The sequence below is a fragment of the Acidimicrobiia bacterium genome (assembly GCA_012959995.1).
Taxonomy (GTDB): Bacteria; Actinomycetota; Acidimicrobiia; order Acidimicrobiales; family MedAcidi-G1; genus MedAcidi-G2B.
The window spans coordinates 735-58,405 of sequence record DUCC01000014.1; the positions used below are offsets into that span (position 1 = coordinate 735).

The window sequence follows — 57,671 nt, forward strand, 5'->3', positions numbered from 1 at the left end:
AGATCCCGAAGAATGGAACCCGGCAAAACCGCTTCCACAAAAAGATTCTTCTCCATCACCATTTCCTCCCCCGCCTCCGACCGCAGGGCCTTAAAAATAGGAGTGGCCGCATCAGGCCACTCCTCCCAAGTCACCGGACACACAATGGCCTCCATATACACAATGCCCGCTACCCGATCCCGATGCCGGTTCGCCCAATCAAACCCCAACGCCGACCCCCAGTCATGCACCACAAAAGTAACCTGATCACCCAAATCCAAAGCCTCAAGCAACCCATCGAGGTAACGACGGTGCTCAACAAACCGATACGCATCAGGGCCATTAGCCGCCAACTTGTCTGAATCGCCCATACCGATCAAATCAGGAACAATGCAGCGGGCCTTCCCTGCCACATGAGGAATAATGTTTCTCCACAAATACGACGACGTGGGGTTCCCATGGAGAAAAACAACTGAATCCCCCACCCCCGTCTCATGATAAGCCATCTGCTTACCCTCAACTTCCACAAACTGCTTCGCCAACGGGGTAGTAGAAAACTCAGTCATAGGTGCTCCTTAATAGACAAACAGGCCTCAAGAAACAGTACAGCACAAAAATCTAGCCGCTGAAATAGTCAGCAGTAAAAAACCAAGCCACCACAATTTCGATAACCCGCTAACCCACCAACTGGGTATTAATGCTCAGAGCGGTTTGGCAAACTGCTTGTTCAATGAAAGATTGATCGGCTTGGGCCGGAAAACGAAAAGCTGGGCCATAGACCGCCACCGAAGCCACCACCTGGCCATCTGCGCCCCACACCGGAGCCGCCAGCCCGTTGATTTCTGACGAAAACTCACCCATAGTCCACGCCACCCCGGCCACGGCCACCCCGGCCACCCGACGCTTCAACGCCGTTTTTGAAGTCACCGTGTGTTCCGTAAAAGCCTCTAGGCCCTTGGCGGCATAGGCCTCAACCTCGGCCGGGCCCCAAGCACCCATCAACGCCAACCCGGCAGCAATAGTGTGCAACGGAAAACGCTGACCCGTCCAATCAGTTACCTGCACCGGGCTCTCCACCGTGACCTGGTCTACATACAAGCCATCACGACCGTCCCGCACCGCAATTGACGCACACTCGCCCAACAAGTTCGCCAACTCCACTAAATGCGGGCGAGCCACCTCACGCAACGACCGTGGCGACACCGCCGACCCGGCCAGCGCACGCAACCCCTCACCAACCACAAAACGCCCCGCCTCATCGACTCGCTCAACTATGCCCAACTCACTCAAACTGGCCAAAATGCGTGAACAAGTGGACTTTGCCAAACCAGTGGCTCGGGCTACTTCAGAGACGCCAACCGCCGCCGGCCCGTTAGCCACGGCCCTCAACACACTGAAAGTTCGCTCGATGCTCTGAATACCGCTAGTATAACCAGAAAGAAACGGACCGTTCCACTCAATGGAACACTTGCCTCTTCAAGAGAAACGAGAGCAGCATGCGCGACGAAGCACAATGCGTAATCATCGGCGGCGGCGCCATGGGCGTGGGCCTGCTCTACCATCTGGCCCACCAAGGCTGGACCGACACCCTGCTCATCGAAAAAGGCGAACTCACCTCTGGCTCCACCTGGCACGCCGCCGGTCTGGTGCCCCACTTCATCGGCAGCCTCAACATGGCCAAAGTGCACGCCTACGGAGTTGACCTCTACAACAACCTAGAAGCCGAAACCGGCATGTCACCCGGCTGGCACGGCTGCGGTGCGATACGCCTCGCCGTCACCGACGAACAAGCCCAGTGGTACCGCCGCGTCAAAGACATGCTCGAACTCATCGACGTCGAAGCCCACCTCATCGGTCCCAACGAAATACCCGAACACGCACCCCTCATTGATGACGTCTCCGACATAAAACTCGGCTTCTGGACCCCCAACGACGGATGGGCCGACCCCACTGGCTCTACCAACGCCATGGCCACCGGAGCCCGCCAACTGGGCGCCACCATCGCCCGCCACACCCTGGTCACCGGCACCCGCCAACTACCCGACCAGCGCTGGGAAATCACCTGGGAACGCAACGGCGAACAAGGCACCACAGTGGCCGAACACCTCGTCAACGCCGCCGGCCACTACGGCCCCCAACTGGGCGCCATGGCCGGGCTGGACATACCCATCGTGTCGATGATCCACCAATACCTCATCACCGAACCCCTCGCCGAAATAGCCGCCCAAACCACCGAAATGCCCGTGGTACGCGACCCCCGCTCCTCGGCCTACTACCGCTACGAAATAGACGGCCTGCTGGTTGGGCCCTACGAACGAGCAGGCGCCGAAACCTACGGCACCCAAGGCATCGACTGGGACCTCCACTTTCACCTCACCCCACCCAACCTCGAACCCCTCATGCCCTGGCTCGAACACACCGCCCAACGCATACCCGCCTTCGCCAACGCCGGCATAAAACAAGTCATCAGCGGGCCGATAACCCACACCCCCGACGGCGGCTACCTCATGGGCCCCGCCCCCGACCTCAAAAACTACTGGCTCTGCGTCGGCGCCTCCATCGGCATCACCCAAGGCCCGGGCGCCGGAAAATACCTGGCCCAATGGATGGTCCACGGCCAAACCGAAATCAACATCGCCGAAATGGACCCCCGCCGCTTCGGGCCCTGGGCCACCCAGGACTACACCATTAAAAAATCCATCGACGAATACCACGAGATGTACCAAGTACGGCTACCCGGCGAACACCGCCCCGCCGGGCGACCCATGCGCCAAACCCCTATCCACGAAAACCTTGACGCCCTCGGTGCCCAATGGCAAGACGTCTACGGATGGGAACGGGTGGCCTACTACGGCGAACCCGAACAACACTCCTGGCAACACTCCAACGCCTTCGACCACGTAGCCCACGAATGCGCCGGGGTACGCAACCGCGTTGGCCTGGCCGACCTCACCGCCTTCGCCAAATTCGAAGTAACCGGCCCCCACGCCGCCCAACTCTTAGACCGCATCACCGCCAATCGTCTGCCCGCTACCGGCGGCCTACGGCTCAGCCATCTACTCACTTCCGACGGCGGCATCGAAGCCGAAGTCACCATCACCCGCCTCAGCGACGACCGGTTCTACCTCAACTCTGGCATCACCAGCCAAGGCCGCGACTTTGACCTGCTCCGCAACCAAATACACCCCGACGAAAACGTCACCGTCACTGACGTCACCGGCAACCTTGGGCTGCTGGCCATCACCGGCCCCCACGCCCGAGACGTACTCGCCACCCTCACCGAAAGCTCCTTGGCCACCGAGGACTTCCGCTGGCTCACTGGCCAAGAAATAACCGTAGCCGGCGTCGACTGCTTGGCCCTACGCGTGTCTTACGTTGGCGAACTCGGGTGGGAACTCCACCACCCCATCGACCAAATGCCGCAGTTATACGCCGCCCTCGTAGCCGCCGGCCAACCCTACGACCTCGTACATTTTGGCTCCTACGCTATGAACGCCCTCCGGCTCGAAAAAGGCTACAAAGGGTTCGGCAGCGAACTCACCACCGAAATCACCCCCATCGAAGCCGGCCTCCAACGCTTCGTAAACCTCGACGGCGACTTCACCGGCAAAACCGCCGTACAAGCCCGCCAACAACAAAACCCCGCCGACCTTGACATGGTTTTGGTCTACGCCAGCGTCGACACCACCGACTACGACTGCCGCGGCAACGAACCCTGCTACGCCCCCAACGCCGAGCCCACCGAACCACCCATGGGCATCACCACCAGCGGCGACTACGGCCACCACGTTGGCCAAAGCCTGTGCTTCGCCTACGTAACCCCCGCCTACGCCACCGCCGGCCAACAATTCTCCATCAGCCTCTACGGGCAACGCCACACCGCCACCGTGCTCGACGCACCCGCCCACGACCCCACCAACGAAAGACTTCGAACCTAACCAACACCTTGCGGAGGACGCATGACTGAAACCCAACCCCAACGCAGCGGACGCTCCGGAGGACGAGCCGCCCGAGTAGCCGCCCGAGCCGCCGGACCCACCGAAGACGAGCGCGCCGTACGCCCCGGCTTCAGCGGCGGCGCTTACAAACCACTCACCGACAACGAATGCAAACAAGTCTACGAAACCGCCTTAAACCTTCTCGAAGACCTCGGCATGGGCACCCCAGTACCAGAATTCATCGACGTAGTAACCGCCGCCGGCGGACACGTAGACAGCGACGGACGTTTACACTTTCCCCGCGCTGCAGTCGAACACGCCATCAGCACGGCCGCCAAAAAATTTACCTGGCACGGACTCGACGACGAAAAATCCATCGAAGTGGGCGGCGACGCCGTGTACTTCGGCACCGCCGGAGCCGCCGTATCAATCTACGAACACCAAACCCGCACCCACCGACACTCAACCCTGGCCGACGTCTACGACATCGCCCGCCTCGTCGACACCTGCGAACACATCCACTTCCACGTACGCACCGTAGTACCACGCGACATGATCGAAGCCCCCGAACTCGACCTCAACACCGCCTACGCCCTCGCCATGGGCACCACCAAACCCATCGGCACCTCATTCTTTCAACCAGAACACGTTTACGAAGCCGTAGACATGTGGGACGAAATGCTGGGCGGCAAACCCGGCTCCTTTGCCGAACGACCCTTCTGTGTAGCCAACAACACCTTCGTGGTGCCACCCCTGCGCTACGCCGAAGACGCCGCCCATTCCATGGTGGCCCAAGTACGCGCCGGCGTACCCATCAACCTGCTCTCCGCCGGCCAAGCCGGAGCCACCTCACCAGCCGCCCTCGCCGGATCACTCGCCCAAGCCCTCGCCGAATGCCTCGCCGCCCTGACCTGCGTCAACCTGCTCAAACCCGGCCACCCCTGCGTCATGGGGCTCTGGCCCTTCGTCTCCGACCTACGCACCGGCGCCATGACCGGCGGCTCCGGCGAAGAAGCCGTACTCAGCGCAGCAGCCGCCCAAGTAGCCAACTGGTTAGGCCTTCCCTCAGGAACAGCAGCCGGCATGAGCGACTCCAAAATGCCCGACAACCAAGCCGGCCACGAAAAAGGGCTCACCGTAACCCTGGCCGGTCACGCCGGAGCCAACCTGGTTTACGAATCCGCCGGCATGCTGGCCAGCCTGCTGGCCTGCTCCTACGAAGCCATCATCATCGACAACGACATGCTGGGCGCCATCAACCGCACCCTACGGGGCATCGAAATAACCCCCGAAACGCTCTCCGCCGAGGTCATCGCCAACGTCGTACACGGGCCCTCACACTTCTTAGGCCAAGACCAAACCCTGTCCATGATGCAAAGCGAATACGTGTACCCCGAAGTAGGCGACCGAGTGAGCTCCAACGACTGGAACGACGCCGGCTCAAAATCCGTCGACGAAACCGCCAGAGAAAAAGTGGCCGAAATACTCAGCAGCCACTACCCCAACCACATCAACCCCCAAGTAGACGCCGCCGTACGCGCCCGCTTCGACATCCGCCTCCCCCAAGAAGCCCTTAACCCCCAAAGCCCGTGACCGGGGGACAGGCCCTAGATCACGGACTTTGATGGCCTTCAACACCAGGCGGACGACCCAAGGCCACCATCGATGTCCAAAAAGTTCGCGTAATCGGGTCAAGAAATAGCGGTGCTCCAAACCCAGCAAGCACCGACGGAATCAAAATGGGCTGCCACGACGGGTCCGGCATCGCCAACAAAAATGAGATCACAATCGTCACCAGCAACACAAACCCACTCATCATGGAATTCACCCCAACCGCCCCCATCCAATACCCTTGCGACCGGGTAAAAATGAGGCCACAAGTGGGGCACGTCTCGCGCATCTTCCACCAACTATGAAACAAACCCCGGCCGCCACAGGCCGCACAAGCCATAAATAACCCGCGCAACACCACCCGAACCGGGTCCGCTCCATCCATACCCGTCTCGGACAAAGTGACCGCCCGCAAAGCCTTGGTTTCTTCGTTCATCCCCCAACGCTAACGCCACCCCACCCCACCCCACTTCAACCAATATTAAGACACATGGGGTCAGACCCCACGTGTCTTAGTTTTGGTTGCGAACAAGGCGCAAAGAGGCGCGACGTGGCAGTATGGGGCATGACCATTGACCCCATGGCCCGACCCAAAGCAGAGCCCTACCAAGACGGCAGCGGACCCCGCAACGCCATCGTCATCCTGCTCGACAGCCTCAACCGGCGCATGCTGGGCTGCTACGGCGGCGACGAATTCGACACCCCCAACCTTGACCGACTGGCCGCCCGCTCCCTCCGCTTCGACCAGCACCACTCCGCCTCACTGCCCTGCATGCCCGCCCGCCACGACATACTCTGCGGCGCCTGGGACTTCCTCTGGAAACCCTGGGGCTCCATCGAACTCTGGGAATCCAACATCGCCCACGCCATGAAAATGAAAGGCATCGCCACCGGGATTATCTCCGACCACCCTCATCTCTTTGAAACCGGCGGCGAGAACTACCACACCGACTTCGGCATGTGGGACTACGTACGCGGCCACGAAGGCGACCCCTGGCGGCTACGCGACGACCCCAGTTGGGCCGGCACCCCCGCCCTGCCCGCCGCCGAAGGATGGTTCCGCCACGCCTACGACACCAGCCGCACCTGGTTCCGCGACGAAACCGACTACCCCGGACCCCGCACCATGTCCGCCACCGCCGACTGGCTCGACCGCAACGCCGGACACCACGACCGATTCTTCCTCTTCGTCGACGAATTCGACCCCCACGAACCCTTCGACACCCCCGAACCCTGGGCCTACCGCTACCACGACCAACGCGACGAAGACCTCCTCATATGGCCGCCCTACATGAAAGACGCCATCAAAAAAGGAATCCTCACCGAAAAACAAGCCGCCCAACTACGCGCCAACTACGGGGCCAAACTCTCCATGATCGACCACTGGTTCGGCAAAATCCTCGACGCCATGGACCGCAACAACCTTTGGGAAGACACCGCCATCTTCCTAGTCACCGACCACGGCCACTACCTCGGCGAACGCAACGAAACCTTTGGCAAACCCCTGTCACCCATCTACAACCTGCTGGGGCACATCCCCATGCTCATCCACTGGCCCGGAGTCGAACCCGGCCACCGCACCGCCCTCACCACCAGCGTCGACGTACACGCCACCCTTGCGGAAATGTTCAACCTCAACATTGAGCACCGCACCCACGGCATCTCACTACGCCAAGTAATCGAAGGAACCCAAAACCAAGCCCGCGACTGGATGCTCCAAGGATATTTCGGCCTCGAAGTCAACCTCATTGACCACCACGGCAAATACCTACGGGGCGCCGAAGGCGACACCGGCGACATCAGCATTTGGTCCAACCGGTGGTCCACCATGCCGGTAGCCATCCTCCCCAACGCCGGCCTCCCCCGGCCTGACGATCGAGCCTGGCTCGACAAAATGCCCGGCAGCGACATCCCCGTAATACGCCAACCCCTCACCGGAGCCGAAATAGCCGGAGGAGCCATACTCCTCTCCGGGCGCGGCGCCGGCACCACCTCAGAGCTCTACGACACCCAAGACGAACAAGAAACCGAAAACCTCATCGACACCCCCCGAGCCGACCACTACCAAGAACTCCTCCGCCACGCCCTCACCGAAGTAGAAGCCCCCGCCGAACAACTCGCCCGCCTCGGCCTCTAGAACCTAGACCCGTGGGGGTCTGACCCACGTGTCTAGGTTTCTAAGTATCTGTGTCTAAAAACCAAGAGTCCGTTACCTGGGGACTATCCCCAAGTAACGGACTTTTTGGGGAAAGCTGGGGTTAGCCGGCTACTACGAGGCGGCCGATGCTGCTTTGTGGGTTGATAACCGTGACGAGATCGATCCAAGGAACAACCACCGCAGGAGTACCCACCACGCCAGCCGCCACCTGATACTGATCAAAAACAACCAACAATCCAGGACGAGTCACCAACAAATTAGCGAAATTCTCCGCCACCGGCATCAAACCCTCATCCCACACCATCTCCACCCCAAGATCCTCCACCAACAACTCATGCGAACGCTCCGCCACCACCTCCAACCAATTGTCCGCCGGACCCCCGGTAAACAACTCCACAACCGGCAACACCCGGCCATCAGACAAATCAACCATCACCGACTCCACCCACGCCTGCTGGCTGGCCGCCCCACCCCACAAAATCGTGCCCTTAAACAACACACTCAACAAAAAATCGTTATCAAACACCACCTCACCATCACCCAACAACCGGCTCGGCTCACTCAACGCATCCTCCCCACCCATCAACTCCGCCAACTCCCCAGCAAAACCCAAATACACCCGGTCAGCCACCGCCTGCAACGCCCCATTAATGGCAAAATCAGCCGCCGTTTCTGTCACCTGCGGATACGACAACTCATAAGAACCCGCCGCCGCCATCTCACCAGACAACACACCCACCTCAACCTTGGTAGAGCCCCCCACCCCCACCGACCAATCCATCTCCGCCTTCAGATCCTCCTCAATAGTGACCTCCGGAACATTCGGCTTCGTACTCGCCGGAACAACACCAGCCGCCCCAGCCTGCACCCCCGCCTCAACCACCTGATCAACCACCAAAACATCCAACGTGTCCGACGGAACACCCCCCTGCAAAACTCTCCCGTCATAACCCGCACAAGACGAAACAACCGACAAGGCCAGCAAAGCCACACCAAACGACCGAACCCTCAGAAAAAATAAGACCTTCACCCGGCCAGCGTACCTACCAAGAGCCCGCCACAAAGCGCGGCAACCCAACACAACCCCGAATGAGGACTACCATCAAGCCATGGCCAAAATTTCAAGGCGCAACAAACGCAAAAAAGCCACCGCACCCTCCACCGTGCAACCCACCGACAGCGCCCCCATCGCCGACCAAATACTGCTCGACCTCGCCAACGGGCTCCGCAACCTCGACGAACGCCTCAGCGACCTCGAACACAAATTCAACGCCCTAGGCACCGAAGCCGGCGAAAACGACGAAGAAACCCTCATGGACCTCCGCCTCCAAGGCGCACGACTTTCCGCCGAACTCACCCGAGTCACCGTAGAACTCCGCGGACAAATCGCCGAACTCGCTCACCAATTCGAACCCATCACCCCACCCACACCGCAACTCGAAAACGACGAAAGCTTCGCCGACCTGACCGCCGACTCACCGGTACGCGCCGACGAACCCTCACCTACCGGCCGACGGCTCAGCGGCTGGCAACCCGCCGACTAACCAGCAGACGCCGCCAACGCCGCCACCAGCGACTGAATACGGTCCTGCAAACGGCCAAACTCCAACCAATCCGCAGGATCCTGCGCCAAAGCAGCAGCAGACTCACGCTGCAACTGCTCAATCTCCGCCACCAGCGTCACCACATCCTCAGGAATACCCTCAATCGGGGCAACCGGTTCGTCCGGATCATCAACCGAAACCACCGGTTCATCAACCGCCGGCACATCAGAAACAATGCCATCGGGGAACAAAGCCGCCAAACTGTGGCCCGTTAACTCCTCCAAAGCCTCCTGGAGCGAATCGGCCATAACAACTTTTTCGCCAGCCACCACAATGACCCGCTCCAACTCCGGCACCGTGGAGTCTCCATCTGCTTGCACATACAACGGACGCACATACAAAATTGAATTCTCAATAGGCACCAACAACAACTCACCAAAGAGGACGTCTGAACCCCGCTGGCTCAACAACGTCTGCAAAGTAGCGACCGCTTCATCGTTACGAATGCGCTCCTCAGCCAAAGCCGGGCCATCAAAGTTTGACGTCGGCGGACGGTACACCACCAACTCGCCGGCGTGCTCCCCATCGCTACGACCCACCACGTAAGCCGCCAATTCCTTACGCGCATCCTCATCATCAAGCGGCACATAAGCCCGCAAAATCACAAACTCCGCTTCCTCAGCATCAGGCAAACTCACCATGGTGCGATAAGGAGCCATACGCACATCACGCGTCCCCACCCGTGTCCCCTGCGCATCAACCAACACTAAATCTGCGGCACCCTCACCACTGCGACCAGGGTCCTGCGACACCGCCCACTCAGCAGCCCGCTGATAAAAGTTCTCCGTGTTATCCACGTGATACGAACCCCACAACTCCGACTGCACACGAAACAAATCCTCGGCATAACGCATATGCGCCACCAACTCTTCAGGCATCTCCGAAACCGGCGTAAACAAATTACTAAACGCCGACTGGTAAGCAGCAATAATCGGATCCTCATCATCAACAATGTAAAAAGTCACCGTGCCATCAAAAGCATCCACCACGGCACGCACCGAATTACGCACATAATTGAAATCGCTGCGCAAACCACTCTCCGTACTCAAATCAGACACCGGCGCACGCTGCGAATACGGGTAACGATTCGTCGTCGTATAACCATCGACCACGTACACCAAACGGCCATCAACCATCACCGGATAAGGGTCCGCATCAAATTCCAAAAACGGAGCCAACTTCTTGACCCTCTCCTGCACATCACGAACATAAATAATCCGAGACTCATCAGTAACAAAGTTAGAAATCAACGGCTCCAACTCAGTAAACCGCAAAGCAAAAGCCGCCTTACGCAACAGCGACCCCATCGGCACCCCAGCTTGGCCACCGATATCGGCGTAACGCACCGACTGGGTTTCTTGATTCTCGTCAGTGAAATCCACCTCATCACGGCTGGCCCCCACCACGGCATAACCACCCAAACCCTCGCCAATATAAATCTGCGGACGATCCAACGTGACCTCCATTGACTCATCAATAGAAACCGGCAAATCACCAATCACAAAATCCGGGTCACCAGAACCACGCACCCGACTCACCGGCGCCATAGCCACCCCATAACCATGCGTAAAAGCCACATGCTGGCTCTCCCACGAACGAGTCTCATTCAGATCCAACTCACGAGCGCCCAACAACACCTGGGTCATCTCGCCATCAATGAGATAACGATCGGTATCCAAAACATCAGCAAAACGGTAAAACTCCCGCTCACCCTGCAAACGGTCAAACGTGCCCTGAACCACCACCGGGTCCATCACCCGAATATTGCGCACCGTGGTCGGATTCTGCAACAAATCAACCGCAGTGATCTCATTATCAAAATCCTCAATCTGCAATTCCACCAAGTCATCCAAACCAAAAGCCGTCCGGGTCGCCGCAATATTACGAGCAATATAAACCGACTCCTTCTCAGACTCCGCAGGCTCCACCCGCAGGTTCTGAATAACCGCCGGATAAATACTGCCCATCACCAAAGCCACCAAAGCCCACAAACCCACCGCCAAAGTAGGCAACACCCAACCCCGGCGCCGAACATTAACCGCCAACAACAACACGGCAAACAACGAAATCAAAATCAACAAATTCATGGCCGGCAACTGTGCCTTCACATCGGTGTAACTAGCCCCATCAACCGCACCCCGGGTAGAAGTCGTCAACTCAAAACGAGCCAACCAGTAACCCGCCGCCTTCACCAAAGCTAAAAGAGCCAATAGTGCCGACAAATGCATCTTCACCTTCGGTTGCACCCGCTCGCCAAACGTCTGAAAACGAATACCCCCATTGAGATAATGGGCCACCGACGTAACCAACAAAATCACAAACAAACTAGAAAACAACCAACCCACCACAAAACTCAAAAAAGGCAACTGGAAAATAAAGAACCCAAGATCGCGACCAAACTGCGCATCTACCGAACCAAAATCGCCGCCATTAGTAAACAGCAGCCACTCTTGCCACCGGTTACCAACCCCCGCACCAGCCATCAACGCCAACACAAACGAAGCCACCAAACGCAGCTTGCCGGCCCGCGAACCAATCAACAAATGCCACTGGCTTACCAAATCTTCTTCTGGCCCAGGAGGGCGCACCGCCGGCGCCATACGGTCAGCGACCGTCAGGTTGCCGTACACCAACACAAAAAACAGTGTTGTAAACAATACAACCAACACCACTTGAGCACCTAAAACCGACGTAAACACATCGTCGTGACCCAACTGGTCAAACCACAAGAAGTCCGTGTAAAAACCGGCGATCCCCCGCAAGGCCATCAAACCAAAAATACCGACTACCGACACCACTGCCATAACGGTACGAAAACGGCGCGGCGACCCGCCACCACGGCCCGGAACCGGACGCGGACCCCGAGGCGGAACACCCCCCGACGAAGAACCAGAAGATTGCGGACGAGGGCTACTTTCAGGGCGCATAAAGCGAGCCTACCGCTGCCCCCCACAAGCCCGCCCTTAAAGACAAAACAAGCAAACTAAGGCAGCGACAATTCCAAAGCATTACCACCCAACGCAGCCAAAGCAACCAACGCCTCATCCAACGTCGCCACCCCCACCACATTCAAATCGCCCGCCTGACGCTGCGCCGCCGCCAACTCGCTCATCGGAACCAAAAACAAATCCACCCCCGCCTTACGAGCAGCCACCGTCTTTTGCTCAATACCCCCAATAGGGCCCACCGCCCCCGACAACGAAATAGTGCCCGTAGTAGCCACCTGAAAACCACCAGTCAATTCCCCCGGCGTTACTAAATCCAGAACCGACAGCGTCAACGCCAAACCCGCCGAATTACCCCCCACAGAACCCGTATCAACATGCGCATTAAACGGCATACCCGGAGCATCCTCCGTACGAGTCTGCGGCTGAATACCCAAAAACGCCACCGACGGGTCATCCTCTCGAGCCCCCATCACCACCGAAACCTCTCGAGGAAACGAACCATCCACCGCCTCCACCGCAAAAACCAACGTCTCACCAGGCGCATAACGACGAATCTCCACCACCAACTCTTCAGTGGTATCCACCACCACCCCATTAATAGACCGAATCACATCATCAGTAGTAAACAAACCCTCCGCCGGACCCTCCACCGAAGCCATCCCCACCCCAGTCGCCACAAACGGTTCAAAACCCAAATGCAGCAAAGCCACCGCCACCGCAGTGGACTTCGAAACCCTCATCAAAGCCAAATTAAAAGCCCGCACCTCACCACGATCACGATCCCCCATCACCAAATCTTCATCCAGTAACAACACCGAATCATCCCACTTAGCCCACAAATACTCCCACCCATTCACCGAAGAATCTTGACTCACCGTAGTAAACAAAACCTCGCCCACCGGATCAAAAGTATCCACCCCCGTAACCACAATGCGCTCCGCCAACGGGTTCACCGAACCAGGAGAAAACACATAATAAGGCAACCGCACAAAGGTCATAACCAACACCAAAACAACACCCAGCAAAAACAAAACCGCCAGCCAACGCCGCTCACCAGACAAGCGACGCAAACTCATTGACCCCCCTGCGACCGGGGCAGGCTCATCGCCAACTAGCATCTCAGGTGCCGTGACCACTTCACTAATACTTTCCTCTTCCCTCACCACGTTCATGCCCTCCGCGGCCCTCTTGGCTGGCGCGCTGCTGCTGTTCTCCGCCCGCATCACACCGGGACCCCCCCAGCCTGCCACGCTGACCAACAATACGGCATGCACCCCGCAAAAACTCGCACAAAACCTTTGGAAGGCCGACCACGCCATACGCCGCACCTGGCTACCCCCCAGCGGCGACACCGAACGAGCCATCGACCGCAAATGGAACCTGGCCGCCCTCAGCGGAATCTGGTTTCAGCCCCCACGAAAAGTACTCACCGGCCGCCGAGCCCGCATCCGCTGGTGGCACCGCCTACGTTCCCTCGCCGCCCTCGTGGTACTCATCGCAGTCGGCGGAGCATTCATCGCCACCGCCTTCGGAGCACTCTTTTTTGCCGGCACCTTCCTACTTGAACAAGCCATCGGCTAACCCATGGTCGGACGCTACGAACACCCCACCGAACCCCCCGACCCAGCCACCGCCCAACGTCGACGTCAAGCCATCCTGGCCGGACACCAAGCCCCCAACACCAGCGCCGACACCGCCCGCACCCTCCTGGCCGACCCCCAAGCCCCCGTACGAGCCGCCGCCCTCAACGCCCTCCACCGACTCAACCAACTCACCGGACCCCAACTCACCACCGGCCTAAACGACCCCACAGCAGCCGTACAACAACAAGCCCTCAACGTGGCCACCCAACAACTCCCCACCAAAGAACTCGCCCAAGAAGTCGCCCAACTCCTTGACCACCACGACCCAAACGTAATAGAAACCACCTGCTGGGCCCTAGGAGAAATCCTTCCCGAACTCAACCAACCAGAACTCAGCGAACAACACGCCACCCAACTCGCCGACCTTGGACAAAACCACGACGACCCCCTCTGTCGAGAAGCAGCCATCGCTGCCCTGGGCGCCCTCGGTCACCCCAACAGCCTCCAAGTCATCTTGGCGGCCCTCAACGACAAACCCCCCATACGACGCCGCGCCACCCTGGCCTTAGCCCCCTACCAAGGGCCCCAAGTAGACGCCGCCCTAAAACGCATGCTCACCGACCGCGACCCACAAACCCGACAAGCCGCCGAAGACCTCACCAGCTCGCCGCTTAACGACCCACCTGACGAGGACGAGACTCCATAAACATGGCCCGCATCGCCTCAAAACTCTCAATGCACTGACCCGCACCCATCACCACACACTCCAACGGTTCACCAACAATATTTACCGGCACCCCTGTTTCTTCCGCCAAACGCACATCGAAACCCCGCAACAACCCGCCGCCACCCACCAAATGAATACCCTCATTCATCAAATCCTGGCCCAACTCCGGCGGCGCCTGTGTTAAACACGTCACCGCCGACTCAATCATGGCCGCCACCGGTTCATTAATCGCCCGACGAATCTCAGTGGCCGTCAAAATCACTTTCTTCGGTAACCCCGTCATCATCTCTTGACCAGCCACCTCGGCCCGTAACTCCTCAGCCACCGGAGCCGCCGACCCAATTTGGATCTTGATTTCCTCCGCCGTGTGCTCCCCAATAGCCATACCGTGTTCGTTTTTTACATACTCCATAATCGCCGCATCAATATCAAACGAACCAATCCGCACCGCCTCTAAAGCCACCACCCCACCCAAAGACAACATGGCCGACTCCGACGTGCCACCGCCCACATCAACCACCATGTTCCCCATAGCCTCACTAATCGGCAAGTTGGCGCCAATAGCCGCCGCCAACGGTTGCTCAATCAACTGCGCATCAGTAGCCCCCGCCCGACGCGCCGCCTCAGTAACCGCCCGACGCTCCACCGCAGTAATCGCCGACGGCACACAAATAAGCACCTTGGGGCGATTGAACCGACTCACCCCCACCCGCTCAAACAACACCCGCACCATGCGCTGAGTAATATCGAAATCTTTAATCGCCCCCTTACGCAACGGGCGCTCCGCCACCACATGCGCCGGCGTACGACCAATCATCTGCCACGCCTCGTTACCCATAGCCAACACTTCACCCGAACGCTTATTCAAAGCAATAACCGAAGGCTCCGCAAAAACCAGGCCCTCGCCCCGGGCATAAACCAACGTGTTGGCCGTACCTAAATCAATCGCTAAATCCCGAGCCATTAGAACCGTCGCTCCGGATCAACATTTTTATCTGACACCACCCGATTAGGTTGCGTAGCCGGACCCGACCGACTCGTCCCCACCCCCGGCTGGTGCAAACCACGCAACGTATTGCGAAACTCGTTTGGATCATGCAACACCTTGCGAGGACGGCTAAACAACCACAACAACAACGACCCAGTCACCGCCAAACCCCCCGCACCCGCCAAAAACATTACCGACGAATTCATGCCCGACTCGACTCAACCACGTGCTGCGCATCGGTACCCCAATGCTGGCCACCGGCCCACGTTTCTTGCTTCCAAATAGGCACCGAAGCCTTTAACGCATCAATACAAAAACGACCCGCATCAAAAGCTTCCGGACGATGAGGCGAAGAAACCACCACCAACACCGCCGCCTCACCAATAGCCAACGGACCCACCCGATGCAACAAAGCCACCTGGCGCACCGCAGGCCAACGCAAACGAGCATCCTCAGCCACTTGCAACAAACGAGGAACCGCTTGCTCCTCATAAGCCTCGTATTCCAAAGCAGTCACCGCATCACGACCCGGAGCATGATCACGGGCATTACCGCTAAACAAGACCACCGCCCCACAATCCGGCTTATTAGCCCACGCCAACACCTCAACCACCGGCAAATCCGCAGCCGACAAACCACACCAAGTATCCCCCACCGGAGGAGTCAACAGGGCCAAGCCCGGTGCAATGTCAGACATAACGAACATCGTACGACCCGGCCAGCAGCAACGCTCAACTTTTTCGCCAACGCCCCACCAAACGACCCAAAATCACCAACCCCAACAACACCGCACCACCGGCCACCGCCAAAGACAACTGCTGACGACGCTTCGCATCCAAACGATCAGTAGCCCGCGGCTCATAACCCACCACATACGCCTCCTCGTTGCTATGCGAAGGCACCCAACCCAACGACCGCAAACGATCATTAGCCACCACCCACGGAAACACCGTGTACGGCACCACAGAAGGCGGCGCATCGGTCAAACCCAACTGCCACCGCACCTCCGCCACCCACGAAGCCACCGGCGCCGGCAAACGCAACCGCGGCGCCGGGCCCCCCAACTCCGCCATCATCGGCGCAGAAATCCAACCATCGGGCGCCACATTAACCGGGCCATCAAAACGCTCCGCCACCACACACACCACCGCCTCAGCCAAATCATCGGCATGCACAAACTGACCCAACGGGTCGCCCTCTTGCGCACGAATAGCCGCCGCCGAAGCCAAAATACGCGCCAAACCCCCCGGCCGTTCCTCAGCCACCGTCACCGCAGGACGCAACAAACTCGCCGAACGCCCCGCTGCCTTACCGGCCCAAGCCGTCGCCAAACCCTCCAAAGACGCTCGATGCTCAGCAAAACGGAACCCCCGACAAGGCTGTACTCCCGCCTCCTCAGTCAACGGCACCGGGTTATCAGCCCACGCCCCATAAACCATGGCCGACGAGCGCACCACCACATGAGCCACCCCAGCATCAGCCGCCGCCGCCAACAAACGCTCCGCCACCGTCAACATGTCGTGGCCCGGGTCTCCATGCACATCTTGGGCCCGCACCCCCGAAGCCAAATGCACCACCACATCAGCCCCCATTAACAAAGAACGCAAATCGGCCACCGCCAAATCCACGGTCAACAACGACACCTCGGCATGGGACGAAACCCCCGAACGGCGATCCAAACCCACCACAGAAAAACCCTCATCAGCCAGACGCGTACAGACCTGACGACCCACCGCACCAGTAGAACCGGTGACCACCACGCGAGGCTTCTGACTGTTCACCACCCTACGATGCCCTTATGAACAGCAATCAACTACCCGAAGACCCATTTGATGACGAATCAAAAGACCCGTTCGCCCAACTCAACCACCTTTTCGAAACCCTAAACCAGCAAGGAACAGGCGGGTTTGACCAACTCTCCAACCTTGACCCCACCGCCCGAGCCCGCGAAATAGCTCGCTCCATAGCCGCCGAAGGGCAACCCGAAGCCAACGTAGACCCCGTAATGCGCATGGAATACGAACAACTCGCTCGAGTCGCTCAACTCCAAGTAGAAAACCACACCGGCCTACTCATCAACCGCGGCCAACCCCTAGTCATCGAACCCCTCACCCGAGGCGCCTGGGCCGAACGCAGCATCACTGCCCTCGAACCACTGCTAGCCAAAATGACCGGCGCCCTCAACCAAGACCTCCCCGAAAACTTCACCCTGGACCTCCCCGAAGAAATCGCTGCCCAACTTCCCCCCGAACTCCGCCAATCACTCGGCCAAATGTTCTCCACCTTTGCCCCCATGATGACCAGCATTACCACCGGCACCATGGTGGGCCGCCTCGCCCAACGCAGCCTGGGCAGCTATGACCTGCCCATCCCCCGAGCCGACGACCACCTGCTGCTCGTCGCCCCAAATATTGAAGAGTTCGGCAACGACTGGAGCCTGCGCAGCGAAGACCTCCACCTCTGGGTATGCCTCCACGAAACTCTGCACCACGCATTGTTCGGCATCCCCCACGTACGCAAAGCCATAAGCGACCTCCTCAGCCGCCACGCCGCCGGTTTTCAAAACGACCCCGACATCCTGCAACGCTCCCTCGAAGACATCGGCATAGACCTCCAAGGCGGCCCCGAAAACCCCCCCAACTTTTCACAAATGCTCGACCCCGAAACCATTCTGGGGGCCGTGCAATCCCCTGATCAAAAAGCCCTCCTGCCCTACCTCGAAGCCCAAGTAGCGGCCATCATCGGCTACGTCGACCACCTCATGGACGAAATAGGCACCGGGCTCATCGCCAACTACCCCATGATCACCGAAGCCTTACGACGCCGCCGAGTAGAAACCCACGAAGCCGATCGATTTGTCGAAAAAATATTAGGCCTCAACCTGACCCAAGACCAAGTAGACCGCGGCGCCTCCTTTGTCGAAGGGATCATCCAATGGGGAGGCCACAACGAGCTCAACCGTTTATGGGAAGAAGCCCGCTTTTTACCCACCCCAAACGAAATAGACAACCCACGCCTCTGGCTAGCTCGCATCTCGCTACCCGAAGACCCCACAGAAAACTAACTAGTTTTTCGGATCATCCTCTTGGCGATCCCACAACGGCAACTGCCCATCAGCACGATCCGACGTCACCGGAGTAGGCCGTACCCGCACCCCGCGAAGAGAAAGTAAATACCACAACAACGACACCGCAGCCAACGAAGCCACCCCGCCAAAACCCACATAAACCGGGAACGGCAACACCGTCGCCAACAAAGCCCCCACCGACCAACTCATTTGAAAACGAGCCTCGTAACGGGCAAAAAATCGCCCATAGTTTGCATCGGGAGCATCACGCTGCACCAACGAATCAAAAGCCAACTTCGCACTGCTCGCCGAAACCGCAATCACCCCCGACGCCAACACCGCACCCCACACATTGCGCAAAAATGAGGCACCCAACAACCCTAAAAAAGTGAGCAACAAGAAACGCAAAATAATGTGCTCCTCCACCACCCTTCTCCGCAACAAGGGCACCGTTTTTGCCCCCAACAACACTCCCAACCCAGCCGCCAACATGACCAAAGCAAAATGCCACGGCGGCGCCCCAGGCGTACCAAAAACAGTTTGGCCCCGCACAAAACCGGTCGCCGCACCCGCCGCACGACCCAACCCCTCCAACGGCAAACCCTCTTCGCCGCCTCGCAAAGCAAAAGCCAACAAAAAAGTAACAAAACCCACCGCAGCTCGCAAAAAAGTCATAGAACGCGCCGTCAACACAATACTTCTGGCCGCTAACTCAAGGCGCTCCTTAACTGGCTCGTCTTCAACCGCCACCTTAGGAACCTGCAAGAAATAAAGCGCCGCCAAAGCAAAACCCCCCACCGCAGCCCAAGCCGGCCAATTCGCTCCCCCCAACAAAGCCAAACCCCCAATACCCGCCCCCACCATGGAACTCAACGCACTAGCCAAACTCATCTTGGCATTGGCATGCACCAAAGCAACTTCTGATCGCACCAAATTCGGCACCAACGCACTTTTGGCCACCGAATAACTTTTTTGCAAAATAAGAAAACCAAAAGCCTCAGGGAACAACAATAACCCCGTCAAATGTCGGGTCATTAACCACGCCAGCACCGCACGACCCACCACAGTAAAAAGAATCATGGCCCGACGGCCACCACGAGCCCGATCAATCAACGGGCCAATAAACGGCGTCACCACAGCAAACGGAGCAATGGTCAACACCAGATACAAAGCCACCCGCCAACGCGCCGCACTAGGGTCAATCGAGAAAAAAACCGACCCGGCTAAAGCCACCGCAATCATGGCATCGGCCATAGCCGCTACCGCATGAGCCCGCGCCATCCGAGTAAACGGCGTCAACCACGGCTTCGGATTAACTGCAGCAGAAGAAGGACTGGTCACAGCAACAGGCTACGGGGTGGCCACAAAACGCTCACCACCAACGCAACAAAATTACCGCCACCAACACCTGCGCTAAAGCCCCGCCGGCCCATGCCAACCCTCCACCGGCAAATCCGCCACCTGCGCCGAAGGAGGAGCTAACGCCGTAACCGTGGCATAGCCCTTACGTAGCCACGCAGAATCCGTACCGTGAGGAATATCGCCGCTAGTCGGCAAAAGATCAATATCTATACCATGCTCGTCCCTACCCACAATGCTGGTATGCACTCCGCCCACCGGAGCCAAATCGCAATGACGCAACCCCAAAACCTGGTGATGCTCAATATTAGGAACATTAAGATTCAACACCGTTTTCGCCGGAGCTTCGGGCAGCCACTGCAACAACGGAGCAGCCATTTGGGTCGCCGTTTCCCACCGCCACAAACCATGATGATCATCAGCGCCATCGCCCAAACTCACCGCCAACGCTGAGCGCTCAAACTTCGCCGCCACCAAAGCCGCCGCCACCGTGGCCGAATGCAAAGTAGATCGACCCGTATTAGGACCCTGATTAACCCCCGACACCACCAAATCAGGCGGATCGCCAAAACCACCCAACATCGCCAACATGACAATTAACGCCGGAGGCGCCTCCACCGCGGAAACTTCCCAATCTTCTAAACCCGGCAACTCAACCCGCCGCACCGGCACCCGCGAAGGATCATCCAAAGGCCCCAAAGCAGCAGCCGCCCCACTCCAATTAATAGCCGGCGCCGCCACCACCGGCACAAAACCAGCCTCCGCCACCATGGCCGCTAAAGCCGCCACCCCCGGGGAATCAATCCCATCATCGTTGGTAACTAGTATTCGTTTCGGGCTATTCACCAGGAATCCTTTTAAAGTCGCGTGTCCTCTGACTCATCAAAATAGTCAAGTTGATCAACTGGCATAACCACCGCCGAAACCACATTCAACGAATGGGCCGAAATCCGCTTCAAAAACCGAAATAACAATGCCCGCGGCACCGCCAAAACCCCCGGCTCGGTGAAATGAATAAGCGCCTTAACCTTCTCATCAAAACCCCGACGCAGCTCGTCACCTCGACTTATGTAATCCCGAGCCCGCTCTTCATCTCGCGTAGCCAAAATTTCGCCCATTAAAGCGATACGAGAAGAAACCTCGTCACGCAGGGCCAAAATCTCCTCAAAATCAGGAGAATCAACAAGCGACACTCCTTCCTCCGCTAAATCAAAAATGTTTTTGTTGTAATCCCCGATGCGCTCCAGGTCTTTAACCATGTTCATAAAAACCAGCACCTCCGGAGTATCCGTGGCGCCATGCACCGAAGCATGCACCAACAAAGCTCGGCGAATCTCCATTTCTGTCAAGTTGATTTGCCGATCAGTGCGCCGCACCTCCTCAGCCACCGTTTCTACCGCACCACCCGTAACGGCGTTCATGGCCAAATCAAAAGTATGGCGGGCATCATTAACCATGCGCTGAACCTGCGCATCTATCTGCTCAAGCCCGCCCTCATCAGGACGTCGAAAAAAACTCATTACCATGTCATCAACTCCAATAGTTGGTTACTTGTTATTTTGACGGAAAAAAACTGAAATACCTCATTAGGAAACCTCATCGCAAAATCATTACTCCCGCCAACGGGATCACCACAAACATGATCACCGTGTAAGCCACAGCCACCGACCGCCGCTCTGTCGCCACCTCAGCCAGACGCTCCGACAAATCAAGCGGAATACGCCGCAACACCCGCCAAGGATAAAACACGGCAATACCACTGATATTAAACAACGTGTGCACAATGGCCACACTGACCGCCGCCGGACTACCGGTAGCCAACGCCGCCAAAAGCGCCGTCACCGTAGTACCCACATTGGCGCCCAAAGTCACCGGATAAATATTTTCTAACGTCAAAACCCCGGAAGCCGCCAACGGCACCAACACCGAAGTGGTGATAGACGAAGATTGCACCGCCACCGTAATAACCAACCCCAAGACCATCGCCACAAAGCCCGAACCAGCACCCAACGCTTTATTAATGGCGGCCTCAACCCGGTCAGCCACCAGCAATCGCATATTTTTTGTAATAAAGGCCAGCGCCACAAAAATAAACGCCAAACCCACAGCAATCATCAACCCACCTTTGAGGTCTCCATGAGCCCCCAAACTGGACAACAAATCCTTCACCAAATTGGCCGGCAACTTCACCGCAGCCTTCAAAGGACTCTTAAAATCGCTACCCCCAGAGCCCACTACCCGCTCAGTAATCCACAGCGAAGAAGAAGAAAGAAAACCGGTAGCTAATTCCAGCGGCAAAAAAACCGCCACCGTCAAAATATTGAAAAAATCGTGCACGGTGGCCGCCGCAAAAGCCCGGCGGAACTCGGCGTCTCGACGCACATGGCCCAACGAAGCCAACGTATTGGTCACCGTGGTACCCAAATTGGCGCCCATAATCATAGGCACCGCATCACTCGTGCTGACCACACCAGAAGCCACCAAACCCACAATCACCGCCGTCGACACCGACGAAGACTGCACCAACACTGTGGCCAACAAACCCACAAACAAACCAGCCAACGGGTTCGATATCCCCTGGAAAAGACCATCTACAAGATCGCTGCCCAGGCTCTTAAACCCGCCCCCCAACAAGTTGACCCCGGTCAAAAACAAGTAAAGCAACGCCAAGACCAGCAGGCCACGAGCCGACGTCGGGATGATGCGAGGTTTTGAACCGTCCAATACTGTTTCATTCGCCATTAAAAACAATCTACCGACCAACCAAACCAACCTGTCTGCAACAAAGAAAAAGGTGAACAAAAAGTAAACACTTCTCATGTTTTAACCGTTTCTTTACCGTGGCTTTATATGCCGTTCTGTACAAATAAGGCAGAAAAAGTAACCCAAACCCTAAAAATGAACGGCGGCAACAACATGAACACCACTTGGATGAAACAAAGTACCTGCGCAAACTCCCCAGCAGACGTCTTTTTCCCCAGCGACGGCATGGGGGTTATTGTCGCCAAAGCCATTTGTGCCAACTGCCCAGTCACCGAACCATGTCTGGAATACGCCCTCCGCAACCGGGTCGAACACGGGGTCTGGGGAGGCTGCTCAGAACGACAACGACGCAGGATATTAAAAGAACGCCGTCAAGCAAAGCAGCCACTTTCGGCCACCGCTGCTTAACAATCTCCGCCCAGAGCTACCCCCTCCAACTCTGGGCCGAAAACCACAATGGCCCTGGTTATTACACCAGGGCCATTGATGATTTTATAAACAAAAAGAACTAAGCAGTCTCTTCTTCGTAGCCCAAGTCCCATGTGACCAACACGTTTTCACGCTCGCCATCACGGTTAATGCGCTCACGGTTACGACGAAACTGCGGATCGTGAGGCGGAAGCAACATCAAGCGAGCGCCAATACGGTCACGAAACGTCTCGATGAGTGCTCGATCACCAAAAGTAGATTGCACCTCCCAATGAGGAGCAATCGGCCCAAGATAAACAATACGCACATCGCCCGCCGGGGGCTGTGGTTCAAGATTTTCAGAAATATCAGTCATACAAACGCTCCTAAAAACAACACTCTTAGAAAACCAAGAGCGCTAAATGCGGTCAATCAGTCTTTGTTGAATCATCAGCAGCTTCAGCGACACCCTCAGCGAGCCCCTTTTGAAGTTCCTTCTGCGCTCGACCCAAGTTGCGGGCCAACTTCGGAAGTTGACTCCCGCCAAAAAGCACTACCGCCAAAATAGCGACAATAATTAATTCGTTGCTGGAAAGCAATCCGATAATGTTCATACCATCAGACTAGCGGGATGCGCCGCCCAACCGGTACCGCCCCGGCAGAACCTCTAAGTAAAAACCTTAAGCAGATTCCGCTTGCTCAGCCGCAGCCGCAGCCGCAGCCCGCTCTAAAGCCCGTTGACGACGGATACGGCGACGTTCGCGTTCGCTCATTCCACCCCAAATACCGAACTTTTCACCATTTTGCAGAGCGAACTCCAAACAGTCAGGGCGCACCATGCAACTCTTGCAAACAGCCTTCGCCTCACGGGTGCTGGCCCCACGCTCTGGAAAGAAAAGATCAGGATCAACCCCGAGACAGTTCGAAGAACCCTGCCATGAAGTATCCAAGTCAGGTTTAGCAAAAATGCCCATGATGTGCGATCTCCCCCGTAGGCATCCGCCAACCCACGTAACTTGTAGGCACCCCTCGTTGGATGCCAGTAATGTAATTACACCACTGTTGTTCGCCAATTACAAGGGGAAATACGAGAAAACAAAGGATTTTTAGCCAAAACAGTCGATAAACCGGCTAATCAACCCCACAAACGACCGAGATAACAGCCGCGCCAAGCCCCCACAACGAAAAGTAACCCGGCTAGCGTAAACCCATGGAACTCACCGGCCCCTGGCTCGCCCAAACCGCCAGCGACGCCCGCCGCCGAAGTTTCCCCCTTAACGACCTCGACGAAAGCGACTGGACCAAACTCCCCGTACCCGGACAATGGCGCTTCACCAAAGAATTCGCTGACCAAAACGGGCCCCTGCTCTACCGCACCCGTTTCAACGCCCCCGCCCCCACCAGCCAACAACGCAGCTGGCTAGAAATAGGCGGCATCTTCTCCCAAGGCGACATCTGGCTCGACGGCTCTTACCTGCAAGCCACCGAAGGCTATTTTTTTGGCCACACCATCGAAATAACCACCGCCCTAAAAACCCAAAACGAACACCTCCTGGCCATAGAAGTCACCTCACCACCCCAAGCCCCCGCCGGCCAACAACGCACCCTCACCGGAACCACCCAACAAAACGGCAACCCCGGAGGTATCTGGCAACCCATCAGTATCCGCCAAACCGGCCCCATCTCCTTACTTCAACAACGCATCATCTGCACCGACGCCAACCCCACCGTGGCCAGCCTGGCCATCCGCGTCGTCGTAGACGCCGACCAACCCCAACTAGCGGTATTCCACACCACCATCCTCGGCATAGACCACCGACACCAACAACCCCTCGCCGCCGGCCAAAACACCGTCGAATGGCCCATACGCGTACCCCACCCACCGCTCTGGTGGCCCCACGAACTGGGCGACCAGCCCCTCCACCAAATAACCCTCGCCGTCACCGACCAACACGGAACCCCCAGCGACCAAACCACCCAGCACATCGGGTTTCGCTCCATACGCATGCACCACCACCAATGGCGCATCAACGAACAAAGGCTCTTTTTGCGCGGCGCCAACCTTGGGCCCCTCAACAACAACCTCACCTCAATTAACGAAAAACAAGCCCAACAAGTAGTAACCCAAGCCCTTGAAGCCAACCTCAACCTGCTTCGCCTCGCCGGCCACATTGCCCACCCTGCCCTCTACACCGCATGCGACCAAGCCGGGCTACTCCTCTGGCAAGACATGCCACTACGCGGCGAATACCATCGATCAATACGCAGCCAAGCCACCCACCAAGCACGAGAAATGGTCAATCTGCTTGGCCATCACCCCTCCATCATCGTGTGGTGCGCCCACGACACCCCCGATGCCCCCGACACCACCAAAGCCGCACCCCGGTCACTTGACCACCAAAAACCAACCTGGTCGCGAGCCGTTCTGGATCGATCAATACGCCGAGAAATTCAACGCAAAGACCCCTCACGGCCCGCACTTTCGCAATCCGGAATGCTGCCCAACCTGGCCAACTACCAAGAAGCCAACAGCCACCTTTGGTTCGGCTGGCACGACGGCCAAGTCACCGACCTTGACCCCTACCTCAGCCACCGCCCCGGTGCCGGACGGTTCGTCTCTGCTTTTGGCAGCCACAGTGTGCCCAACCAACTCACCCCCGACCAAGCCAATTGGCCCACCCTTGACCCCGCACAACTCAACACCAGCAACGACCAACAACTCGACGTGCTACTTCGTCGGTTTCCCCCCGAAAATTTTACCGACCCCGCCGCTTGGGTAACCGCCACCCAACAACACCAAGCCCACTTACTCAAAACGCAAATAGAAATACTCCGTCGCAGAAAATACCGTCCGGTCGGCGGGTTTACTTTTGACCAACTCTTAGCCACCGAACCAGCCACCAGCAGTAGCATCCTCAACCACCAAGGCCACCCCAAACCGGCCTACGCCGCAGTAACCGCGGCCTGCCAACCCACCCTCGTAATGGCCAACCCACTCGAAGCCACCTACACCAGCGACCAAACACTGACCACCAACATCACCGTGGTACACGACGGGCCTCAACCCCTCGGGTTGACCCGCATAACCGCCCAACTCACCTTTGGCGGCCAAACCCATACTTCAGTTTGGGAAGGCAACATCGACGCCGACCTAGTAATGCACATTGGCCAAATAACCCAAAATCTCACCGGACCCCCCGGACCCATCGAGCTCAAACTCCAACTCACCACTGACCAACTCACCACCACCAACCACTACCAAAGCAACATTGCCACGTAACTCCAGCGCCGAGGTGGCCACCATGCGACAAAGCCCGGTACCGTAAGCGCCAAACTGCTGTACACCCCCAACCCAAGGTAAACCCATGGCGCAAACCCCCAACCAGCGTTACCGCGTAGCCCCACTACGGTCCCGCAAAAAAAGCTGGCCCTTCCCTCTCAACATTTACCAAACAGCAGTCGGCCGGAAATGGGTAATGGCCCTCACCGGCATGGGGCTCATTGGCTTCGTGCTCATTCACATGATCGGCAACCTTCACGTCTACGAAGGCCCCGCCCGCATGCACGAATACGCCGAAACGCTCCGCACCCTTGGCGGTGGCCTCATGCCCCGCGGCCTCGTGCTTTGGCTCATGCGTCTTGGACTCCTGGCAATGTTTGGCCTCCACTTGCACTCCGCCATCACCCTCAAAAACATGTCCGAAAACTCCAGCGAACAATCCACCCTGGTGGGCGGAGCCAAAAAATACGCCGGAGGCCGCGACCACTTGGCCGCCAACTACGCCAGCCGCACCATGCGCTGGACCGGGCCCATCATCGCCCTTTACCTTTTTTACCATTTAGCCGACCTGACCTGGGGTTGGTGGCTAGGCGACAAGTTCGTGTCTGGCGACCCCTACCACAACGTCACCCAATCCCTCTCCAACCTGCCCGTAGCCATCCTCTACATCGTGGCCAACATCGCCCTAGCCCTACACATCTTTCACGGGGCATGGTCCATGTTTCAAAGCCTCGGCATCAATAGCCCCCGCTACAACCACCTGCGCCGCGGCCTGGCCGCCACGTTGGCTGGCTTGATTTTGATCGGAAACCTCTCGTTTCCTCTCCTCACTCAAACCGGGCTCATCTCTGAAGAAAATAGAGAATGCCCCATCAACGAAACCACGGGCTTGGCCTGTTTAGTCCAACAAGCGCAAGGACACTGAAATGAACCCCCTAATTAACGCCAAAGTCCCCGCCGGCGACATCGCCGAAAAATGGGAAAACCACAAGTTCTCCATGAACCTGGTTAACCCCAGCAACAAACGGAAATTCGAAATCATCGTGGTAGGCACCGGCCTGGCCGGAGCCGCCGCCGCCGCCACCCTCGGCGAGCTGGGCTACAAAGTCAAAGCCTTCACCTTCCACGACAGCCCCCGGCGCGCCCACAGCATCGCCGCCCAAGGAGGTATCAACGCCGCCAAAAATTACACCAACGACGGCGACTCCGTACACCGACTGTTCTACGACACCGTCAAAGGCGGCGACTACCGCTCACGCGAAGCCAACGTACATCGCCTGGCCGAAGTATCAGTAAACATCATCGACCAAGCCACCGCCCAAGGCGTACCCTTTGCCCGCGACTACGGGGGTCTCCTAGACAACCGCTCCTTCGGCGGCGCCCAAGTATCGCGAACCTTTTACGCCCGCGGACAAACCGGCCAACAACTACTCATCGGCGCCTACTCCGCCCTCATGCGCCAAGTAGCCGCCGGCACCGTAGAACTCCACAGTCGCGCCGAACTCCTCGACGTCGTCACCAAAGACGGCCAAACCTGCGGCATCGTCACCCGAGACCTCATCAGCGGCGAAGTAACCCCCCACTCCGCCCACGCCGTAGTCCTCGCCACCGGCGGATACGGCAACGTGTACTTTTTGTCCACCAACGCCATGATGTGCAACGTCACCGCCGCCTGGCGAGCCCACCGCAAAGGCGCCCTCTTCGCCAACCCCTGCTACACCCAAATCCACCCCACCTGCATTCCAGCCAGCGACGACTTCCAATCCAAACTGACCCTCATGTCAGAATCGTTACGCAACGACGGACGCATTTGGGTACCCAACGGCAAAGCCGACAGCCGAAGCGCCGCCGACATTCCCGAAACCGAACGCGACTATTACCTAGAACGCAAATACCCGGCCTTCGGCAACCTGGTGCCCCGCGACGTCGCCTCCCGAAACGCCAAAACCGTAGTCGACGAAGGCCACGGCGTAGGCCCCCTCGCCAACGGCGTCTACCTTGATTTCTCCGCCGCCATCGCCCGCGACGGCCTCGACGCCATCTCAGAAAAATACGGCAACCTCTTCGACATGTACCAACGCATCACCGGAGAAAACCCCTACCAAACCCCCATGCGCATCTACCCCGCCACCCACTACACCATGGGCGGCCTCTGGGTGGACTACAACTTGATGACCAACGTTGAAGGCCTCTACGCCATTGGCGAAGCCAACTTCTCGGACCACGGAGCCAACCGCCTCGGAGCCAGCGCCCTCATGCAAGGCCTGGCCGACGGCTACTTCGTACTGCCCTACACCATCGGCGACGGCCTTGCCGGCCAACTCGGCAACGACCCGGTACCCACCAGCGACCCCGTATTCACCCAAGCAGTAGCCGGCATCAACGACACCAACCGTCGCTGGCTAGCCACCAACGGCACCAAATCGGTTGACCACTACCACCGAGAACTCGGCCGCATCGTCTGGGATAACATCGGCATGGCCCGCAACAAAGCCGGCCTCCAACAAGCGGTCACCGACATCCCTGCCCTCAAAGAGGAATACCATAAAAACGTGCGGGTGCTCGGCAGTGCCGACACCCTTAACCAGTCCCTTGAAAAAGCAGGGCGAGTAGCAGACTTCTTTGAACTCGCTGAACTTATGGCCCGAGACGCCCTACAACGAGAAGAATCCTGCGGCGGACACTTCCGCGACGAATACCAAACCGCAGAAGGCGAAGCACAACGCGACGACGAAAACTTCGCTCACGTAGCAGCCTGGGAATGGAACGGCGAAGGAACCGACCCCACCCGGCACCAAGAAGAACTTACCTTTGACAACGTGGCGCTCTCGCAGCGTTCATACAAATAAGCGAGGAGAACAACATGTCAGGAACCACCGGAGAAATCATCAACGTCACCATCAAAGTGTGGCGCCAAGACGGCCCCAACAGCGAAGGCCGCTTCGAAACCCACCCACAAGCCATCACCACCGATGCTTCATTCCTAGAAATGCTGGACCTTCTCAACGAACACCTCAACGACCAAGGCCACGAACCCATCGCTTTTGAATCCGACTGCCGAGAAGGCATCTGCGGAACCTGCGGCGTCATGATCAACGGGCGAGCCCACGGACCACAAAAAGCCACCGCCACCTGTCAACTCCATATGCGAGAGTTTGCCGACGGCGACGAAATTGTAATCGAACCCTTCCGAGCAGCTGGCTTTCCGATAATTCGCGACCTCGCCGTAGACCGCTCACCACTGGACCGCATTATTGAATCCGGCGGCTACATCACCGTCAACACCGGCGCCGCTTCCGACGCCAACCTGACCCCAGTACCCAAAGAAGCCTCCGACCAAGCCTTCGATGCCGCCGCCTGCATCGGCTGCGGGGCATGCATCGCCGCCTGCCCCAACTCAGCCGGCCAACTCTTTACCTCAGCCAAAATCGGCCACCTGAACCTCTTGCCTCAGGGCCAAGCCGAGCGCTGGAAGCGCACCGAATCCATGGTGGAAACCATGGAAGAATTCTTCGGATCGTGCACCAACCACGGCGAATGCTCCGAAGCCTGCCCCAAAGAAATCAGCTTGGACTTCATTGCTTTCATGAACCGTGACTACCTCAAAGCCAAGGTAAAAAACCGGGCGCTCACCGGACAAAAATAAACGCCGTCCCAGCGAAGTTTGCCAAAAGCCGCAGGCAAATCGGGATGTTTGTCCCTAACAGAAACCCGCCGTGCGTCGCAGCCTTACAAGAACTAAACCCTTGGAGGAACTATGCGTAAACAAACCCGAACCCCTTTGCTGTCTTTTTAGCTTTAGTGCTTGCCGTAACGGCATACACAAGTTTCCCCAGTTGATGTTGCTAAGCGGTTCCCCCCCCTCGACCAGCCGTACTTTGTTGACACCATCAACATCGCTCCTGGTGGGCGGCACTCCGTGCTGGTGCAACCCGATACCCCCGGAGGAGGGTTTTTGTGTTTAAAAACATTTGACCCCTTGACAGATCGTTCAAGTGGCGCGAAGGTAATGGCATCACCTTGCAGTCAGGTGGGGTGGTGAACAACACGACCGTAGCGACGAGCGATAGGAGGAGCGCATATGCAATCCACCAAGAACCGCCGTCGACGTCGTGCCCCACCAAGCAGGTGAGTAGGGTTTTGACCGAACCGGTCCCCTCACGTTCTCGCAAACCAAACCCCACCATGGGTTACGGAGAACGCTGACGAGAGACGATCCAGTCAACAACTCGCAGAAACGGCGCTTCACACCGTCGCCCACCTTCGGGAACCCGGACCGTGTGAGGCGTCGTTTCGCGTCTCACTAATTGTGCTTCGGTGTCGAACACCGAGTCACAAGTTAATCGGTGGAGGAAAAATGAGCCAGAAGACGAGGGAGTAAATCCGGCAAGGCGGCATCGGGCAGTTCGTGGCCGAGGTCTTCGACCAGCCACAATTCAGCCCCTAGGATGCCTTCCAGAAAAGCAGTGGCATGCCCCACCGGAAACACCGGGTCCGCCGTGCCATGCACCACCAAAGTCCGCACCGATATTTCACCCAGACGATCCAAACGCGAAGGCGACGAATTAACCGCCGGTCCATGACCAGACTCCGGATACCAACAACTCCGCACCTCGGCATCAGCGCGCAGCACCGCAGCCTCCTCCTCAAAGGGATAACGAGAACCCGCCAACAAACGATCAAGCTCCACCACCCAAGACACCTTGTCAACATGACTCACCGGAGGCGGAGAAAAAAGCCGCTCCGCCATGCAATCCACCAAAGTATCCTCCGCCGGCGGCAAACGCTCATCACCCAAACCCGGCGACGACCCCACCAACGTCAACGACCGCACCCGCTCCGGGTAGTCCAACGCCAAAACCTGGCCCACCATGCCGCCCATAGACCGACCCACCACATGAGCGGACACTAAACCCTCACCATCGAGCACCCCCACCGCATCGGCCGCTAAATCTTCCAAGGTGTAACCCACCGACGACGGCACCTTGGTCGACAAGCCACTATCTCGCGTATCAAAACGCACCACCCGATACCCAGCCGCCACCAAAGGATCAATCAAACCCGGTGACCAACGGGTACACGGAGAATCCGCCCCCGCCAACAACAGCACCGACTGGCCATCCACCGGGCCAAAAGACTCCACATGCAGTTCAATATTTAGGTCATCGCTCACGGCGCCGAAGGTTACCCGGTAACGGCTAGCGTCATGGACGTGCACCACCAACACCCCATAAAAGTCCGCTTCTACGAACTCGACCCCTACGGGCACCTCAACCACTCGGTCTACGTGCAACTCTTCGAAACCGGCCGGGTTGAACTCCTCGACCAAATAGGCCTCGGGCTTCACGCCTTGCAAGACCAGGGCTACCAATTTGTGGTCTCAAAAATAGAAACAAAGTTTTTAGCACCCGGCGTCGGCGGCGATGAACTCATCATCGAAACCAGCCTGGCCGAAATGCGACGAGCGTCATCTCGTTGGCATCAACGCATCCTGCGCGGCGACGACGTGCTGGCCACCCAAGAAGTATTAGCCGCCGTCACCAACGACCAAGGCCGCCCCGTACGCTGCCCCGATTTCATCACCAACGCATTGCTCCCCTACTTAGCCGACCCCAAATGAGCAACAAACGCAACACCCTCCTCACCCGAATAGCCCAAGGCGGGCTCATGGGTGCCGCCAACACCGTGCCCGGGGTTTCCGGCGGCACGCTGGCCCTAATGTTCGGGTTCTACGAACGACTCATCAATGCCCTTCGCGACGGAGCCCACGCCGCCACCCAAGTGCTCCGAGGGGACCTAAAAGGCGCCCTAGCTAGCCTCAAAGCCGTGGAATGGAGCCTGCTCCTTCCCCTACTCGTCGGCGCCGGTGCCGTAGTAATCGCAGTAGCCGGGCCCCTCGAAAGAAGCCTCGAAACCCACCCCGAAAACATGGCCGGCCTCTTTCTGGGCTTAGTCATCGGTTCACTCATCATCTCTTGGCGGCTCATGCCCACCTGGAACCCTCGCCTACTCGCCGTAGTAACCCTTGTCGGAGCCGCCGTATTTGCCGGTTTAGGGTGGCAAAGCGGGCCACTCAACGACCCCTCGCCCCTGCTGCTTTTCGCCGCCGGAGCCATCGCCATCTGCGCCATGATCCTGCCCGGCCTCTCCGGATCATTTTTACTCCTCATGTTCGGCCTCTACGAAGCCGTACTAACCATGGTTGACCAACGCCTCATCGGCGACCTGGTCATCTTCGGCCTTGGAGCTGCCCTCGGCCTCGCCGCCTTCGCCACCCTGCTCAGCCGCCTCTTAAAACGCCACCACGACCCCATGTTGGCCGTCCTACTCGGCCTCATGGTGGGTTCGCTACGCGTGCTTTGGCCCTGGCCCCACGGGGTGGGTTACACCAGCCCCACCGGCGCCCAAACCTTCGACGGCACCGGGTTACAGTGGCCCACCCAAGGCATCACCCTGTGGCCACTCCTATTGGCCGGAGGGGCGCTCATGGTGGTACTCGGCGTAGATGCCCTAGCCAGTCGCCAAAACAAGGCTTAAGCCATGCCCCAGTTTCTTAGCCCCCAATGGCTTACTGCCCTTAACCAAGCAGCAACCCAACACCCCGGCCTCGACGACCACCAAAAGCCCCTCACCGTGGGCTACCGAATCACCGATGGGCCCCACTGGTGCATCGCCTTTACCCCCGGAGCGGTACAAGTTCTGACCGACCCAACCCCCGACCAAGACGTTTGGTTCATCACCGATCGCCACACGGCAAGCCAAATGGCCGCCGGGACACTCGACCCCCTAGCCGCCATCATCGACGGCTCCATGACCCTGGGCGGCGACCCACGACGGCTCACCGAAAACCAAGCGGTAGCCGACCAACTCAGTAGCCTGCTGGCCGACGTACCCCAGGACTAGACAGCCCTAAAACTTGTTGCCTTAAATAAGGCCCAAGCCCCGCACCATGTCACGCTCTTCAGCTAACTCGCCCACCGAAGCATCAATACGGGCCTGAGAAAACTCGTCAATTTCTAAACCCTGCACAATGGACCATTGGCCATCAGCACACGTGGTGGGGAAACCCACAATCAAACCCTCCGGCACGCCATAACTGCCGTCAGACGGCACACCCATAGAAACCCAATCGTTTTCCGGCGTACCCAACACCCAATCATGTACGTGGTCAATTGCTGCGTTAGCTGCCGAAGCGGCACTCGAAGCCCCACGTGCTTCAATAATGGCCGCTCCCCGTTGCTGCACCGTAGGGATGAACTGACTCTCCAACCACGCTTGATCATCAATGGTGCCAGCCACCGAAACACCGTTTACCTCAGCATGCACCAAATCTGGATACTGAGTAGCAGAATGGTTACCCCAAATAGTCATACGATTTACCTCAGTGGAAGCCACCCCCAACTTGGCCGACGCTTGAGACAACGCCCGGTTGTGATCCAAACGCATCATGGCCGTAAAACGCTCATCAGGAACATCCGGCGCATTGTTCATAGCGATCAAACAGTTGGTGTTCGCCGGGTTACCCACCACCAGCACCCGCAAATCATCGTCGGCATGGTCGTTCAAAGCCTTGCCCTGTGTGGTGAAAATAGCACCGTTCGCTTCTAACAAATCCTGGCGCTCCATGCCCTTCGTCCGGGGACGAGAACCCACCAACATGGCCACCCCAGCGCCCGCAAAAGCAACGTTGGGGTCATCACTAAGCACCATGGAATCCAACAACGGGAAAGCACAATCGTCGAGCTCCATAGCCACACCCTCTAAGGCCCCCATGGCAGGCGGGATCTCTAACATTTGCAAAATCACCGGTTGATCAGAACCCAAAAGCTGCCCACTGGCAATACGAAAAATCAAGTTGTAGCCAATGTTTCCAGCGGCTCCGGTAACAGCGACACGAATAGGGTTCTTACTCACAAAAAGCTCCTGATTTTGAAGGCCAGCACCAGCCGGCAGGTATCTCTTGAGGGTACCGTCAGACCCCGGTCGTTGGTCAACTCAGCGGCAAGAACACTTCAGCCGGTCGAGCAAAATGATCTAAAAAAGATTTCGGCAAAACCGGACGCTGACCATCTTCGGGCAGAACCTGACTGACGTAACAAGCCAAAGCCGCCTGTTTGCGCTCCCTTAACTCGTCACCAAAACGAAAAGCAAAAGCCTGCGAAAAATCAAAAGCCGGTTTCTGCGGGTCATCCCAATTCCACGACCAAATCGGCACCCCAAACAACGGCACCCCCAACGCCTCACAAACCTGCAACGCCGCTTGAGCACAAGCCTCATGATCAGGATGGCCGTCACCCGGCCACGGAGCCACACAAGCCCCCGCCCCAACCAACAACGGAGACAACTGATCTAACAGTGCCCCAAAATGCTCATCCACCGAACCATCAGGCAACGACAAACGCATCCGATTAGCCCGAACCCCCAACACCCGGTAAGCCTCCGCACTCTCCGCGGTACGCCGCAGCGCCAAAGCCCCTCGACCCTCCTCATCTAAATGCGGATGCGACCACTCCCCATCAGTGACCGCCACCACGGTCACCGGAACCCCAAGGTCAACAGCAGCCAAAGTGGCCCCCGAAGCCAACAGTTCATCATCGGGGTGGGGCGACACCACCACCAACGGGCCCGGCGGCGGCCAAGGCACGGGGCAATCCGCCAAACCATCTACTACGGCATCCCACTGCGCCGCCAAACGGCCAGCCAGCGGGTCAATAGGGTCCACTAGTCATCCTCACGAGTGTTCCCCAGCCACGAGGCATACAAGCCCTCATAAATGCCGCCAGCATCTTTAAGCACCTCGTGAGGCCCTTGCTCCACCAAATTGCCTCGATCAAAAACCAGCACCAAATCTGCTCGCTCCGCCGTAGACAAACGATGCGCCACACTCAAAGTGGTGCGCCCCGCCGCCAAACGTTCCAATGCTCGCTCCAACGTAGTTTCTGTTTCCGGATCCACCGCTGACGTCGCTTCATCTAAAATCAACAACCCAGGGTTCGCCAACTGGGCTCGAGCCAAAGCCACCAACTGGCGTTCCCCCACCGACAACGACTCCCCCCGTTCCCCCACCGGCGTCGCCAAACCCTCAACCAAACCATCCACCCAAGGACGTAAACCCAACGCATCGATCGCCGCTTCCACCTCAGCAAAAGAAGCCTCCGACCGACCAAAACGAATGTTCTCCCCCACCGAAGAATCAAACAAAAACCCATCTTGAGGCACCATGCGCACCGCAGATTGACGATCCGCAGTAGCCATCTGGCGCAAATCCACCCCGCCCACCAGCAAGCAGCCCGCCGTGGGGTCAGCCAACCGAGCCACCAGTTTCACAAAAGTAGTTTTTCCCGAACCAGTTTCGCCCACCACAGCCACCGACGCACCGGCCGGCAAATCCACATCAATCCCATGCAAGACCCGGCCTCCCTCTCGGTAAGCAAACTCCACCCCCCGGGCCTCTACCGACAACGGGCCCACCGGCAAAGCAGGCCCAGTCAAATTCTCGGGAATCTCCACCGGCGTATCCAGCACGTCTAAAATCTTCCACCAGCCCGCTAAAGCCGTTTGCGTTTGATCCAGCACCTCGCCCAACTCGGTAATGGGATTCAACAATAAGTTCACCAAAAAGATAAAAGCAATGAGTTCGCCCGAAGAAAGCCCCCACGAACCACCCCACCACACACCGGCTCCCACCACCGAAGCAATAGCCATCACCCCAAAAACATCCGTCGTGGGCATAACCAACGAAAAATACCGAGCAGCCCGCATCTGTTGGTGATACTGCTCATCAACCGCTTCATGAATAGCTTCCTTGGTGGCCTTACGGTAGCCATAACCCCGCACCGTGGTCATCCCCATAACCACTTCAGAAATAATCCCCATAGTGTCCGACACCCGCGTACGCAAACGATCATAAGCCTTCAACTGGCTGCGCTGCATACGCCGCAACATCGGGATAAGCGGCAAATGCACAGCCAAAGTCAACAAGGTCAATTGCCACGAATAAAAAGCCATAACCAGCAACACGCCAGCGATTTGGAACAAATCAATGACCCAAGCAATAGCCCCCCACTGAGCAAATTTGGTCAACGTTTCAACATCGCTAGTAACCCGCGCCGTCAACACCCCTTTACGAGCCGCCGTGTGGTCCGCCAAACTCAAACGATGCAAATGCGCGAAGGTGCGGACCCGCAAACCCATCAACACATTCTCGGCCATACAAACCAAACGAAAATAAGTAGCCCGCCCCAAAAACACACTGCCCAACACCAAAACCGCCGACACCAACGACACCACCAGTACCCACGAAAAACGTACCCCATCTGGCCCTAAGCCAAGGTCCAAAATCAACTGAATACTCAACGGCAACAACAATTTTGAACCCGCCACAGCAAGCGCCATAGCGGCCGTCCCCCACAACCCTTTTTGCAACTCAGGCGAAGCGGCTACCCCACGCCGCAGCACCGCCAAAGCACCCACCTCGTCGATGCTGGCCAAAGTACGAGCCTCTGGTTCTTCTTCGGGGCCAGCAACATCGCGCCCATCCAGCGCCGTCATGACCCCGCCTTTTCGTAAGCCTGCGCCAAAGCAGCGTAAGCGGAGACCGCCAACAACTCTTCGTGCGTGCCCTGGGCGGCTATGCGCCCGCTTTCCAAAAACAGCACCCGATCAGCCAAACGAATAGTGGCCAAACGGTGCGCCACCACCAACAAAGTTCGGTCACCATGAGCGCGAAGATTAGCTAAAATAGCGGCCTCAATCGTGGGGTCCACCGCCGACGTAGCATCATCGAGCACCAACACCTTGGGGCGACGCAACAACCCTCGAGCAATAGCCAAACGTTGCCGCTGACCGCCCGACAAAGTCACCCCTCGCTCACCAACCACCGTATCTATGCCCTGAGGCATCTCCGACACAAAACCCTCCGCCTCCACCAAAGTCAACACTCGCTGCAGCTCCCCCTCGGGAATATCGCGGCCCAGTGTCAAATTCTGTCGCACCGAATCTGCAAACAAAAACGTTTCCTGAAACACCGGAGCCACCACCGCCGCCGTGCCCTCCGAACCTAAATCCTGAACATCTACTCCACCCAACAACACCCGACCCTCGGTGGGCGGCATCAAAGCCGCCAACAAAGCCACCAAAGTACTTTTACCGGCTCCCGTTGAACCCACCAAAGCCACCGTTTCCCCGGGATCGATATGCAACGAAAGACCCTCCAACACCAACGGGGCTTGCGAACCCTCCGTGGGGTAAGCAAACGACAAATCAACAAAATCAACGGTGGCCGACCCCACCACTCCCCCTACGACTGTCGATTCAGGAGCCACCGCCAACACCTCATTTATGCGATCCTGCGCCACCACCGACTGCGGGATCATCTGAAAAAGAAACCCCAAAATTTCCATGGGCAACGACAAAATAGAAAACAAGGCCATAGCCCGCACCATCTCACCCAAAGTCACCGTCCCCTGGCTAAACAACCACGTACCCACCAACAACAAAACTAAAATCCCCAAGTTGGGCAGCGAATAAATAATCGGGGAATAATTAGCCCGCAAGCGCCCCACCGCAATACGTTCCTCACGCAAAGCAGCCGCCGCCTCAGCGAACCTTGCCACCTCTTGATCTTGACGGCCCAACGTTTTTACCACCAACACCCCATCAAGGCTTTCGTGGGCGATAGACGACACCCTCCCCACCTCCGCTTGGGCCCGAGCCGCCGGGGCCTCAATGGACTTCGTAAAACGCCGATTCAACACCGCCAAAGTCGGAAACAGAACCAACGCCACCAAAGCAAACAACGGGTGCACCACCAGCAGGCTGATCAACGACACCACAATCAAAGCCACCACCGAAACCGAAAAAGCCAACGGCATCAACATAGAAGTAGCCACCTCAACATCTGCATCGGCGTGGGCTAACAGTTGCCCCGCTGGCCGAGCCCAATGAAAAGACATCGGCGCATCTAAATAACGGTCAGTCAAACTCTGGCGCCATGTTCGTTGCGTCCGCGCCACCGCCATCATGTTGAACCAACGCCGCACCATGATGGATAAGCCGCGCACCAAGCCCACTATTCCCAAAGCCGCCATACCAGAAAGCACCGCCCGGCCCGACACCGCAGGCCCCTCCCCAGACAGGCCAGGCAAAATCACCTCATCGGTTACCCGACCAATAACAACGGTGAACCCCACCACGGCCACCGCAAACACGTTGGCGCCCATTGCCGCCAAAATATGCGCAATCGGGTGAGCACGAAACGAGCGAGCAACCAGGCGCCCCGCTCGACGGAAAACCCCGTCAGGAGATGTGGTGGGAGTCAGAGGCGATCAACGATGGCCGAAGCAAACTCCGAGCACTTCACCTCGGTGGCTCCCTCCATCAAACGAGCAAAATCGTAGGTCACCACTTTGTCCACAATGGCGGCCTCCATGGCAGTCACGATGTCATCGGCGGCATCTTTCCAACCGATGTGTTCAAACATCAACGCCCCAGACAGCAAAACAGAAGACGGGTTGACCTTGTCTTGACCGGCGTACTTCGGGGCCGTCCCGTGGGTCGCTTCAAAAATGCCGTGCCCGGTGACGTAGTTAGCGTTACCACCCGGAGCAATACCAATGCCGCCTACTTGTGCCGCCAAAGCATCCGACAAATAGTCCCCATTAAGGTTCATGGTGCCAATCACATCAAACTCAGCCGGACGAGTCAACACCTGCTGCAAAGCAATGTCGGCAATAGTGTCTTGCACCAAAATTTTGTCCCCCGGGTCGCCACCGCAATCTTCCCAAGCCACGGCCACGTCAGAAAACTCTTCTTTCACCAACTCGTAACCCCAGCGTTGAAACGCCCCTTCGGTGTATTTCATAATGTTGCCCTTGTGTACCCAATGCACCCGCGGCAATCCACGGTCAACGGCGTACTGCAATGCAGCCCGTTGCAACCGCTGCGAACCCGTTTTAGAAATCGGCTTAATGCCAATGCCGGAATCTTCACGAATTTTCCATCCAAAAGCGTCTTCTAGAAGTTCCCGCAGTTTCAAAGCATCGGGGGTCATGGCCTCTACCTCAAGACCAGCGTAAATATCTTCAGTGTTCTCGCGAAAGATCACCATGTCCACCAACTCGGGGTGTTTCACCGGGGAAGGGACGCCCTTGAAATAACGCACCGGGCGCAAGCAAACATAGAGGTCCAAAATTTGGCGAATAGCCACATTCAGGCTACGGAACCCTCCACCAATGGGGGTAGTCAACGGGCCCTTAATGCCAATCAGGTGGCTGTCGAAAGTTTCAATAGTTTCTTGAGGAAGCCAATCGCCGGTTTCGTTAAAAGCTTTTTCACCAGCCAGTACTTCTTTCCACTCCACCTTGCGGCCGTGTTTAGCCGCCGCCGCATCAAGCACCAAGCGAGCCGCTGGCCAGATATCGACCCCCGTACCGTCGCCTTCGATAAACGGAATAATGGGTTCAGTGGGAACATTTAATACGCCATCGGCGCTCATAGAAATTTTTTCAGCCATGCCTTGACCCTATCGGCACCGTTACCGGACCAGAGAGGCCACCAGAAGAGAACGCCTTACTCGGAACTACTTAAATCATCTCCATGGAGGTCAAGAACGCCCTCTACCGCCTCGGCGCTGTTCAAAGAATACAAATGCACCCCGGGTGCCCCCAGATCTACCAAATTGGCGACCATGGCCGCCGCTTCATCAACGGCTATCCGCAAACGCTCCTTCGGTTCGGCAGCCTCCAAGCGGTTCCACAAATCAACGGGAATAGCAGAATTATTCATCTCGGCGAAGCGTTTCACCGACGAGGGATTAGTAACCGGAATCACCCCAGGGATGACCGGAGTGGTGCAACCCAACGCAGCAAGTTCATCTATTAGTTGGGCATAAACCTTTTCATCAAAAAAGAACTGTGTAATGGCGAAATCTGCCAACGAGAGTTTGTGCGCCAAATGTCGACGATCAGTTGCTCGATCTGGTGAGCGAGGGTGTACTTCGGGAAAAGCCGCTACCCCAACGGCCACATCTGTCTCCTCTTGAATAAATGTCACTAGATCTGTGGCATAACGAAAGCCACCGGCCACGGTTTCTTCGGGGCGTGGATCCCCCGCCAAAGCCAAAACGTTAGCTACCCCCACCGCCTGATGGTCGGCCAACAAGGCCCGCACCTCAGCTTTAGTGTGCCCAATACCCGTGAGGTGCGGCATGACCGGGCAACGGTGGCGGGCCGACACATGGCTGGCCGCCACATCAGCCACCATTTGGCGAGTACGAGCTCGGTCGCTGCCCCCCGCACCGTAAGTAACCGAAACAAAATCCGGGCGTCGATGGGCCAACCGAGCGGCCGACCTTAAAGCCGCCTCCCGAGCCGGGCCCGGCGGCGGCGGAAAATATTCAAAAGATAACGTTCGACGTTTGGCTAAAACATCTGGGATACGTTGCACCAGCGCACCCTAAAGAACCTTTCGGAAACAAACCCACCTCGCTAAAGGCATCGTCACACAAGGTTCATGTGGCAACCAAAAGGCGGGAAAAACCACCGCCAGCATCCCACGAGGTGGCAGAAACTACGACCCAGAGCGCTCGGCAGCCTCCACCGTGTTACGCAACAACATGGCCACCGTGGTGGGGCCCACCCCGCCCAAACGAGGGGTTATCCACGAAGCAACCTCTTCGACCGACTCATCAACATCAGCCAACAACTTTTTACCCTCCCAAGAAATACCCCCGCTCACCACCACCGCGCCAGGGCGCACCATGTCCGGAGTAACAAAACCCGGGATACCCACCGCAGCCACCACAATGTCGGCCTCTCGAGTTAAGTCGGCCAAGTTTGGTACCGCCGAATGCACCACAGTGACCGCCGCATTAGCCCCCGGGGCTTTAGTAGTCAACAACAACGACAACGGGCGACCCAGAGTGGGCCCTCGACCAATAACCACCACATGGCGACCCGATACCTCAATGTCGTAATGCACAAACATGGCCACAATGCCCGCCGGGGTACACGGCACCGGGCCTTCTTCTTGCAAAACCAGTTTGCCCAAGTTGGTGGGGTGCAAACCATCAGCATCCTTGCCGGGGTCCATCGCTGACAAAGCAGCGTTGAAATCAAAACCATCAGCCACCGGGTGCTGAATGATGTAACCATGCACCTCGGGGTTGGCGTTAAAATTCTCCACCGCCTCCAACAGAGCCTCTGGCGGATCACCAGCGTTTACTTGCAAATGATGCGACGCAATACCCACCGCTTCACACGTTTCATGCTTCTTACGCACATACCCCGCACTGGCCCCATCGTCACCCACCAAAATGGTGCCTAAGCCCGGCGTAACCCCCCGGGCTTGCAACGCTTGTACCCGGATACGAACATCATCGAGGACAGCCTCCGCAACGGGGCCGCCTGCTAAAAGTTGTGCAGTCATAGAGCGGAACTCTAGTGCTAAATGTTTCGCAGCGGAAGCACTTACCTAATGGCGGAAATGCCGCTGGCCGGTAAACACCATGGCCATACCGGCTTGGTTAGCGGCCGCAATAACCTCATCATCTCGCACGGAGCCACCAGGCTGGATAACTGCCGTCGCACCCGCCTCAATTGCTGCATCCAAGCCGTCACGAAAAGGGAAAAAAGCATCACTGGCACACGCCCCACCCAAGGCACGGCCGGCTGCTTTGTCGGTAGCAATCCGGCCCGCATCTCGACGGTTTTGTTGACCCGCCCCAATGCCCACCGCTTGACCGTCTTTAACCAACACAATGGTGTTCGATGACACTCGGGCTGCCACCCGCCACGCAAACACCAAATCTTCCCATTCGGCCTCCGTGGGTTCCCGTTCGGTAGCCACCGACCATCCGTCCCGATCCACGGTCACTGCGTCGGCAGTTTGCACCAACAGGCCTCCGTCTATATTGCGCACCTCTCGGTCAGGCCACTGCGGAGCCGGCGCTTCCAAAATGCGGAGATTCTTTTTTTCTTTCAGCAACAACAAGGCCTCTGGTTCAAAGCCCGGGGCCACCACTACCTCAGTAAATACTTCGCTCACCGCTTGAGCCATAGCCAGCGTCACCGGACGATTCACGGCCACAATGCCCCCAAAAGCCGACACTGGGTCACCCGCATGGGCCGCCAAGTAAGCCGCTGTGATGTTGTCTGCTACCGCCGCCCCGCAAGGGTTGGCGTGCTTGATAACCACCGCCGCTGGGCCATCACCCAAGCAATGCACCAACCGCCAAGCTGCCTCCGTGTCAAAAAGATTCAAATACGACATGGCCTTACCGCCGTGGGTAATTGCTTCATCCCACCAACCCGACTGGCCAGCCAACCGATAGCGAGCACCCACCTGATGGGGGTTCTCGCCGTACCGCAAATCTTGCACCCGATCTAAAGCCAAATGCAAGGAAGGCGGCAAAGGGTCAGCGTCTTCATCAAACCAACCCACAATGGCGGCGTCGTAAGCCGCCGTATGGGCAAAAGCATCCCGCGCCAACCGGCGGCGGGTAGCGGTCGACAACTCCCCCTCCGCTTGCAACTCGTTGAGCACCACCGGGTAGTCCTCCGGGTTGACCACAATGCCCACATGGGCATGATTTTTAGCGGCCGCCCGCACCATGGTGGGCCCACCAATATCGATCAACTCAATGCTGGGATCCGAAGAAAATGGGTACAAGTTACCCACCACTAAATCAATGGGCGCAATCCCACGTTTTTCTAAATCAGCGAGATGCTCTGGTTTAGACCGGTCGGCCAAAATGCCGCCATGGATAACCGGGTGCAATGTTTTAACCCGCCCCCCCAGCATTTCTGGTGCCCCAGTGATCTCCGCTACCTCAATTGCTGCAACCCCGGCTTGGGCCAATACTTGCGCCGTGCCCCCGCTAGACACCACCTCCCACCCCAAAGCCACCAGGCCTTTGGCGAACTCAACAATGCCCGCTTTGTCATACACCGACAGCAACGCTCGACGAGTGGTCATACGCAAACTCCTTGGTTAAGCACCCGAGCAATAGTGGCCGGGTACAGGCGACGCTCTACATCTTTTATACGTTCATGCAAAGTGGCCGCCGTATCGTCAGCCTCTACCGGCACCGCTTCTTGGGCCAAAATTGGGCCAGAATCCACGGCCAAAGTAGCCACATGCACCGTGCAACCAGAAACCTTCACCCCATGAGCCAAAGCGGCCTCCACAGCATGCCACCCCGGAAAAGCCGGCAACAACGATGGGTGCGTGTTCAAAATACGACCAGCGAAACCCTCATAAATAGGAGCAGCCAAAATAGTACCGAACCCCGCCATAGCGATTAAATCCACCTGATGGCTTTGAAGAAATTCAGTGATTTGCTGGGTATAACCCTCTCGGTCAAAAGCCGCCCCGAAAGTTGACCGCTCTACCACCTCAGCGGTTATGCCATGGCCCAATGCTCGCTCAATCGCCAAACAAGGGCGATCAGCAACCACCAAAGCCACCGGCAAACCAGCAGCCACCATGGCATCTAAAATAGTCCCGGTTCCCGAAACCAATACGGCAAGTTTCATGCCTGCGACGGTAGCAGAAGCACCCCGGCGCCCTTGTTTAGTTCGCGTCTAAATCGGCCACAATGTCAGCCATATGCTCACCGGCTTCGGTGGGGTTCAAACCAACCCGCACCCCAGCGGCCCGCAACGCATCCATCTTGGCTTGCGCCGTGCCTTTGCCGCCCGACACAATGGCCCCGGCGTGACCCATTTTCTTACCCGGAGGGGCTGTCACCCCAGCCACATAAGCCGACACCGGTTTAGACATGTGGTTCGCGATGTATTCGGCCGCTTCTTCTTCAGCCGAACCACCAATTTCACCAATCATCATGACCGCTTTGGTTTCTGGATCATTTTCGAAAGCCTCTAAACAGTCGATGAAAGACGTACCAGGCACCGGGTCGCCACCAATGCCCACACAAGTGGTGCAACCAATGCCTTTTTCTTTCAACTCGTACAACGCTTGATAAGTCAAGGTGCCAGAACGACTGACAATGCCCACCGGGCCGCCCGGCTCAGCAATATGTCCGGCGGTGATACCGATGTTGCATTTCCCCGGAGAAATAATGCCCGGGCAGTTCGGGCCCAACAATTGCACCTGAGGGAAGTCTCGACGCAAACGGTTATAGAACTCCGCTTCATCGTGAGCGGGCACCCCTTCGGTGATAGCCACAATGAACTCCACCCCACCCTCAGCTGCTTCGAGCACCGCACCACGTACCCCGGCGGCCGGAATAAAAATACAAGAAGCGGTAGCGCCCGTGGCATCTACTGCTTCGGCCACGTTGGCGTAAATAGGAATGCCTTCTACCTCTTCGCCTGCTTTACGCGGGTTGGTGCCGGCCACAACTTGGGTGCCGTACTCCCGGTTCAACAAACCGTAGTAACGGCCTTGGCTGCCGGTTAACCCCTGATAAATAACTTTGGTGTTTTCGTCAACAAAAATACTCATGACTAGGCTTCCTTTCCGGCTAAAGCCACTGCTTTACGGGCTGCTTCTAACATGGTGGACGCCATCTGCAGCGACTCCGACAAGTGAGGAGCCAAAATGGCTCGCCCCTCATCGGCATTGGTGCCATCAAGGCGAATAACAATAGGAGCCTCAATATCGACCCTCTCTAAAGCACCGATGATGCCGTTAGCCACCTCTTCGCCTCGGGTGATGCCACCAAAAATGTTGATGAAAATTGATTCCACCGCCGGATCATTATTAATGACCTCTAATGCTCCGGCCATGACCTCTGCGTTGGCACCACCGCCAATATCTAAAAAGTTGGCGGCCCCGCCGCCCACCTGATTCACTACATCCACGGTCGACATGGCTAAACCAGCACCGTTAGCAATAACCCCCACCGTGCCGTCCAAGCCCACGTACTGCAAGCCTTTTTCGTGGGCGGCGGCTTCACGCTCGTCACGGGTCTGTGTTTCTTCAAAGGCGGCGTACTCCGGGTGGCGAAACACCGAGTTGCCGTCCAAAGTGACCTTGGCGTCCAGCACATGCACTTTGCCTTCGGGAGTCAAAATCAACGGGTTGATCTCCACCAAATCAGCGTCACCCTCTACGTAGGCTCGGTAAAGGCCCAGCAAAATTTCTACCGTCCCCTCCACCGCCGCTTCAGGCAGGTTGGCCGCCGCCACCCAGGCACGAGTTGTCTCTTCATCAAGACCATCTACCGGATCAACCCAAATCTTGGCAATAGCTTCCGGGTTTTCTTCAGCCACCGTTTCGATTTCCACTCCACCTTCGGCAGAAAGCATGCCCAAATGTTTTTTAGCCGAACGATCCAAAGTAAAACTGGCGTAATACTCCTCAGCAATATCGGATGCTTTTTCAATCCAAACCCGGCCCACCACATGGCCCTTGATATCCAAACCCAAAATATTGGTGGCGTGTTCACGCACCTCATCAACCGTGGCCGCAAACTTGACGCCCCCGGCTTTTCCTCGGCCACCGGTATGCACCTGAGCCTTAACCATGACCGGGGTGCCCAAGGCCTCCGCAGCCGCTACTGCTTGATCAACGGTAAACGCAATTTCACCAGGTGAAATAGGCAAGCCGTACTCAGCAAAAAACTGCTTTCCTTGATATTCAAAAAGATCCACCGGAAGGTCTCCTCTAAAGTAAATGTAGGGCTCGAGACGAGCCTCAGCGATACTAGACACAAAGTACCGCCGGTTCCTCCTTAGAGGAACACAACTAAAGGACAAAACAATATGCCGATCGCCCGAAAAGCCAGCCCCCAAGCTCGCCGCGCCGTAGTCATCGGCCTTTTCGGTCTGGCCATCACCCTCGGATTAATGATCCTGATGCTGCGCTTAGCCGGCACCTCCACCGAACTTGACGTACGGCTCGGCGACGATGACTTCCGCGGCATCGACGCCTTAAACCTCGCCACAGAAATTAGCGACAACGGCCCGGTGGCTTTCCCCGACCTAGTGGGAGGCGGCCGACCAATCTGGATCACTCACCTCGGCGACGACCCCGCCACCGGATGGGCCTCATTCTTTGCTCGCGTGCCCGAAAAAAACATTGACTGCCTCGCCCAGTGGGAAACCAGTAGCCAAGAATTTGTGGACTCCTGTGACAACAGCAACCGGTTCGGCTCACAAGGCGCTGGCCTTGAACAACTCACCTGGCGTGTTTTAGGCAACGAGTTACGCATAGAAATAAACGACCTCAGCGGAAACGAAGAATGACATGACCGAACGCCTCTACCTTCGTGACGCAGACCTACGAAACTTCACCGCGGCAGTAGTTAGTCACGACGGCGACCGCATCGAACTTGACCGCACCGCCTTCTACGCCACCAGCGGCGGACAACCCCACGACACCGGCCACCTCACCTGGAACCAAGGAGCAGCCGCCGTACTTGACGTACGTACCGTAGAAGGACGCGTGCTCCACAAACTGGCAGGCCCCCTACCAGAAATTGGCAGCACGGTGACCGGAGAAGTCGACGACCAACGCCGCCGCCACATGATGCGCACCCACACCGCCATGCACATTTTATGCGGCATCATGTGGCGCGACGAAAAACGAGTAGTAACCGGTGGAAACATGGACGCCCTCTCCGGACGCATGGACTTCGAAGTTGACCAACTCCCCGAAGGTTTCGCTCAACACATCGAAACCCTCTGTAACCAAGAAATCGCCGCTGACCGGTCCATCGAAGTTTCATTTCTTGCCCGCGACAACGCCGTGCTCGATCGAGACCTCATCAGAACCAAAGTCAGTTTGGTCCCCGAATCAATCACCGAAATACGGGTAGTAGACATCGTGGGTTTAGACCGGCAAGCCGACGGCGGCACCCACGTGTCATCAACCGGCCAAGTAGGCCGCATAGAAATCACCAAAACCGAATCAAAAGGCAAAGGCTTCAAACGGGTACGCTTCGTCCTCCACGACCACTAAGACCGATAACCCCAACAACTAGGGCAGCGAAGGAAGATCCAAAAACAAAGCCTGCAACATCAACGCCTCATTGGGGTTACGCACCAACTCGCCAGTGGCCTCAGTAATGAGCGCAGTAGCCGCCAACGCTCCCTCAGCCAGCGCATCATCCTCTTGGGCGTGGGCCAAATAACCACGAGCCAAAGTCGCTAAACCAAAACGCAACTCATCGTCACGCAAACGCCGAAGCTCACGCTTTTGACGACCCACCAAATCTCGTCGCCCCGCACCCCGCAAACCCAATGACTCTTCTCGCTCCACCAAATCATCTAACTCTTGTTTGTGCTGAACCGCCAACGGCCCTTCGGCATCGCTAATCAAATCACGGACCTCCGCCACCAACACCGCTACCGCCGCTCCGGTACCATCCAAACGACGCGGCACCGAGCGCCAAGCCTCCTGACGATTACTAATAGCCGGGTCAGAAACCAGCATCCGAGCCCGAGTCAAACTGCCCGCCGAGGCCTCCCCCACCAAAAGAGCGCGCTCCCCATCTACCCCCTCAGCCACCAGTGTTTCAGCAATAACCTCCGCATCAAGTGCCGGCAAATCAACCCGCACACAACGAGAAGAAATAGTTATCTGATGATCAGGAACCTCATCAGCCAACAAAACAAAAACCACGGTAGGCGGCGGCTCTTCAATGGTCTTCAACAAACTGGCTGCCGCTTCAGGCTCCGCAGTATGAAAACGATCCACCATCACGATCTTGCGCTGAGCCTCAACCGGCGAACGCGAACCCTCCACGATGATGCTCTCTGCTTCAGCGACCAACAAGGCCCGGCCCTGCGGAGAAATCTCTACCAAATCGGCGTGCTTACCAGCCGCCGCTAAACGACGATGCCGCAAACCCTCCGGGCTTTCATCTTGGCCCGCCAACAAACTGCCCGCAAAAGCCCGAGCCGCCGCTAACCGCCCCGCACCTTCTGGGCCCACCAACAAATACGCATGCACCGGGGCTTGGGCCGCCGCCTGCAACACCCGTACCGCCTCGGCTTGGCCCACCACCGTGGCCCACAATTCCTCAGCCTTCATGACAACCGGTCAGCCACTGCGGCCATAACCCGAGCCGTCACCTCATCAACGGTTCCCACCCCATCAATAACCACCCAACGGTCAGGATCGGCAGCAGCCAACGTCTGATAAGCCTCAGCAACCCGCCGATGAAAACCCTCACCCGCCTGTTCAATCCGGTCCAACGAGCGGTTCATGCGCTCCGCCGCCGTGGCTTCATCTACTTCAATAAACAGTGTCAAGTCTGCTTCTAGGCCGTTAGTGGCAAAAGCCGACACCGCCGCTACCTCAGCCACCCCAAGGTCCCGGCCAATCCCCTGATACGCCAGCGAAGAACCAATAAACCGATCGGTTACTACGTCAGTGCCAGCGGCCAACGCCGGGCCCACCACTTCCGCAACATGTTGTGCTCGAGCCGCAGCAATAATAAGCGCCTCCGCACGATCTGACGGGGCCTCCCGCTCAGGGTCTAAAACCAATGCACGCAATTGTTCACCCAACAAAGTGCCGCCCGGTTCACGAGTCAACAACGCCCCCAAATAATCAGCCAACCGTTGAGCCTGCGTGCTCTTTCCAGAACCTTCACCACCTTCAAAAGCCACCAAACGACCGGTCATACTTTTTCTCCTTCAGCACCGGCTCGTAACGACACAATGGCTACCAGCCCCGACCCCAACATAATCAATGCAGCCAACCAAAGGGTGAGACGCACCCCGGGAACAAAAACTTCCCACCCGAAAAGATTAATATGGCGATCCCAAAAATGTTTCGACAAACGATCAAACAACTCTTCAAGCAGCGGACCAACCACCAAAGCAATCAGTACGCACATCCGCACCAACAAATACAGTGTCGAAAAAATACGTCCCCGAAGCTCATCGGTGACATTTTCGTGCAACAAAGTAAAGCCCAACACATAGACCGCCCCGGCACACATGCCGATACCAAAGGTCATGGCCGCCGACAAATGGATTTGGCTAATGGAAGAAGAGGCCAACAAAAATACGCCGGCCATAACCAGCGACCAAGTAAACATGCGGGTTTTATGCAGGTGCCGCTGCGCCCAAGAAACCAAAGCCACCCCGGCCGCTACCCCCAACCCCAAAGCAGTAATCAAAAACCCATAGCCCGACTCGCCGGCCCCCAAAACTTCGGTGGCATACACCGCCCCCAACGGCACCAACATGCCGCCGCCGATCAAACCCGTTGCTAAACCCATGTTCACCGTGCGAGCCACCGGGTTAACAAAAGCAAACTTCCAACCCTCACGCAAATCAGCAATAGGGTCAGCCAAGCGCGCCCGCAAAGGTTCCCCAGCCAACGATTTACGCTTAGGACGGGGCGGCAAATGCAGCGTAAAAATTAACCCCGCGGCCACCAAAAACGTTACCGCATTGGCATAAAAAGCCAGCCCCTCTTCATGCAATTGCAGATTGTCGGCCCAAGAAGAACTAAACAAAGCGGTTGACAAGCGACCAAACAACACCATCAAACCGGCCCCCACCGGGAAGGTCCCATAAGCCGCCAAAATAGAAAGAGAGTTGGCGGTAGTCAGGTACTCTTCGGGAACCAAATTTGGGACCGATGCTTCTTTAGCCGGCGACCACAACATGGTAAACGCTTCCAAAATAAGCGAAGCAATCACCAAACCCCAAATGGTGTCCACGAACGGCAACGAAACCATTACCAAAGCCCGCCCCACATCGGACACAATCATCACCCGTTTGCGATCCCACCGATCAACTAAAACCCCAGCAATAGGCCCAAAGAAAAACCCGGGGGCGATACGGGCCGCCAAAACCATCGAAAGGGCCGCCCCCTCAGAACCTGAACCCACCCGAATAGCCAACAAGCTGATAGCCAACAGGCCCAACCAGTCGCCGGTAGCCGACACCACCTGCGCCAGCCACAAACGAAAAAACTCCGGGGTAGAAAACATGCGCACATGAAAACCTGGACGATCGCCACCCTCAGGGATAAGCAAACTCGGTTCGTCACCGAGTACAAACTCATCACGCAGTTCAGGCGGTTTATCCCCGACGGGAGAATCAGACATCACGTTAATCCTAGAAGAAATTAGCCAGTCCGCCGGTTCAACCAGCAGCTACTTCCTATTTCGTCGCGGTTTTTTCTTTTTAGCTGGGCCCTTAGCCCGCCGTTCTGCCAACAACTCGGCGGCCCGCTCATCGGTTAAAGACTCTACCGAATCACCACGGCCCAACGAAGCGTTGTACTCCCCGTCTGATACGTACGGACCGTAGTTTCCGTCTTTCAAAGTAATAATATTTCCGCTCTCTGGGTCCTTACCCAACTCACGCAACGGTGGCTTCGCCGCCCGACGGCCAAAAGCCTTGGGTTGAGCCAACAAAACCAAACACTCCTCAAGGGTGATGGTCAACAACCGCTCTTCATTATCAATATTGCGTGTTTCGTTACTTTTCTCCGCATGCTCTTTTTTGAGATACGGGCCAAACGGACCGTTCTGCACCGTAATGGGCACCTGGTCGTCTGGGTCCACCCCCACCGTGCGAGGCAAACTCAACAACTCCAAAGCATCCTCAAGGGTAATTCGTTCCAACGACATAGTCGAAAACAACGAAGCCATCTTGGGTTTAGGACCCTCCTCAACGGTGGCCAAACTGTTTAATTGTTCGAGTACATCGCCCACCCCGGTGAACGCCCCCAATGCTTCAACCAGACCATCCAAGTTTTCTTGACGATCTAACTCTTTGGCCCCTAACTCACGTCGATAGCCACCCACCGCTTCAGAAACCACCGCTCCGGGGCCTTGTTCGACCAAGCCCATCAACTTTTTACGAAGCCGCAAAAAGGAGCGGACCCCCTTCAGCCCAGCCCCAGTAATCCCAGCTTTTTCGGCTTTTCCCATAGCGGTTAAAAAATCTACGTCATGCCCGACCGCGAAATCAGAAATCTTATCCAAAGTCCCTTTGCCGATACCTCGCTTAGGAATATTGGCAATATGGCGCACCACCTTTTCATCTACCGGGTCAACAGCCAACCGCAGGTAAGACAACGCCGCCTTGATCTCTTTGCTTCGTAAGCCCACCCCCGTTAAAGCAATCAACTCTGGTGAACGCTTAATGGGGGCCGGCAAACGCCCCAAAGACACATAAGGACCAAACTTGCCTGACTTAGCAATAACCGGCAAACCAGACACCGGGTCATCACCCAGATGCTGTTCGGTGGGGGCATCCAAAAACTCCATAGCCGCCGCCACCGTAAGTTCATCAGGCGGAACGTCATCAGGAATCGAACGGCTTTCCTCACCTTTTTGCACATAAGTGCCAAACCGGCCAAAACAAGCCACTACTTCTTGGCCACCATGAGCGCCCAAAACAACCGTGGACACCCCCTTGGCATCAATATCGCCCAAACGATGGGTGACCTTGTCGTGTAACCCTTCTTCACCATCCGTGCCGAAATAAAAATCACGCAACCAAGGCACCCGTTGCGCCTCACCTCGAGAAATTTCATCAAGGTCGTCTTCCATAAGCGCCGTGAAGTTGTAATCAACCAACTTCGGAAAATGCGTCTCCAACAAAGTGGTCACCGCAAAAGCGCTAAAGGTCGGCACCAAAGCCGAGCCCTTCTTCCACACATAATCCTTATTTTGAATGGTCTCCATGATGGAGGCATAAGTAGAAGGACGGCCCACCCCGAGCTCTTCTAACTTTTTGATCAAAGACGCTTCAGTAAACCGTGAAGGTGGCTGCGTGGTATGACCCTCTGGAACAAGGTCAGCAATCTGAACGCGGTCCCCTTCACTGACCTGCGGCAAAACAACTTGCTCATTCTCGTCACTGCTACCGGCATAAACCTTGCGAAAACCAAGATGGCTAATAATGGTGCCGCTGGTAGCAAACAAGACCGGCACTTTGCTCACCATTTCAAGAGGATCTTCACCGGCTTGACCGGTAAGGCGAATCTGCACCGTCTCACCAACAACATCGGTCATCTGAGAAGCCACCGTTCGCTGCCAAATCATTTCGTAAATCATGGCTTCATCACGACTTACCTCAGCGGCCACCTCTTGAGGATCCCGAAACTGGTCGCCGGCCGGGCGAATAGCCTCATGAGCCTCTTGCGCATTACGCACCTTATTTTTATAAGTCCGAGGGGCAGGAGGCAAATAGTCACTACCAAACTGATCAGCGATCACCGCCCGAGCAGCCCGCAAAGCCGTATCCGACAAAGTGGTCGAATCGGTACGCATATAAGTGACGTAACCATTTTGATAAAGATTCTGAGCCGCCCGCATGGCCCGGCCCGACGACATTTTGAGTCGTCCGCCAGCAGCCTGCTGAAACGTCGAAGTAATAAAAGGGGCAGCCGGTCGGCGACTATAAGGCTTTGGCTTGACCGACTCCACGGTGAGCGACTCATTGGCCAAAGCGCTCGACAAGGCCACCGCCGCCGCTTCATCAAGCACCATTACCTCCGGCGAAGTAACCGCACCAGTGTCATCAAAATGTTGGCTACCGGCCACCCGGCGGCCCTTGACCTCAAGCAAAGCGGCCGAAAAAGTTTCTGGTGTTGGGGTCGTCAACTCGGCATTCAAACTCCAATACCCGGCCGACGAAAACGCCATACGTTCCCGTTCACGCTCCACCACAATGCGCGTAGCCACGCTTTGTACCCGGCCCGCCGACAAACGCGGAGCAATCTTACGCCACAGCACCGGCGACAATTCAAAACCGTAGAGACGATCCAACAAGCGACGGGTCTCCTGCGCATCAACCAGACCCTGGTCGATTTCACGCGTATTATCTAACGCTTCAGTGATGGCCTTTTTAGTAATTTCATGAAAAACCATGCGATGCACCGGCACCTTGGGTTTCAACAAACTCAACAAATGCCAAGCGATAGCTTCTCCCTCGCGATCCTCATCAGTAGCCAGAAAGAGTTGATCAGCGCCTTTCAACAACTTGCGCAACTTGGCGATCTGTTGCTTCTTGTCGGGGCTCACCACATACAAAGGCTCAAAATCGTTTTCAACATCAATGCCGAGTTTGGCCCACTTAAAATGTTTATGTGATTCCGGCACATCGGCCGCCCGCATAGGGAGATCACGCACATGGCCAATCGAAGACTCCACCTGGAAGCCTTTACCTAAATACCCGGCAATAGTTTTTGCCTTAGCCGGGGACTCAACAATTACGAGAGCGTAAGACATTTAAATACCTGCATTTTCTGATACTGACACATGCTCACTTATTGGTTTAGCGCCACGCAAAATAAATGCTCCCAACAAAGCCGCCAACAACGAAGCCACCAAAATGCCGATCTTCGCCTCGTCTTGCAATACCGGGTCAGAAAAAGCCAGCCCAGTAATAAACAACGACACCGTGAAACCAATCCCCGCCATGGCCGCTACCCCCACCACGTGGCGAGAAGAAGCCCCGCTAGGAAGACTGCATAAACCAAAGCGAACGGCCAACAAGGTAAACACCGACACGCCAATAATTTTTCCGGCCACCAAACCCAACGAAACACCCAAAGTTATTCCTGACGATGCGGCAGTCGTAATGGAGTCCACGCTCAAAACAATGCCCGCATTAGCTAAAGCAAAAAGCGGCAAAATAACGAACCCCGTTAACGGGTGCAGCAAATTTTCTAAACGTTCGGCGACTGGCACCGTTTCGCTTATTTCAAAAGCCATGCGGCGCAACGATTGGGCATCCACATCGGCTACTTCTGAGAGTTGAAAAGTTTCCGATTGTTGATCTTCTTTAATTAACGGTTTAGCAGGAGCCAAAAGCCCCATAACCACCCCAGCAATGGTGGCATGAACACCGGATTCAAAAACGGCGTACCACATCACCGTGCCCAACACGGCATAAATGGGGGTGTACCAAACCCGGGCCTTGGTTAACAAACGCACCACCACCGCCACCGCAAAAGCGAGCAATAGCCAATCGGCGGCCAACTTTTCGGTATAAAAGATAGCAATGACCAAAATGGCCCCAATGTCATCAACAATGGCCAGCGTCAACAAAAAGATTTTTAACGATGTTGGGATACGCGGACCCAATAAGGAGAGCACCCCCACGGCGAAAGCAATATCAGTAGCCATCGGAATACCCCACCCAGCCGAAGCATCACCAGAACTGTTCAAAGCAAAGTAAATAAGCGCCGGTACCACCATCCCGCCCAAAGCAGCGGCGGCAGGTAACAAGGCGGCACGGAACTCTCTGAGTTCTCCCATCACCAACTCGCGTTTAATTTCCAAACCCACCACAAAGAAAAAAATCACCATCAAGACATCGTTTACAAACTGGCCGAGAGTTAGTGGATGCCCCAGATGCTCCAAGGTTAAAAGATCACCCAAAGCCAAATGGATCTCGGTGTTCCACAAATCCGTGTAACTACTCGACCAAGGAGAATTAGCCCACACCATGGCTATCACGGTGGCCACAATAAGCAGCACGCCACCAGCGGCCTCAATGCCTAAGAACCGCTGCATAGGACGGCCCACTCTTCGAGCCAGCCGATTATCGCTCCCTAACCAGGTCAGGGATGAAGGTGTAGTTTTTCCAGCCATTTTGTCTTTTTCGTAGAGTGGAGAGCGCAGGAGACCGTAGTGGTCATCGAGCCCAGTCCCACCTTTTAATCCAATTAAGCGCTCATTGTTAAGTCACTCAAAGTTAATTTTCAATCGAATAACCGTGCCGGATTCCCCCACTTGGACCGTTGTTTCATCAGTTAAATGACGCATGAGCGAGAGGCCCATGCCCGACTCGTGTTGAAGCCGTTTAACGTCCTCAACCTCGGGGAGGTCAGGCACACTCTGCGGGTCGAAGCCCCCACCTTGGTCGGTTATTTCTAAAATGACTTGGCTACCGGTGAGATGACAACGCATGGTCACTCGATCGTTTACTAAAGATTCACCGTGGGCTTCAATAGCGTTGGTGGCGGCTTCCGAAACAGCCAAACGAAGGTCAGTTACCCGGTCGGGAGGCACGCTCGGTTGGCAAGACACAGCCGCCCCCACCACCGAACGCACCAATTGCAGGTACTCCGCTTGGGCAGGGATTCTTAGCTCCACGACGCCAATGGGCTGGTCAGAAGCCATCGCCACTACGTAGGAAAACCCAGCGGACCATTTGCTGCACTTCCCTCTCCTTGGTTGTCGCTTCGTCTTACCTCGCAAATCTAGACCTCCCGTGACCCCGACCGGGGTCATGTCTCTCTTCGCATGGTGGCTGAGCCACTCACCACAATGTCGGGAAACAAGTTTCCGATCATCGGGACATCCGTGGGATCGGTGTAAAACACCTCCACGGTGACCCGGTCACCACGAAAATTTCGTTGCACCCGCACCGCAGCAGGCGAAAAACCCGTGGAGCCGATCACCGCATTTTCAATCTTTCTTGATGAATCGCCAACTGCCGCGGCGCGTGCTCCTTCCCGCGCCGCATGCTCTACCAAAATGGCGCTGCGCACCACCAAACCCACTTGCACTAACGACAAGGCCAAGAACACCACCACCGGGAGCACTAACACCAACTCCACGGTGGCTTGGCCGCTGTCGTTTTTTACGACACGCCGGTGGTTAAACAACTACGCCACCTTACGAATCAGCGAGTTAAGTACCTTGTCAAAAAGTTGCGTCACCTTGCCGGTACCGGTGGCCCAACTGGTAACCAAAATAGCGATAGTGGCTGCGCCTAAAATTAGCAGCACATACTCTGCGGTTGTTTGCCCCCGATCATCAAGGGTGTAAAGGGTTGAATGCCAGCGAACAATACGTGCACGCATAGTGTTTCCTACTTTCATAAAATTGCATCCTCGTCATGTGGGGTTAGAGCCCCCATGAGGAGAATTTTTGAGAAGGGGAAGAAAAATCACAGGCCAACCTCCAGATTGCCCAAAGCGTCGAGCACCATAGGCACCACCGACAGCAGCACGAAAGCCGGCAAAATACAAAGAGCCAACGGGAACAACATTTGCACCGGCACCTTCCGCGCTCGCACCTCTGCCTGGCGCCGAGACCGGGCCCGTAAATTCACCGCCGCCGCATCCAACGCCGGACCCACCGGAGCCCCCAAACGAACCGCCGCCACCAAGGCCGCCACCAAGGGGCGGCCCGGCTCACCCAGTGAACTCCGCAGACCTTCTAAAGCCAAAGCCAAAGGCTCCCCACGGGCCGTGCGATCCATGGCCTCCGACGCCGCTTGAAAAGCCGGACCTTTGCCCCGCTGCGCAGCCTCGGTCAACGCCTGACCAATCGGCAAACCTGCCCCCACCCCTAAACGAATCAAACCCGCCAACCAAGGCAGATCAGCGGCTACAGCAGCTTCCCGCTGGCGGCGAGCCCGACGCTTCACCCAAAGTGGAGCCAACCACACCAACCCCCCGACCGCTAAAGCGGCCACCAGGTGCACCAGCAACAAAAACCCACCCGCCGCCACCGCTCGACCTAACCGCAAATCGGCTTGGACCGAAGCTGGCCGCTGCGCCTTTTTTCGCAACCAACCACCCAATAGTGCCAACCGGTTAGTTCGCAAAGGTTTATCGCTTCCCTTCTTTTTGAGAAGCGGCGCCGGCCGAAAAAACCGACCGCACAAAATCAGTACCCCACACACCCAAAAAATAAATACCAGGCTCACCGAACCACCCCAGAAAAAGACGTAATGCGCCACATCCACCACAAACCCAGCCCATCTAAGGCCAGCCCTATTAAAAGAATCCACCCCGCTGTTCCGCCCCCAACAAGACCACCCGACCGAAACGGAGCCGTCAACACCGCAAAAGCCAGCGGAGCTAACGCCACCACCCCAGCCGAAGCCCGAGCCTGAGTAGCCAACGCCCGAGCCTCGGCGGCAACCGCTTCTTCGTCACGCAAAGCCTCCGCTACCCCAGCCAATAAATCAGCAGGTTCACCGCCCGAAACCAAAGCCAAATCAACCGCCGCCACCACCAAATCAACATGAGTTTCAGGGCGTCGAACACTCCACCGTTCCAACGCCTCACCCAAAGGAGCACCCGCATTAGTATCCGCCGCCACCAACGCTAAATCTTCAGCCACCGGCCCCCCAGTAGTTTGTGCCTCGTTCAACGCATCGGGCAAAGTAGCCCCCGAAGACAACGAACGCACAATCTCATCGAGCACCCCCGGTAACGCCATATTGAACCTTCGGGACGACAAACGAAAACGTTGAACCAACCATCCCCCCAATAAAATGTTTTCCCGCTCCGCCGCCACCCGGCTCATCGGGTTGCTTTGACCAGGTAAACGCCGGCGCCCCATCCTCGGCAA

Annotated in this window: 54 protein-coding genes and 2 pseudogenes (2 of these 56 cut by a window edge); 17 read left to right on the forward strand and 39 right to left on the reverse strand. The window is 56.9% G+C overall.

Features of this window, described 5'->3' with window-relative positions:
* Both EYQ49_04010 and EYQ49_04015 read right to left on the reverse strand, forming a co-directional pair.
* Positions 1-545 (reverse strand): annotated as a pseudogene (locus EYQ49_04010) (haloalkane dehalogenase) (it extends 347 nt beyond the left edge of the window).
* A gap of 109 nt (positions 546-654) precedes the next feature.
* On the reverse strand, positions 655-1,359 hold the full coding sequence (locus tag EYQ49_04015) for an IclR family transcriptional regulator (GenBank protein HIG25049.1): 705 nt from the start codon (positions 1,357-1,359) through the stop codon (positions 655-657).
* Positions 1,360-1,475: 116 nt separating this feature from the next.
* Between EYQ49_04015 and EYQ49_04020 the strand changes: the two genes are divergently transcribed.
* Positions 1,476-3,917, forward strand: a complete 2,442-nt coding sequence (locus EYQ49_04020) for an FAD-dependent oxidoreductase (GenBank protein HIG25050.1) — start codon at positions 1,476-1,478, stop codon at positions 3,915-3,917.
* A 21-nt stretch (positions 3,918-3,938) separates the two neighbouring features.
* Positions 3,939-5,510 carry a methyltransferase gene (locus EYQ49_04025; protein HIG25051.1) on the forward strand — a complete coding sequence of 524 codons (1,572 nt, stop codon included), beginning with the start codon at positions 3,939-3,941 and terminating at the stop codon, positions 5,508-5,510.
* A gap of 19 nt (positions 5,511-5,529) precedes the next feature.
* Here EYQ49_04025 and EYQ49_04030 read toward each other — a convergent pair whose 3' ends face one another.
* Complete coding sequence (locus tag EYQ49_04030) at positions 5,530-5,964, reverse strand: DUF983 domain-containing protein (GenBank protein HIG25052.1); 435 nt, start codon at positions 5,962-5,964, stop codon at positions 5,530-5,532.
* Between the two features lie 144 nt (positions 5,965-6,108).
* Between EYQ49_04030 and EYQ49_04035 the strand changes: the two genes are divergently transcribed.
* Entirely contained in the window at positions 6,109-7,665 is a 1,557-nt protein-coding gene (locus EYQ49_04035; protein HIG25053.1) for a sulfatase, read from the forward strand.
* Between the two features lie 121 nt (positions 7,666-7,786).
* On the opposite strand, the gene EYQ49_04040 is transcribed toward EYQ49_04035, so the two are convergent.
* Positions 7,787-8,716: a DUF3298 domain-containing protein gene (locus tag EYQ49_04040; GenBank protein HIG25054.1), complete on the reverse strand. Its 930-nt coding sequence runs from the start codon at positions 8,714-8,716 to the stop codon at positions 7,787-7,789.
* Positions 8,717-8,795: 79 nt separating this feature from the next.
* Here EYQ49_04040 and EYQ49_04045 point away from each other — a divergent pair, with 79 nt between their 5' ends.
* Positions 8,796-9,230, forward strand: coding sequence for a hypothetical protein (locus tag EYQ49_04045; protein ID HIG25055.1), 435 nt, complete (start codon positions 8,796-8,798; stop codon positions 9,228-9,230).
* Here the strand turns inward: EYQ49_04045 and EYQ49_04050 are convergent.
* The gene (locus EYQ49_04050; protein ID HIG25056.1) at positions 9,227-12,217 is read right to left on the reverse strand and encodes a UPF0182 family protein; all 2,991 of its coding nucleotides are present in this window, start codon (positions 12,215-12,217) and stop codon (positions 9,227-9,229) included. The two genes, EYQ49_04045 and EYQ49_04050, sit on opposite strands and share 4 nt — an antisense overlap.
* Before the next feature lie 56 nt (positions 12,218-12,273).
* Positions 12,274-13,314, reverse strand: coding sequence for a hypothetical protein (locus tag EYQ49_04055; protein HIG25057.1), 1,041 nt, complete (start codon positions 13,312-13,314; stop codon positions 12,274-12,276).
* Between the two features lie 52 nt (positions 13,315-13,366).
* On the opposite strand from EYQ49_04055, the gene EYQ49_04060 reads away from it, so the two are divergent.
* Together EYQ49_04060 and EYQ49_04065 are read left to right on the forward strand one after the other, a co-directional pair.
* Positions 13,367-13,819 carry a hypothetical protein gene (locus tag EYQ49_04060; GenBank protein HIG25058.1) on the forward strand — a complete coding sequence of 151 codons (453 nt, stop codon included), beginning with the start codon at positions 13,367-13,369 and terminating at the stop codon, positions 13,817-13,819.
* A 3-nt stretch (positions 13,820-13,822) separates the two neighbouring features.
* Positions 13,823-14,527: a hypothetical protein gene (locus EYQ49_04065; protein ID HIG25059.1), complete on the forward strand. Its 705-nt coding sequence runs from the start codon at positions 13,823-13,825 to the stop codon at positions 14,525-14,527.
* On the opposite strand, the gene EYQ49_04070 is transcribed toward EYQ49_04065, so the two are convergent.
* The 4 genes from EYQ49_04070 to EYQ49_04085 are packed head-to-tail and all read right to left on the reverse strand — an operon-like array spanning position 14,493 to position 17,320.
* The gene (locus EYQ49_04070) at positions 14,493-15,512 is read right to left on the reverse strand and encodes a rod shape-determining protein (GenBank protein HIG25060.1); all 1,020 of its coding nucleotides are present in this window, start codon (positions 15,510-15,512) and stop codon (positions 14,493-14,495) included. The genes EYQ49_04065 and EYQ49_04070 overlap by 35 nt on opposite strands.
* Positions 15,512-15,742 (reverse strand): hypothetical protein, encoded by a 231-nt coding sequence (locus EYQ49_04075; protein ID HIG25061.1) that lies wholly within the window; start codon positions 15,740-15,742, stop codon positions 15,512-15,514. The genes EYQ49_04070 and EYQ49_04075 overlap by 1 nt, the downstream gene beginning before the upstream one ends.
* On the reverse strand, positions 15,739-16,233 hold the full coding sequence (locus EYQ49_04080; protein HIG25062.1) for a molybdenum cofactor biosynthesis protein MoaE: 495 nt from the start codon (positions 16,231-16,233) through the stop codon (positions 15,739-15,741). Before EYQ49_04080 ends, EYQ49_04075 begins: the two co-directional genes overlap by 4 nt.
* A gap of 34 nt (positions 16,234-16,267) precedes the next feature.
* Positions 16,268-17,320: an NAD-dependent epimerase/dehydratase family protein gene (locus EYQ49_04085; protein HIG25063.1), complete on the reverse strand. Its 1,053-nt coding sequence runs from the start codon at positions 17,318-17,320 to the stop codon at positions 16,268-16,270.
* Between the two features lie 14 nt (positions 17,321-17,334).
* Between EYQ49_04085 and EYQ49_04090 the strand changes: the two genes are divergently transcribed.
* A complete protein-coding gene (locus EYQ49_04090; protein HIG25064.1) occupies positions 17,335-18,600 on the forward strand; it encodes a hypothetical protein in 1,266 nt (421 codons plus the stop codon).
* Here the strand turns inward: EYQ49_04090 and EYQ49_04095 are convergent, their stop codons facing one another.
* The 4 genes from EYQ49_04095 to EYQ49_04110 all read right to left on the reverse strand — a co-directional run bounded on the left by EYQ49_04095 (position 18,601) and on the right by EYQ49_04110 (position 22,704).
* Positions 18,601-19,944 (reverse strand): hypothetical protein, encoded by a 1,344-nt coding sequence (locus EYQ49_04095; protein HIG25065.1) that lies wholly within the window; start codon positions 19,942-19,944, stop codon positions 18,601-18,603.
* 72 nt (positions 19,945-20,016) lie between these two features.
* Positions 20,017-20,811, reverse strand: a complete 795-nt coding sequence (locus EYQ49_04100; protein ID HIG25066.1) for a 5'/3'-nucleotidase SurE — start codon at positions 20,809-20,811, stop codon at positions 20,017-20,019.
* Positions 20,812-20,819: 8 nt separating this feature from the next.
* Positions 20,820-21,488 carry a hypothetical protein gene (locus tag EYQ49_04105; protein HIG25067.1) on the reverse strand — a complete coding sequence of 223 codons (669 nt, stop codon included), beginning with the start codon at positions 21,486-21,488 and terminating at the stop codon, positions 20,820-20,822.
* A 70-nt stretch (positions 21,489-21,558) separates the two neighbouring features.
* Positions 21,559-22,704, reverse strand: coding sequence for a sodium dependent phosphate transporter (locus EYQ49_04110; protein ID HIG25068.1), 1,146 nt, complete (start codon positions 22,702-22,704; stop codon positions 21,559-21,561).
* 189 nt (positions 22,705-22,893) lie between these two features.
* Here EYQ49_04110 and EYQ49_04115 point away from each other — a divergent pair, with 189 nt between their 5' ends.
* Positions 22,894-23,133 (forward strand): WhiB family transcriptional regulator, encoded by a 240-nt coding sequence (locus EYQ49_04115; protein HIG25069.1) that lies wholly within the window; start codon positions 22,894-22,896, stop codon positions 23,131-23,133.
* Between the two features lie 100 nt (positions 23,134-23,233).
* Here the strand turns inward: EYQ49_04115 and EYQ49_04120 are convergent, their stop codons facing one another.
* The 3 genes from EYQ49_04120 to EYQ49_04130 all read right to left on the reverse strand — a co-directional run bounded on the left by EYQ49_04120 (position 23,234) and on the right by EYQ49_04130 (position 24,107).
* Entirely contained in the window at positions 23,234-23,509 is a 276-nt protein-coding gene (locus tag EYQ49_04120; GenBank protein HIG25070.1) for a hypothetical protein, read from the reverse strand.
* A 52-nt stretch (positions 23,510-23,561) separates the two neighbouring features.
* Positions 23,562-23,747, reverse strand: a complete 186-nt coding sequence (locus EYQ49_04125) for a twin-arginine translocase TatA/TatE family subunit (GenBank protein HIG25071.1) — start codon at positions 23,745-23,747, stop codon at positions 23,562-23,564.
* Between the two features lie 66 nt (positions 23,748-23,813).
* A complete protein-coding gene (locus EYQ49_04130; GenBank protein ID HIG25072.1) occupies positions 23,814-24,107 on the reverse strand; it encodes a WhiB family transcriptional regulator in 294 nt (97 codons plus the stop codon).
* Between the two features lie 236 nt (positions 24,108-24,343).
* On the opposite strand from EYQ49_04130, the gene EYQ49_04135 reads away from it, so the two are divergent.
* From EYQ49_04135 to EYQ49_04150, 4 genes are all read left to right on the forward strand, one after another.
* Positions 24,344-26,413, forward strand: a complete 2,070-nt coding sequence (locus EYQ49_04135; GenBank protein ID HIG25073.1) for a hypothetical protein — start codon at positions 24,344-24,346, stop codon at positions 26,411-26,413.
* Between the two features lie 85 nt (positions 26,414-26,498).
* Positions 26,499-27,338 carry a succinate dehydrogenase cytochrome b subunit gene (locus EYQ49_04140; GenBank protein HIG25074.1) on the forward strand — a complete coding sequence of 280 codons (840 nt, stop codon included), beginning with the start codon at positions 26,499-26,501 and terminating at the stop codon, positions 27,336-27,338.
* A 1-nt stretch (position 27,339) separates the two neighbouring features.
* A complete protein-coding gene (locus EYQ49_04145) occupies positions 27,340-29,262 on the forward strand; it encodes a fumarate reductase/succinate dehydrogenase flavoprotein subunit (GenBank protein HIG25075.1) in 1,923 nt (640 codons plus the stop codon).
* A gap of 38 nt (positions 29,263-29,300) precedes the next feature.
* Positions 29,301-30,059: a succinate dehydrogenase/fumarate reductase iron-sulfur subunit gene (locus EYQ49_04150; protein HIG25076.1), complete on the forward strand. Its 759-nt coding sequence runs from the start codon at positions 29,301-29,303 to the stop codon at positions 30,057-30,059.
* Positions 30,060-30,752: 693 nt separating this feature from the next.
* Here the strand turns inward: EYQ49_04150 and EYQ49_04155 are convergent.
* Complete coding sequence (locus EYQ49_04155) at positions 30,753-31,769, reverse strand: alpha/beta fold hydrolase (GenBank protein HIG25077.1); 1,017 nt, start codon at positions 31,767-31,769, stop codon at positions 30,753-30,755.
* On the opposite strand from EYQ49_04155, the gene EYQ49_04160 reads away from it, so the two are divergent.
* Genes EYQ49_04160 through EYQ49_04170 form a run of 3 tightly spaced genes read left to right on the forward strand, consistent with a single transcriptional unit; the run spans position 31,620 to position 33,316 of the window.
* The gene (locus EYQ49_04160; protein ID HIG25078.1) at positions 31,620-32,033 is read left to right on the forward strand and encodes an acyl-CoA thioesterase; all 414 of its coding nucleotides are present in this window, start codon (positions 31,620-31,622) and stop codon (positions 32,031-32,033) included. The genes EYQ49_04155 and EYQ49_04160 overlap by 150 nt on opposite strands.
* Positions 32,030-32,950, forward strand: a complete 921-nt coding sequence (locus EYQ49_04165; protein ID HIG25079.1) for a DUF368 domain-containing protein — start codon at positions 32,030-32,032, stop codon at positions 32,948-32,950. Before EYQ49_04160 ends, EYQ49_04165 begins: the two co-directional genes overlap by 4 nt.
* Before the next feature lie 3 nt (positions 32,951-32,953).
* Complete coding sequence (locus EYQ49_04170) at positions 32,954-33,316, forward strand: hypothetical protein (protein ID HIG25080.1); 363 nt, start codon at positions 32,954-32,956, stop codon at positions 33,314-33,316.
* A gap of 21 nt (positions 33,317-33,337) precedes the next feature.
* On the opposite strand, the gene EYQ49_04175 is transcribed toward EYQ49_04170, so the two are convergent.
* The 11 genes from EYQ49_04175 to sucC form a co-directional block, all read right to left on the reverse strand.
* Positions 33,338-34,327, reverse strand: coding sequence for a malate dehydrogenase (locus EYQ49_04175; GenBank protein ID HIG25081.1), 990 nt, complete (start codon positions 34,325-34,327; stop codon positions 33,338-33,340).
* A gap of 76 nt (positions 34,328-34,403) precedes the next feature.
* Positions 34,404-35,135 carry a PIG-L family deacetylase gene (locus EYQ49_04180; protein ID HIG25082.1) on the reverse strand — a complete coding sequence of 244 codons (732 nt, stop codon included), beginning with the start codon at positions 35,133-35,135 and terminating at the stop codon, positions 34,404-34,406.
* Positions 35,135-36,964, reverse strand: coding sequence for an ABC transporter ATP-binding protein (locus tag EYQ49_04185; protein HIG25083.1), 1,830 nt, complete (start codon positions 36,962-36,964; stop codon positions 35,135-35,137). Before EYQ49_04185 ends, EYQ49_04180 begins: the two co-directional genes overlap by 1 nt.
* A complete protein-coding gene (locus EYQ49_04190) occupies positions 36,961-38,634 on the reverse strand; it encodes an ABC transporter ATP-binding protein (GenBank protein HIG25084.1) in 1,674 nt (557 codons plus the stop codon). Before EYQ49_04190 ends, EYQ49_04185 begins: the two co-directional genes overlap by 4 nt.
* A gap of 95 nt (positions 38,635-38,729) precedes the next feature.
* Positions 38,730-39,926 carry an NADP-dependent isocitrate dehydrogenase gene (locus EYQ49_04195; protein ID HIG25085.1) on the reverse strand — a complete coding sequence of 399 codons (1,197 nt, stop codon included), beginning with the start codon at positions 39,924-39,926 and terminating at the stop codon, positions 38,730-38,732.
* Positions 39,927-39,982: 56 nt separating this feature from the next.
* Positions 39,983-40,861, reverse strand: coding sequence for a 5,10-methylenetetrahydrofolate reductase (locus EYQ49_04200; protein ID HIG25086.1), 879 nt, complete (start codon positions 40,859-40,861; stop codon positions 39,983-39,985).
* 120 nt (positions 40,862-40,981) lie between these two features.
* Positions 40,982-41,839 carry a bifunctional 5,10-methylenetetrahydrofolate dehydrogenase/5,10-methenyltetrahydrofolate cyclohydrolase gene (locus tag EYQ49_04205; GenBank protein HIG25087.1) on the reverse strand — a complete coding sequence of 286 codons (858 nt, stop codon included), beginning with the start codon at positions 41,837-41,839 and terminating at the stop codon, positions 40,982-40,984.
* 45 nt (positions 41,840-41,884) lie between these two features.
* On the reverse strand, positions 41,885-43,387 hold the full coding sequence (gene purH, locus EYQ49_04210; GenBank protein HIG25088.1) for a bifunctional phosphoribosylaminoimidazolecarboxamide formyltransferase/IMP cyclohydrolase: 1,503 nt from the start codon (positions 43,385-43,387) through the stop codon (positions 41,885-41,887).
* Positions 43,384-43,947, reverse strand: coding sequence for a phosphoribosylglycinamide formyltransferase (locus EYQ49_04215; GenBank protein HIG25089.1), 564 nt, complete (start codon positions 43,945-43,947; stop codon positions 43,384-43,386). Before EYQ49_04215 ends, purH begins: the two co-directional genes overlap by 4 nt.
* Before the next feature lie 37 nt (positions 43,948-43,984).
* Positions 43,985-44,878 carry a succinate--CoA ligase subunit alpha gene (sucD, locus tag EYQ49_04220; GenBank protein HIG25090.1) on the reverse strand — a complete coding sequence of 298 codons (894 nt, stop codon included), beginning with the start codon at positions 44,876-44,878 and terminating at the stop codon, positions 43,985-43,987.
* Positions 44,879-44,880: 2 nt separating this feature from the next.
* A complete protein-coding gene (sucC, locus tag EYQ49_04225; GenBank protein ID HIG25091.1) occupies positions 44,881-46,029 on the reverse strand; it encodes an ADP-forming succinate--CoA ligase subunit beta in 1,149 nt (382 codons plus the stop codon).
* Positions 46,030-46,140: 111 nt separating this feature from the next.
* Here sucC and EYQ49_04230 point away from each other — a divergent pair, with 111 nt between their 5' ends.
* The gene (locus tag EYQ49_04230) at positions 46,141-46,623 is read left to right on the forward strand and encodes a hypothetical protein (protein ID HIG25092.1); all 483 of its coding nucleotides are present in this window, start codon (positions 46,141-46,143) and stop codon (positions 46,621-46,623) included.
* Between the two features lies 1 nt (position 46,624).
* Positions 46,625-47,338, forward strand: coding sequence for an alanyl-tRNA editing protein (locus EYQ49_04235; protein HIG25093.1), 714 nt, complete (start codon positions 46,625-46,627; stop codon positions 47,336-47,338).
* A gap of 18 nt (positions 47,339-47,356) precedes the next feature.
* Here the strand turns inward: EYQ49_04235 and EYQ49_04240 are convergent, their stop codons facing one another.
* The 10 genes and pseudogenes from EYQ49_04240 to EYQ49_04285 all read right to left on the reverse strand — a co-directional run.
* Entirely contained in the window at positions 47,357-48,412 is a 1,056-nt protein-coding gene (locus EYQ49_04240) for a hypothetical protein (protein HIG25094.1), read from the reverse strand.
* A complete protein-coding gene (gene tmk / locus EYQ49_04245; GenBank protein ID HIG25095.1) occupies positions 48,409-49,008 on the reverse strand; it encodes a dTMP kinase in 600 nt (199 codons plus the stop codon). Before tmk ends, EYQ49_04240 begins: the two co-directional genes overlap by 4 nt.
* Positions 49,005-50,447, reverse strand: coding sequence for an MFS transporter (locus EYQ49_04250; GenBank protein ID HIG25096.1), 1,443 nt, complete (start codon positions 50,445-50,447; stop codon positions 49,005-49,007). Before EYQ49_04250 ends, tmk begins: the two co-directional genes overlap by 4 nt.
* A 1,068-nt stretch (positions 50,448-51,515) precedes the next feature.
* Positions 51,516-53,585: pseudogene (gene topA, locus EYQ49_04255) on the reverse strand (type I DNA topoisomerase).
* The gene (gene nhaA / locus EYQ49_04260) at positions 53,586-54,953 is read right to left on the reverse strand and encodes a Na+/H+ antiporter NhaA (protein ID HIG25097.1); all 1,368 of its coding nucleotides are present in this window, start codon (positions 54,951-54,953) and stop codon (positions 53,586-53,588) included. It lies immediately after the preceding pseudogene.
* A 93-nt stretch (positions 54,954-55,046) separates the two neighbouring features.
* Positions 55,047-55,595 carry an ATP-binding protein gene (locus tag EYQ49_04265; GenBank protein HIG25098.1) on the reverse strand — a complete coding sequence of 183 codons (549 nt, stop codon included), beginning with the start codon at positions 55,593-55,595 and terminating at the stop codon, positions 55,047-55,049.
* On the reverse strand, positions 55,592-55,972 hold the full coding sequence (locus tag EYQ49_04270; protein ID HIG25099.1) for a hypothetical protein: 381 nt from the start codon (positions 55,970-55,972) through the stop codon (positions 55,592-55,594). The genes EYQ49_04265 and EYQ49_04270 overlap by 4 nt, the downstream gene beginning before the upstream one ends.
* Entirely contained in the window at positions 55,973-56,188 is a 216-nt protein-coding gene (locus EYQ49_04275; protein HIG25100.1) for a class III signal peptide-containing protein, read from the reverse strand.
* Positions 56,189-56,256: 68 nt separating this feature from the next.
* Positions 56,257-57,105: a hypothetical protein gene (locus tag EYQ49_04280; GenBank protein HIG25101.1), complete on the reverse strand. Its 849-nt coding sequence runs from the start codon at positions 57,103-57,105 to the stop codon at positions 56,257-56,259.
* Positions 57,018-57,671 carry the 3' portion of a hypothetical protein gene (locus EYQ49_04285; GenBank protein HIG25102.1) on the reverse strand. The gene runs 54 nt beyond the window's last position, so only the last 654 of its 708 coding nucleotides appear in the window; its start codon lies beyond the right edge, outside the window; its stop codon occupies positions 57,018-57,020. The genes EYQ49_04280 and EYQ49_04285 overlap by 88 nt, the downstream gene beginning before the upstream one ends.

Coding starts and splice junctions, on each gene's coding strand:
- EYQ49_04020 (HIG25050.1), top strand. CDS start 1,476: ATGCGCGACGAAGCACAATGCGTAATCATCGGCGGCGGCGCCATGGGC.
- EYQ49_04025 (HIG25051.1), top strand. CDS start 3,939: ATGACTGAAACCCAACCCCAACGCAGCGGACGCTCCGGAGGACGAGCC.
- EYQ49_04030 (HIG25052.1), bottom strand. CDS start 5,964: ATGAACGAAGAAACCAAGGCTTTGCGGGCGGTCACTTTGTCCGAGACG.
- EYQ49_04035 (HIG25053.1), top strand. CDS start 6,109: ATGGCCCGACCCAAAGCAGAGCCCTACCAAGACGGCAGCGGACCCCGC.
- EYQ49_04045 (HIG25055.1), top strand. CDS start 8,796: ATGGCCAAAATTTCAAGGCGCAACAAACGCAAAAAAGCCACCGCACCC.
- EYQ49_04050 (HIG25056.1), bottom strand. CDS start 12,217: ATGCGCCCTGAAAGTAGCCCTCGTCCGCAATCTTCTGGTTCTTCGTCG.
- EYQ49_04055 (HIG25057.1), bottom strand. CDS start 13,314: ATGAGTTTGCGTCGCTTGTCTGGTGAGCGGCGTTGGCTGGCGGTTTTG.
- EYQ49_04065 (HIG25059.1), top strand. CDS start 13,823: ATGGTCGGACGCTACGAACACCCCACCGAACCCCCCGACCCAGCCACC.
- EYQ49_04070 (HIG25060.1), bottom strand. CDS start 15,512: ATGGCTCGGGATTTAGCGATTGATTTAGGTACGGCCAACACGTTGGTT.
- EYQ49_04075 (HIG25061.1), bottom strand. CDS start 15,742: ATGAATTCGTCGGTAATGTTTTTGGCGGGTGCGGGGGGTTTGGCGGTG.
- EYQ49_04080 (HIG25062.1), bottom strand. CDS start 16,233: ATGTCTGACATTGCACCGGGCTTGGCCCTGTTGACTCCTCCGGTGGGG.
- EYQ49_04090 (HIG25064.1), top strand. CDS start 17,335: ATGAACAGCAATCAACTACCCGAAGACCCATTTGATGACGAATCAAAA.
- EYQ49_04105 (HIG25067.1), bottom strand. CDS start 21,488: ATGGTAATGAGTTTTTTTCGACGTCCTGATGAGGGCGGGCTTGAGCAG.
- EYQ49_04110 (HIG25068.1), bottom strand. CDS start 22,704: ATGGCGAATGAAACAGTATTGGACGGTTCAAAACCTCGCATCATCCCG.
- EYQ49_04115 (HIG25069.1), top strand. CDS start 22,894: ATGAAACAAAGTACCTGCGCAAACTCCCCAGCAGACGTCTTTTTCCCC.
- EYQ49_04120 (HIG25070.1), bottom strand. CDS start 23,509: ATGACTGATATTTCTGAAAATCTTGAACCACAGCCCCCGGCGGGCGAT.
- EYQ49_04125 (HIG25071.1), bottom strand. CDS start 23,747: ATGAACATTATCGGATTGCTTTCCAGCAACGAATTAATTATTGTCGCT.
- EYQ49_04130 (HIG25072.1), bottom strand. CDS start 24,107: ATGGGCATTTTTGCTAAACCTGACTTGGATACTTCATGGCAGGGTTCT.
- EYQ49_04135 (HIG25073.1), top strand. CDS start 24,344: ATGGAACTCACCGGCCCCTGGCTCGCCCAAACCGCCAGCGACGCCCGC.
- EYQ49_04140 (HIG25074.1), top strand. CDS start 26,499: ATGGCGCAAACCCCCAACCAGCGTTACCGCGTAGCCCCACTACGGTCC.
- EYQ49_04145 (HIG25075.1), top strand. CDS start 27,340: ATGAACCCCCTAATTAACGCCAAAGTCCCCGCCGGCGACATCGCCGAA.
- EYQ49_04160 (HIG25078.1), top strand. CDS start 31,620: ATGGACGTGCACCACCAACACCCCATAAAAGTCCGCTTCTACGAACTC.
- EYQ49_04165 (HIG25079.1), top strand. CDS start 32,030: ATGAGCAACAAACGCAACACCCTCCTCACCCGAATAGCCCAAGGCGGG.
- EYQ49_04170 (HIG25080.1), top strand. CDS start 32,954: ATGCCCCAGTTTCTTAGCCCCCAATGGCTTACTGCCCTTAACCAAGCA.
- EYQ49_04185 (HIG25083.1), bottom strand. CDS start 36,964: ATGACGGCGCTGGATGGGCGCGATGTTGCTGGCCCCGAAGAAGAACCA.
- EYQ49_04190 (HIG25084.1), bottom strand. CDS start 38,634: ATGGGCGCCAACGTGTTTGCGGTGGCCGTGGTGGGGTTCACCGTTGTT.
- EYQ49_04195 (HIG25085.1), bottom strand. CDS start 39,926: ATGGCTGAAAAAATTTCTATGAGCGCCGATGGCGTATTAAATGTTCCC.
- EYQ49_04205 (HIG25087.1), bottom strand. CDS start 41,839: ATGACTGCACAACTTTTAGCAGGCGGCCCCGTTGCGGAGGCTGTCCTC.
- purH (HIG25088.1), bottom strand. CDS start 43,387: ATGACCACTCGTCGAGCGTTGCTGTCGGTGTATGACAAAGCGGGCATT.
- EYQ49_04215 (HIG25089.1), bottom strand. CDS start 43,947: ATGAAACTTGCCGTATTGGTTTCGGGAACCGGGACTATTTTAGATGCC.
- sucD (HIG25090.1), bottom strand. CDS start 44,878: ATGAGTATTTTTGTTGACGAAAACACCAAAGTTATTTATCAGGGGTTA.
- EYQ49_04230 (HIG25092.1), top strand. CDS start 46,141: ATGCCGATCGCCCGAAAAGCCAGCCCCCAAGCTCGCCGCGCCGTAGTC.
- EYQ49_04235 (HIG25093.1), top strand. CDS start 46,625: ATGACCGAACGCCTCTACCTTCGTGACGCAGACCTACGAAACTTCACC.
- EYQ49_04240 (HIG25094.1), bottom strand. CDS start 48,412: ATGAAGGCTGAGGAATTGTGGGCCACGGTGGTGGGCCAAGCCGAGGCG.
- tmk (HIG25095.1), bottom strand. CDS start 49,008: ATGACCGGTCGTTTGGTGGCTTTTGAAGGTGGTGAAGGTTCTGGAAAG.
- EYQ49_04250 (HIG25096.1), bottom strand. CDS start 50,447: ATGTCTGATTCTCCCGTCGGGGATAAACCGCCTGAACTGCGTGATGAG.
- nhaA (HIG25097.1), bottom strand. CDS start 54,953: ATGGCTGGAAAAACTACACCTTCATCCCTGACCTGGTTAGGGAGCGAT.
- EYQ49_04265 (HIG25098.1), bottom strand. CDS start 55,595: ATGACCCCGGTCGGGGTCACGGGAGGTCTAGATTTGCGAGGTAAGACG.
- EYQ49_04275 (HIG25100.1), bottom strand. CDS start 56,188: ATGAAAGTAGGAAACACTATGCGTGCACGTATTGTTCGCTGGCATTCA.